Below are 56,631 nucleotides of genomic sequence, written 5' to 3' on the forward strand. Positions count from 1 at the left end.
ACTTCGGCGGGTAGACGCCGTGCGAGGTGCCGACCCGGAAGACCGGATCCTTGGCGGGTGCGGAGCCGAGATTGCCGACCGTGACGGCCAGTTCGCGCTGCGGCGGGGCGCCGAACCAGGTCAGCAGGCCGCTGCTGCCGGTCAGCCGGGGCCGGTCCAGCACGGCCAGCCGGCCGCCACCGGTGTCCCGGGGCAGCGGCGCCACCGGGTGCCCGGCGACCTGGAACGGGGCGTCCGCGGCGGCCGCCGCACCGGTCACCGCCGCCACGTGCACCACGCAGGGGCACGGTGTGGGCGGTTCGGCGACCGGGAGGGCGCGGCGGAAGGCGCCGCGGTCGTCGGTGGTGACGGTCCGGCCGTCGCCGTTGGCGCAGGTGTTGGTGCCGCCGATCATGTTCTGCCCGCAGATGAGCAGCGTGAGCAGGGCGTGCGGACGCCAGCCGCGGCCGGTGACGGTCACAGTGCCGCCGACGCCGGCCTCCTTCTGTGAGACCGAGGCGGACGGCGGGCCGGCGGCGGGCACGGCGCGGGCCACCGCGGCGGGCAGGACGGGCAGGGACAGCAGCCCGAGCAGCGCCAGGAGGGCCGCCGCGGACGCGCCCCGCCACCCCCGCCGCAAGCCGTACCGCGACCGCGTCCCCCCGCCGCCCACCCCGCCCCGGCCGCTGCTGTTCGCCCGGCCGGTCCGGCCAGTCCCTCCGTTACGCCTGGTGCGGCCAGTGCGACCGGTGTGGCCAGCGCGACCGGTGCGACCGGTGTGGCCGGTGCGGCCAGTCCTGCCGCCTCCCTCGGTCCTCCGGCCGGACGAGGCCGCCGCGGTGCTGCGCCGCACCCTGCCGCCCCCGCCGTCCCCCTCGTGACGGCCGTGGCCGCCCCTCCCCTCGTCCCCACCGCTCCCGCCGTTCACCCGCGCACCCCTGATCCCGTCCTCGGTCCCGTCTGCGCTTCGCTCCCCGGCCGCGGCCCTGGCCCCGGCCCGGCGGCCACCGTGGCGCCCGCCGCCGGTCCTCTCGCGAGGTCCGGGCCCGCGCCGGGCGCGGGGCCTGCGCCGCCTCCCCCACCCGGCGCGCCACCCGCCCCGCCCGTACGTCCGCCACGCCCCGCGCGCCCGGCCCCACCCATACGTCCACCGCGCCCCACACGCCCCGCACCCCGCAAAGACCCCCCGCCGTCCGTACGGCGGCGGCGTCGGGCAGCGGTCCAGGCGCAGCCGGCCGCGATCAGGGTGAGGAGGGTGGCCGCGGGGGCCCAGGGGACGGCGGTGTAGCGGGTGGTGGCGGTGTCGCGGGCGCCGCCGGGGGCGGTGGCGGTGAGGGTGACGTCCACCGCGTCCAGGACGGGCGGATCGGGCCAGGTCTCGGTGCGGTCGGCGCGGCCGCCGGGCGGCAGGACGGCCGGCAGGGCACGGGCCGTCCGGAGCGGCAGCGGCCCGAAGAGGCCGTCGGCACGGACCGCGAGCCGCGGCCGGAGTGCGGTGGTCCCGCGGTTGACCAGGGTGTAGCGGATCACCGCGGCGCCGCCCTGCCGGCGCACCGCCAGGTGCTCGACGGTCAGCGCGGACAGCGCGGCTCCGGTCACCCGCACCCGCACCGGGATCCGGGCGCGCGCGCCGGACCCGCCGCCGGTGACGGTGAGGGTGCCGGTGCGGCTGCCGGGGGCGGCGTCCCGCGGCACCGTCACGGTGAACGGGACGCCGGCCCGGGTCCGCGGCGGAACGGTCACCTCCGCCGTGCCGAAGGCGAGCCACGCCCCCGTAGCGCCCTCGCCGGCCGGCCGTACGGTGACCGGCCGGGCCGTCGGGTTGCGGACCGCCAGCCGGTCGGTGAGGACGGTGCCGGGGGTGCCCTCCAGGTAGAACGCGGTCCGGGCGGTGCCGTCCGGGGCGGCGGACCAGGCCGGTGCGGGGGCGGCCGGGCGGGCCGCGGCCGCCGCCGGGCCCAGGAGGGCGGTGGCGGCCGCGAGGACCGCGCCGGCGGCCGCGGTACGGGGACGGAACGGCATCGGCGGCTCCTCCCGGTGCGTGTCAGGCCCGCTGGTGACGACGGGTCAGCCAGAGCACGCCGGCCGCGCCGGTCAGCAGGACCGTGCCGCCCAGGGTGCCCAGCGCGAGGGCGGAGTCCGCCGGTCCGGTCTGCGGCAGCTGCCCGCCGCCGGACGCGCCGCCCGCCGCGGAGCCCCCACCGCCGCTCCCGCCGCTCCCGCCGGTGCTGCCGCTGCCGCCGCTCCCCTTGACGTCCAGGGTCAGCGACGGCCCCGGGTGGTTGCTCGGGGTGCAGGTGGTGGTGGTGCCCAGCGCCTTGATGGTGAGCGTGGAGGCGGTGAAGGTGACCTTGCCGCTCGCCTTCGGGGTGTACGTGCCGCTCAAGTCACTGATCTTGATCGGGGTGTTGGCGGGTATCGCCTGGTCGTTGGGCGGGCCGGTGACCGCCACCGTGCCGCTCTCCGCGCCGCCCAGCTGGATGACCGCGCTGGGGCTCATCGCGCCCTTGCCCAGTTCGACGGGGCTGGAGGAGACGCCCTTCTGGAAGGACATCACCAGCTTGTAGGAGCTGCCGCTGGGCGTCCCCTTGATGTCGATGGGCGAGACCGCCCCCTTGTTGCCGATCGGCGTCCTGCACTGGTAGTTGACGTCGACGACCTCGGCGTGTGCGGCGGGCGCGGCGAACAGCACCGCGGTACCGGCCGCCGTCGCCGCGGCCGCGGCCAGTCCGGCCGTGCGCCGCGGCCGCCTGCCGTGCTGGATGTGGAAGCGGGCCACCTCGACTTCCCCTCTCCCGGTCGGCGCGCCGCCGCTGGTTACTGACGGCACATCAGATTGGGCGGCCAAGGTACGCCCGGGAGGTTGCCGAGGGAAGGCACCGCACAGCCCCGATACGGGAGGGCCCCGGATATGGCCGAGCGCGGACCCGTGGGCCCGCGCTCGCGACACCGTTCCGCCCGCCGCCCCTTCAGGACGGCGCGGCCAGTTCCGCCCACACGGTCTTGCCGGCGCCGTCGGCGTTGCGGACCACGCCCCAGTCCAGGCAGAGCCGCTGCACGATGAACATGCCGTGGCCGCCGGGGCGTCCGGGGCGGTGCGGGCTGCGCGGCGCCGGGGAGCCCGCGCCGCGGTCGCTGACCTCCAGGCGGAGCACCTTGGCCACGCAGCGCAGCCGGAGCTCCTCGGGGCCCTCGGCGTGCAGGCAGGCATTGGTGACCAGCTCGGAGACGACGAGCAGCACGTCCTCGGCCGCGGCCCGCTGGTCACCGGAGGCGGCCGGCAGCCAGCCCCAGTCCTGGAGCGCCTCGCGGGCGAAGTCCCGGGCCCTGGCCACGGTGCCCCGGGTGCCCGCCAGGCGCAGCCGGCGGATCTGACCTGCCGGTACGGCGGCGGAAGCCCCGGCGCCGCCCGGCTCCGGGCCGAGATCGCCCGGCGGGTACGGCCGGGTGGTGCTCATCAGCGCTTCACCTCACCGATTCGCCTGTTCACGGACAACAGTTAACTGATTGATTCAACGGATCCAGGTGTCTCCTGCCCGAGCGGACCATGAGAACACCCACTTGTTGGTACGGGAGCTGTGATACCCGCTACCCGCCCGGAATGCATCCTTCCGGACGGCCGTGCGGCTCAGTCCGCCAGGGCCGCGTCGAGCGTGTCGTGCACGGTGAAAACGGCCTCCGCACCGGTGATCTCGAACACCCTGGCCACCACCGGCTGCATCCCGGCCAGGTGGACGCCGCCCCCCGCGGCCTCCGCCTTCAGGCGGGCACCCAGCAGGACGTTCAGGCCGGTGGAGTCCATGAACTCAAGGCGTGAGCAGTCCACCACGAGACGTGCGTAACCGTCATCCACGCAGCCCTCCAGCGATTCCCGCAACAGATCCGCGGTGTGGTGGTCCAGCTCACCGGCGACGGTCACGACCGCGCTGGTGCCGTGCTGGCGGATCTCGACGTGAAGCCGGCCCCGGCTTGCACTGCCGACCGTCCCGCGGTCCATGCGAGCGCACCCCTCTTGCTGCCTAGACGACTGTTTTGGTGACGACATTGCTTACGACTGCGCGTGTCGAACCCTACGCCTTCCTGGCGCCCACCGGTAGCCGAAGAAAGGGCATAGCCGAGTAATTCGGACAACAGGCACTTGCCTTCTTGCGCCGAAGACAGGTAGGCGTAGAAGGACACATTCGACACGGCCGGCTTTGGAGGCGCCGCACACCGCAGCTTCACGCAGAGGCTTCGGCAGCCATATGCCGAGAACGATGGAGGAGACACATGTCACCCCGGCTCGACGAATTGCGCACGGACGACCACCGCAGCACCGCCTCGTCGACACCCCTGCCCGCTTCCACCGGGCTTATCCCTTCCCCGTCGCACGCCCCGGACGCGGAGTCCCCGAGCGTGCCCGATATCGACGGCCTGCCCGAAATCCCACCCTTTGCGGAAGTGGGTCCGGTAGATGCCAGGGCGCTGTCGAAAACCCTCTTCGAGCGCCTGGAATCGCTGGAAGAAGGCACCCACGAATTCGCCTACGTCCGCAACACCCTGGTCGAACTGAACCTCGCGCTGGTGAAGTTCGCGGCCTCCCGGTTCCGCTCCCGCAGCGAGCCCATGGAGGACATCGTCCAGGTCGGCACCATCGGGCTCATCAAGGCGATCGACCGGTTCGAGCTCGGCCGCGGTGTCGAGTTCCCGACCTTCGCGATGCCGACCATCGTCGGCGAGATCAAGCGCTTCTTCCGCGACACCAGCTGGTCGGTGCGGGTCCCGCGGCGGCTCCAGGAACTCCGCCTGGACCTGGCCAAGGCCGGTGACGAGCTGGCCCAGCAGCTCGACCGCGCGCCCACCGTCGGCGAGCTGGCCGAACGCCTCGGCCTCACCAAGGACGAGGTCGTCGAGGGCATGGCCGCGAGCAACGCCTACACGGCGAGCTCGCTGGACGCCCAGCCGGAGGAGGACGACAGCGAGGGCGCGCTGGCCGACCGGATCGGCTACGAGGACCACGGCCTCGAAGGCATCGAGTACGTCGAGTCGCTCAAGCCGCTGATCGCCGAACTCCCGCAGCGGGACCGGAAGATCCTCTCCCTGCGGTTCGTCGCCAACATGACCCAGTCCGAGATCGGCGAGGAGCTGGGCATCTCCCAGATGCACGTCTCCCGGCTGCTCTCCCGCACCCTGACCCGGCTCCGCAAGGGCCTGATGGTCGAGGAGTGACCCGCGGTCGCGGCCGGCCCTGAGCGGCCGGCAGGCGCCCGCGCATACGAGGGCCCGCCCCGGCAGTGTCCGGGACGGGCCCTCGGTGCGTCCGCGGCGCGCGCGGTCCGGCCGGGCCTACCGGCGGACCCCGTTGTGCCAGACGTCCGTCACCAGCGGCACGCCCGGCCGGTAGGCGAGGTGGACGTGCGAGGGGGCGTCCAGCAGCAGCAGGTCGGCGCGGGCGCCGGGGGTGATCCGGCCGACGTCGTCGCGGCGCAGCGCCCGGGCGCCGCCCGCGGTCGCCGACCACACCGCCTCGTCGGGCGTCATCCCCATGTCGCGGACGGCCAGCGCGATGCAGAACGGCATGGAACTGGTGAAGGACGAGCCGGGGTTGCAGTCCGTGGAGAGCGCCACGGTGGCGCCGGCGTCGAGCAGCGGGCGGGCGTCGGGCCACGTGGCGCGGGTGGAGAACTCCGCGCCCGGGAGCAGCGTGGCGACGGTGTCCGACTGGGCCAGCGCGTCGATGTCGGCGTAGCTGAGGTGGGTGCAGTGGTCGGCGGAGGCGGCGCCCAGTTCGACGGCGAGCTGGACGCCGGGGCCGGGGCCGAGCTGGTTGGCGTGCACCCGGGGCAGCAGCCCCTTGGCCATGCCGGCGGTCAGGACGGCGCGCGCCTGGTCGCCGTCGAAGGCGCCGCGCTCGCAGAAGACGTCCACCCAGCGGGCGTGCGGCGCGCAGGCGTCCAGCATCGGGCCGGTGACCAGCTCGACGTAGCCGGCCGGGTCGTCGGCGTAGTCCGGGGACACGATGTGCGCGCCGAGGAAGGTGACCTCGTCGGTGTGCGCGGCGGCGATCCGCACCGCGCGGGCCTCGTCCTCGACGGTCAGGCCGTAGCCGGACTTGACCTCCTGGGTGGTGGTGCCCTGGCGGAGGCCCTCGGCGAGGTAGCGGGCGACGTTGGCGTGCAGGGCCTCGTCGGCGGCGGCGCGGGTGGCGGCGACGGTGGTGCGGATGCCGCCCGCGGAGTACGGGCGGCCGGACATCCGGGCGTTGAACTCCTCGGTACGGTCGCCGGCGAAGACCAGGTGGGAGTGGGAGTCGACGAAGCCGGGCAGGCCCGCGCGGCCGGCCGCGTCGACGGCGTTGTCAGTGGCGGGTGCTTTGCTGGAGGGACCGACCCAGGCGATGCGGTCGCCGTCGATGACGACCGCGGCGTCCTGGATCAGACCGAGGGGGCCTTCACCGAGGGAGGGGTCGTTGGTGACGAGCTGGGCGATGTGGGTGATGGCGGTGGTCGGCGCGGAGGTCGTCGTCATCGCGGGGGTGCTCTCCTTCGTCCGCGGGCGCGGGGGCCCGGGCGTCGGGTGGGTGGGGGTCAGCCGCGCAGGGCGGCGATGGCGCCGGCGAGGGCGCTGGGCACGTCGGGCACGCCGGTGTGCACACCGTCGCGGACGATCCGCCGCCCGGCCACGATGGTGTGCCGCACATCGGCCGCCGTGGCGGCGAATACGGCCGTCTCGGCTCCCAGGCGGGGCAGCGGTCCGGCGGTGCGTACGGAGTCCAGCCGGATCGTGGTGAGGTCGGCGAGCGCGCCGGGCGCGAGCGTGCCGGCGTCGTCCCAGCCCAGGGCGGCGTGCCCGTCGGCGGTGGCGGCGCGCAGCAGGGCGGCGGCGGTCCAGTGGCCGCGGGTGCGGGTGCGCAGCCGCTCGTTCAGCTCCATGGCGCGGGCCTCTTCGAGCAGGTCGATGACGGCGTGGCTGTCGCTGCCCAGGGAGAGCGGGCTGCCGTGCTCCTGGAGCGCGGCGGCCGGCCCGATGCCGTCGGCCAGGTCCCGCTCGGTGGTCGGGCACATGCACACGCCGGTGGTGCTGGAGCCGAGCAGGGCGATGTCCCGGTCGGTGAGGTGGGTGGCGTGCACGGCCGTGGTGCGCGGGCCCAGCACGCCGTGCTCGGCGAGCAGTTCGGTGGGGGTGCGGCCGTGCGCGGCCCGGCAGGCGTCGTTCTCGGCGGTCTGCTCGGAGAGGTGGACGTGCAGCGGTGCCCGCCGCTGCCGGGCCCACTCGGCGACGGTGCCCAGCTCCCCGGCCGGGACGGCGCGTACGGAGTGCACGGCGGCGCCGATCCGGGCGTGGCCGGCGTCCTTGAGTGCGTCGGCGCGCTCCGCCCAGGCGTCCGCGGTGCCGTCGGAGAAGCGCAGCTGGTGCTGGTTGGGCGGGTCGCCGAAGCCGGCGGAGAGGTAGGCGGTGTCGAGCAGGGTGATCCGGATGCCGGCCTCGGCGGCGGCCGCGATCAGCGCCTGCCCCATCGCGTTGGGGTCGGCGTAGCGGGTGCCGCCGGGCGCGTGGTGGAGGTAGTGGAACTCCCCGACGCAGGTGATGCCGGCCAGCGCCATCTCGGCATAGGCCGCGCGGGCCAGCGCGAAGTAGCTCTCGGGCGTGAGCCGGTCCGCGACCCCGTACATGACCTCCCGCCAGGTCCAGAACGTTCCGGAACCGACCTGGACGGTGCCGCGCAGGGCACGGTGGAAGGCGTGGCTGTGGGCGTTGGCCAGGCCCGGGAGCGTCAGGCCGGCCAGCGCCTCCGCGCCCGGCGGGGGCGCGGGGACGCCGGTGCGGACGGCGGTGATCCGGCCGTCCGCGACGTCCACGGCGACGCCCGGTTCGACGTGGCTGCCGAGCCAGGCGTGTTCGAGCCAGTAGGTGACCGGTGCCGTCGGCGGTGTCATCGGCACACCAGCCCCTCCAGTACGTCGGCGAGTGCGGTGACCCCGGCGGCGCAGTCGTCCTCGGTGGCGGCCTCGGCGGGCGAGTGCGAGACGCCGGTGGGGTTGCGGACGAACAGCATCGCGGTGGGGACGGTCGCGGACAAAATACCCGCGTCGTGTCCGGCGCCGGTGCCCAGGACCGGCACCGGGCGTTCACGGCCCTTGCCGAGGATCGCGCTCAGCTCGTCGCGCAGCGCGTGCCCGAATTCCACGACGGGGGTGAAGGACTCCCGGACGACGTCGAGGGCGACGCCGTCGCGGGCGGCCCGCTCGGCGGCGGCCCGCTCGATCCCGTCGACCACGGTGTCCAGGGTGTCCTGGCCGGCGGCGCGGGCGTCGAGCCAGCCGCGGACGAGGGAGGGGATGGCGTTGACGCCGTTCGGCTCGACGCTGACCTTCCCGAAGGTGGCCAGGGCGCCGGCCAGCCGGGCCTGCTCGCGGGCGGCGAGCACGGTCGCGGCGTAGGAGAGCATCGGGTCGCGGCGGTCCTCCAGACGGGTGGTGCCGGCGTGGTTGGCCTCGCCGCGGAAGTCGAACCGCCAGCGGCCGTGCGGCCAGATGGCGGAGGCGATGCCGACCGGGTCCCCGGACAGGTCCAGCGCGCGGCCCTGCTCGACGTGGAGTTCGACGAACGCGCCGATGGCGGCGAGCCGTTCGGGGTCCGGGCCGATCGCGTCCGGGTCGTGGCCGGCGCGCTCCATGGCCTGCGGGAGGGTGACGCCGTCGCCGTCGCGCAGCCGGTGCGCGGCCTGCGCGGTCAGCGCCCCGGCGGACAGCCGGGAGCCGACGCAGGCGAGCCCGAAGCGGGCGCCCTCCTCGTCGCCGAAGTTGACCAGGGCCAGCGGCTTGCCGAACTCCACCCCGCGCCGCCGCAGTTCGTCCAGCGCGGCGAAGGAGGAGACCACGCCCAGCGGGCCGTCGAAGGCGCCGCCGTCCGGGACGGAGTCCAGGTGGGAGCCGGTGACGACGGCGTCGCCGGGGGCCACGTCCCGGTAGGTGGTGGCGCCGAGCCAGGCCCACTGGTTGCCGTTGCGGTCCAGTTCGTAGGCGAGTCCGCGGGCCTCGGCCTGGGCGCGGAACCACGCGCGGCAGTCGGCGTCCGCGCCGGTCCAGGCGAAGCGGCGGTAGCCGCCGGAGGAGGAGTCGCGGCCGAGCGGCCGCAACTCCTGCCACATCTCGTGGAACGAGGAGGTCACGCGCCGCCCTCGCCCTCGCGCATCGGGATCCGGACGCCGCGTTCGGCGGCGACCTCGTCGGCGCGCTCGTAGCCGGCGTCGACGTGCCGGATGACGCCCATGCCGGGGTCGTTGGTGAGCACCCGGCGGATCTTCTCGCCGGCCAGCGGGGTGCCGTCGGCGACGGTGACCTGCCCGGCGTGGATCGAGCGGCCCATGCCGACACCGCCGCCGTGGTGCAGGGAGACCCAGGAGGCACCGGAGGCGACGTTGACCATGGCGTTGAGCAGCGGCCAGTCGGCGATCGCGTCGGAGCCGTCCTTCATGGCCTCGGTCTCGCGGTACGGGGAGGCGACCGAGCCGCAGTCGAGGTGGTCGCGGCCGATGGCCAGCGGCGCCCGGAGGGTGCCGTCGGCGACCATCTCGTTGAACCGCTCGCCGGCCTTGTCGCGCTCGCCGTAGCCGAGCCAGCAGATCCGGGCGGGCAGGCCCTGGAAGTGGACGCGCTCCCCGGCCATCTTGATCCAGCGGGCCAGCGACGCGTTCTCGGGGAAGAGGTCCAGGATCGCCTTGTCGGTGGCCGCGATGTCCTTCGGGTCGCCGGAGAGCGCGGCCCAGCGGAACGGGCCCTTGCCCTCGGCGAAGAGCGGCCGGATGTAGGCGGGGACGAAGCCGGGGAAGGCGAACGCCCGCCCGTAGCCGGCGAGCTGGGCCTCGCCGCGGATCGAGTTGCCGTAGTCGAAGACCTCCGCGCCGGCGTCCTGGAAGCCGACCATGGCCTCGACGTGCCGGGCCATCGATTCCCGGGCGCGGGCGGTGAAGCCGGCCGGGTCCTTGGCCGCGTACTCCTTCATGTCGGCGAAGTCGACGCCGGTGGGCAGGTAGGACAGCGGGTCGTGGGCGCTGGTCTGGTCGGTGACGATGTCGATCGGGGCGCCGTCGGCGAGCATCTGCGGGAGGAGGTCAGCGGCGTTGCCGAGGAGGCCGATGGAGAGCGGCTTGCGCTGGTCGCGGGCCTCGACGGCCAGCTGGAGGGCGTGCTGGAGGCTGTCGGCCCGGACGTCCAGGTAGCGGTGCTCGATGCGGCGCTCGATGGCGCGCGGGTCGCAGTCGATGCAGATCGCGACGCCGTCGTTCATGGTGACGGCGAGCGGCTGGGCGCCGCCCATGCCGCCCAGGCCCGCGGTGAGGGTGATGGTGCCGGCCAGCGAGCCGCCGAACTTCTTGGCGGCGACCGCGGCGAACGTCTCGTAGGTGCCCTGGAGGATGCCCTGGGTGCCGATGTAGATCCACGAACCGGCCGTCATCTGGCCGTACATGGTCAGGCCGAGCGCCTCCAGGCGGCGGAACTCCTCCCAGTTCGCCCAGTCGCCGACGAGGTTGGAGTTGGCGATCAGGACGCGCGGGGCCCACTCGTGGGTCTGCATCACGCCGACCGGCCGGCCGGACTGGACGAGCATCGTCTCGTCCTGCTTCAGCGTGGTCAGGGTGCGCACCATCGCGTCGAAGGAGCGCCAGTCGCGCGCCGCCTTGCCGGTGCCGCCGTAGACGACGAGCTCGTCCGGGTGCTCGGCGACCTCGGGGTCGAGGTTGTTCTGGAGCATGCGGAGTGCGGCTTCCTGCTGCCATCCGCGCGCGCTCAGCTCCGTACCGCGCGGTGCCCGCACGGGTCGCGGTCCCGACATGGGCCTGCCTCCCTGACCTTGTATGGATTGACCTATTCATAGTCTTGCGTGCCTGAATATGACTAGTCAACAGGATGGCCGGGCGCGGTGGCGGGTTTTCGCCGGTCGCAGATTTCGACTTGCCCGCCGGGAAAGTCGGTGTTAACTTTCCCAGTAGGAAAGTTGGAGCGGGGGCGCCGCCGGCGGCCGCCGCCCGTCCGGATCGCGCACCGTCCGCGCCCTCCGGACCGTCCGGAACGTCTACGGGGAGGCGAAGGACATGACCACACCGGTGGATGCCGAGCGGGCCTGGCAGGATCTCCAGCGGATCCGCGTCCCGCAGGAGCGGGTCTACGACGAGGTCGAGCGGTGCGCCCGGGGCGACCAGCGGGCGACGTACATCACCGGCGCCCTCATGTGGCTCTTCCTCGCCTCCGACGGGCTGCACCTCCCCCGCTGGGGCTCGTTCCTGCTCCTCGCCGCCTACCTCGGCGGCCTGACCGCCCTGGCGGTGGTCTACAGCCGCCGGAGCCGGGTGCGGCTGCACCGCTCGCGGTACACCTGGCGCACCTCCGCCAGCCTCCTGGCGGGCGCGGCCTTCGGCGGCGGCACGATCATCCTCACCCGCTACCTGACCGAGTGGCTGGCCCTGCCCTACGGCAGCCTGATCCAGGCCACCGTCTCGACCGCCGCCTTCCTGCTCTTCGTCGGCCCCGCCAACCGCTGGGCGGTCAGCCCGCTCCGCAGCCGCGCCCTGGGCGACCCGCCGCTGAGAACCGTCCCCGAGGAGGCCGGCCGATGAGCACCCCATCAGGCTTCGACGAACTGATCCACCCCGCCACCCGGCTGTCCGTCGTGGCCATGCTCGCCGCCACGGAATGGGCCGACTTCGCCTTCATCCGCGACGGGCTCTCGCTCAGCGACTCCGCGCTCTCCAAGCAGCTGCACACGCTGGAGGAGGCCGGATACCTGGAGATCCGCAAGGAGGGCGGCGGGCGGAAGCGGCGCACCAAGGTGCGGCTGACGGCCCGCGGCCGCACCGCCTTCGACGGCCATGTCGCCGCGCTCCGCGCCATCGTCGAGGGCGCGGGCCCGGCGGCGGCCCAGGCGGCACCGCAGCAGCCGGCCGAAGCCGGCCGATGACCACCACCGCACACCTCGGGGGACCGCAACGATGACCAGCACACCCAGCAGTCCGGCCGGCGCCGAGCCGGTCGTGGAGACCCGCGGCCTGCGCATGGCGTACGGCGGCACCGACGTCCTGCACGGCGTCGACCTCGACATCCGACGCGGCGAGATCTTCGCCCTGCTCGGGCCGAACGGCGCCGGCAAGACCACCACCGTCGAGATCCTGGAGGGCTTCCGGCAGCGCTCCGCCGGCGAGGTCCGGGTCCTCGGGGCGGATCCGGCTCGGGCCGGCGACGCCTGGCGGGCCCGCGTCGGGCTGGTCCTCCAGTCCTGGCGCGACCACCGCCGGTGGCAGGTCGCCGAGCTGCTGACGCACTTCGCCGCGTACTACCCCGACCCGCGGGACCCGGACGAGCTGCTGGCGGTGGTCGGCCTGACCGGCCAGGCGCGGCAGCGCGTCGACCGGCTCTCCGGCGGCCAGCGCCGGCGCCTCGACGTCGCACTCGGCATCGTCGGCCGCCCCGAACTGCTCTTCCTGGACGAGCCCACCACCGGCTTCGACCCCGAGGCCCGCCGCGACTTCCACGACATGGTGGAGCACCTGGCCGCCGAGGAGGGCGTCACGATCCTGCTGACGACCCACGACCTGGCCGAGGCCGAGCGGCTCGCCGACCGGATAGCGATGCTGGTCGACGGCCGGATACGGGCCTGCGGCACCCCGGCCGAACTCGCCCGGCGGGCCGCCGCGCAGGCCGAGGTCCGCTGGACCGCACCCGGCGGCGAGCGGCACCGCGAGCGCACCGGGGACCCCTCCCGCCTGGTCTGGGAGCTCCACCAGGCCACCGGCGGCCCGATCGCCGACCTGGAGGTGCGCCGCCCGACGCTGGAGGACACCTACCTCCACATGCTCCACGGGCGACCCGCCACCGACGGGGCGGACGGCTCCGGCCGCCCGCTCGGCACCGACGCCGCCGACGAGGCCGGGGCCGCGGCCGGGGCTGACGCCGGGACCGGCCCTGACACCGGCTCCGGCTCCGGCGCGGAGCGGGCCCGGGCGGAACGGGCCCCCGCGGCATGAGCCGGGGCGGCTCCCGCGCGGGCGGGACGGGGACGACAAGCAGCAGCACCGACACCACGGGGGAACGGACATGACGACAACAGGCACGGCGGCAGCAACCGCCGGAGCGACAGCGGAAGCAGCCGGTGAGCCGGGCGGCACGGCCCCGGACCGCACGCCCCCGGACCGCACCGCCCCCGGCCGCCGCGGCGGGCCCGGCGGGCTGCGCCCCTGGCGGGCCGGACTCCGCCGCGGCGTGATCGAACTCCGCCATCTGGTGCAGAACCGCAAGGAGTTGACCGGTCACCTCAGCAACATCGTCGTCGGTCTGCTGGTCACCTCCTTCATCCACGACGACGTGCCGGGCACGCACATCCCGATGGCCCATCTGACGCTCGCCGGGTTCGCCGGGTACCTCCTCTTCCAGATCGGGCTGCTGAACCTCCCGCAGATCCTGGTCACCGAGCGGGAGGAGGGCACCCTGCTGCGGCTGCGCGCCACCCCCGGCGGCATACCGGCGTACCTCATCGCCAAGTCGCTGCTGATCGTGGTCATGGCGCTGGGCACCCTCGCGCTCCTGCTGGGCGCCGGCGCCGTCCTGGTGGACGGACCGCTGCCGCACAGCGCCGGCGGCTGGCTGACCCTGCTGTGGGTCGCCGCCCTCGGCCTGCTGGCGGTCGTCCCGCTGGGCGCGGCGCTCGGGGCGGTCCTGCCCAACCCCCGGGAGGCCCTGGCGCTGATCATGCTGCCGTCGATGGCCCTGCTGATCACCTCCGGCGCGATGTTCCCGCTGTCCCGGATGCCGGTGCTGGTCCAGGACATCGCCTCGGTCTTCCCGCTGCGCTGGATAGCCCAGGGGCTGCGCTCGGCCCTGCTGCCGGACGCCGCCCGGGCCGCCGAAACGGCCGGCTCCTGGCAGCTCCCCACCGTCGCCCTGGTCCTGGCCGCCTGGGCCGTCCTCGGCTTCCTCCTGGCCATCCCCCTCCTCCGCCGCGCCACCCGCCGGGAATCCGGCTCCCGCCTGTCCGCCCGCCAGACCCGGGCCCGGGCGAACGGGGCTCCGGCGCTGTAGCGGCAGGGGACGGCGGCAAGCAGGCGAGGCCCCCGCCCCGGACCCTGGCGGCACCCTCCGGTCGTCCACCTGGAGGGCCTGACGGGCGGGGCGGGTGGCGTCCGGTGCGCACTCCGCAGTGCGCACTCCGGGTACGTGCTCCCGGGGCGAGCGAAAGGGGGCGTGCCCCCGGCCGTGCGCAGCCGGTCCGAGGGTGGGGGCGGGGGCGTGTGCTCCGTCCACCCAGCGACCGCCTCCCCACGGCCACCGCCCCGCCGCCGGCCCCGGCCCACCGCGCCCCCGGCTCCACAGCCACCTCCCTCCCTTCCCCTCCCCTGCCGGCCGACCCTGGGCAACCCGGCCATCCGGGGGCAGACCCGGATCGGTGCGGGCCAAGGCCGCGCGGACGTGGCGCGGCGGGGTGGCCGGGTGATGAAGTGGGGGGCATGACCTTCACGGACCGAGACCGTGCCGTTCAGGCAGCCATCGCTCAGGGGCTGGTCGGCTCCGGGCAGCCCGTGGCAGGGCTGCTCGACGTCGCCGGTATCCGCCGGTCCGCGGCCGAACTCCGTGCCGCCTTCGCGGAGTTCACGGCGCCGGGGACGCCCGTACTGCACGCGTTCGCCGTCAAGGCCGCCTCGCTCGTCCCCGTGCTGCGGCTGCTGGCGCAGGAAGGCATCGGCTGCGAGGTGGCCAGCCCCGGCGAGCTGGCCGTGGCGCGGGCCGCCGGGGTCCCGGCCCGGCACACCGTCCTGGACTCCCCCGCCAAGACCCTCTCCGAACTCCGCGAGGCGCTCGCCCTCGGCATCGCCGTCAACGTCGACAACCACGAGGAACTCACCCGCATCGACCGGATGATGGCCTCCGCCCCCTCCACCGCCCCCATAGGGCTGCGGGTCAATCCGCAGATCGGCGGCGGCAGCATCGGCGCGATGAGCACCGCCACCGACACCTCCAAGTTCGGGATCCCGCTGCGCGACTCCGGGGCCCGCGACTGGGTCGTCCGGGCCTTCCTCGACCGCCCGTGGCTGACCCGGCTGCACGCCCACGTCGGCTCCCAGGGCATGCCGCTGGAACGGATGGCCGAGGGCGTCCGGGCGCTCTACGACCTCGCCGAGGAGATCAACGAGCAGGCCGGCGGCCGCCGGATCACCACCCTGGACATCGGCGGCGGCCTGCCGGTCAACTTCTCCTCCGACACCGTCAGCCCGACGTACCGCGAGTACGCGGCGCTGCTGCACTCGACCGTCCCCGGCCTGTTCTCCGGGCGGTACGGGCTGGTCACCGAGTTCGGCCGGTCGCTGCTGGCCAAGCACGGGACGGTGCTGGCCCGCGTCGAGTACGCGAAGTGGGCCGGCGGCCGCCCGATCGCGGTCACCCACGCCGGTGCCCAGGTCGCCACCCGCACGGTGTTCGCGCCCGCGTCCTGGCCGATCCGGGTGGCGGCGTACGACGCGGACGGCCGCCCGAAGACCGGGGCGCCGGTCCCGCAGGACATCGCCGGCCCCTGCTGCTTCGCCGGTGACCTGGTCGCCGAGAACCGTCCGCTGCCGCTGCTGGAGGCCGGCGACCACACCGCCCTCCTGGACACCGGCGCGTACTACTTCTCCACCCACTTCGCCTACAACTCGCTGCCCCGGCCGGGCGTGTACGGCTATGCGGCGGGTCCGGACGGCGGGGTGCGGTTCGCGACCGTGCGCCCGCCGCAGACCCTGGAGGAGCTCACCGCCGAGAGCGGCGCCGCCCACGCCAACGACCTCCGCAACCTCGCCCTGGCCTGAGCGGCACGGACGACGCGGACGAGCCCGGACGAGCGCAGACGGCCGGGACGGGCACCGACGGCACGGACGGGCACAGATGACCCGGACGGCACGGACGGCGCGAACGGTGCGGTCGGTGCACACCGCCCGCACACCGGCCCCCCACCGGCCCACCCCCAAGGGCGGGCCGCGGCCCCTACGCCTCCCCGGGCCGACCGCTCAACACCCCGGGCCCCCAGCGCCCCGCAGGGCCACCTCGTCCGCCCTGGCCGCCCCCGGGCCGGCCGGGTCGGCCGCCCGGCCGCCCGACCACCTCGCCGCCCGACCCACGGCCCCGGCGCCCCGGACACCCGCCCCACCCGACCACCCCGTCGCCCCCACCCCCTCACTCCACGAACAACCCCCGTTCCGCCGCCTTGGTGTCGAATTCCTCCAGGCGGGCCTGGGCGTCGGGGAGGCCGTCGCACATGGCCTCCAGCAGGACCCGGCCCAGGAGCATCGGGGCGCACGCGGTGTCGAAGGCCAGACCGGTGCCGACCGGGGCCGGGAGCAGCAGGTCGGTGTGGTGCGCCACCGGGGCGAACGCGCTGTCGGCGACGGTGACGACGGTGAGCCCGGCGGCGCGCGCGGCGGCCAGGGCGTCGATCACCTCGCGGGGGTGGCGGGGCAGCGCGAAGCAGAGCAGCACGGTGGCCCCGGCGCGTACCGCGGCGTCGATGCGGTCGGTGAGCATGGTGCCGCCCTCGTCCAACAGCCGGACGTCCGGGTGGACCTTCCGTGCGAAGTATGCGAAACCGGCGGCCTGTGCGGTGGCCGCGCGCAGGCCGAGGACCGGCAGCGGCCGGGAGCGGGCGAGGAGCCGCCCGGCCTCGGTCACCGGCCCGGTGTCGGCGAGCGCGTCGGCCAGGTGCCGGAGGTTGTCGATCTCGGCCTGGACGGCCTGCTGGTACTCGTTGAGCGCACCGGCGCCGCCCGGCTTCCCGGCAGGGGCGACGTCCCGGAGGTGGCGGCGCAGCGCCGGGTAGCCGTCGAAGCCGAGCGCCACCGCGAAGCGGGTGACCGAGGGCTGGCTGACCCCGGCGAGTTCGGCCAGTTCGACGCTGGAGAGGAACGGCGCGTCGGCGGCCCGCCGCACCATGCAGTGGGCGATCCGGCGCTGGGTCGGCGTGAGCCGGTGCCCCTCGAAGAGCCGCTGGAGGCGGGCCGCGCTGCTGGCGGCCGGGCCGTTGCCGCTGCGACCCGCCGCCGCCCGGCCGGCCGCACCGGCCCCCCGCGGCCGCGTGCCGCCCGCGCGGACGCCGCCGTCCACCTCGCCGCCCACGCCGTTGTCCCCGTCCCCGCTCATCGCCTCTTCCTCCCGGCCCGCTCCGGGCCTTGTCGTGTGTCGCCCGACTGTACGGAATTCCCGCCCGCGCCGGTCGCGGCCGCGGGCCGGAAGCGCCCCCGCCCGCCCGGCCGGCCCGCCCTCGTGCCCTCCCGGACCCGGCCCGCCGCCCTCGTCGCGGCCCTCCCTCCGCTCCCCCGCGCCGCCCGTCGTCCGTCCCACCGGCCCCGTCCGCCAATCCGGCCCCACCTATTGACCTTCCATTCATTCACACCCATCCTGCATGAATCCATACACGCAGCACACCCGGAGACCGCGCCGGACCGCGCCCGAACCCCCCTCGGCCGCACTCGGACGGCACCCCGGACGTTGCCCCCGGCACGGTGGAAGAGGCGGCCCCATGGCAGGAGTGATCGAACAGCGCTCGATCGACGTCGTCCCCGACGACGAGCGGCACGGCAGCGCGGTCAGCCAGTTCACCCTCTGGCTCGGCGCGAACCTCCAGGTCACCGCCGTGGTCACCGGCGCACTGGCCGTCGTCTTCGGGGCCAACGCCTGGTGGGCGCTGATCGGCCTGCTGGTCGGCAACCTCGCCGGCGGCGCCGTGATGGCACTGCACTCCGCCCAGGGCCCGCGGCTCGGGCTGCCGCAGATGATCACCTCGCGGGCGCAGTTCGGGGTGCGCGGCGCGGTGGTGCCGCTGGCGCTGGTCATCGTGATGTACATCGGGTTCTTCGCCAGCGGCAGCGTGCTCGCCGGGCAGGCGGTGGGCGAGCTGACGCACCTCGGCGACACGGCCGGGATCGTGCTGTTCGCCGCGGTCACCGCGGTCGCCGCGGCCGTCGGCTACCGGCTGATCCACCTCCTCGGCAAGATCGCCGGTCTGGTCTGCGCGCTGGCCTTCGTCTACCTCGGCATCCGGCTGCTCCAGCGCGCCGACCTCGCCGCGCTGCTGCACGACCGCGGTTTCGCGCTGCCGGTCTTCCTGCTCGCGGTCTCGCTCTCGGCGTCCTGGCAGCTGGCCTTCGGCCCGTACGTGGCGGACTACTCCCGCTACCTGCCGCGCCACACCTCGACCCGCGCCACGTTCTGGTGGACCCTCGGCGGATCGGTGCTGGGCGCGCAGTGGTCGATGACGTTCGGGGCGCTGGCGGCCGCCGCGGCGCCGGCCGCGTTCGTGGGCCACGAGGTCGGCTACCTCGTCGGGCTGGGCGGGACGGGGCTGATCGCCTCGTTCCTCTACTTCGTCATCGCCCTCGGCAAGCTCACCATCAACATCCTCAACACCTACGGCGGCTTCATGTCGCTGGTCACCAGCGTCAGCGGCTTCCGCGGGCAGCGCACCCTGAGCGCACGCGGCCGGGCGGCGTACATCGCCGGGATCATGGTGGCCGGGACCGCCGTCGCCCTGCTGGGCAAGGACTCCTTCCTCACCTCCTTCAAGGACTTCCTGCTCTTCCTGCTGACGTTCTTCACGCCCTGGTCGGCGATCAACCTCGTCGACTACTACCTGGTCTCCAAGGAGCGGTACGACATCCCGGCGCTCACCGACCCCGCCGGCCGGTACGGCGCCTGGAACGTCCGCGCACTGACGGTGTACGTCGTCGGCGTCCTGGCCCAACTCCCCTTCCTGGCCACGCACTTCTACACCGGCCCGCTGGTCGGCCCGCTCGGCGGCGCCGACGTCTCCTGGCTGGTCGGCCTGGCGGTGCCCGCCGTCCTGTACTGGCTCGCCGCCCGCCGCGACCCCGCGCGCCGCGTGGACCCGGAGCCCCACCAGGAGCAGCAGCTGCCCGCCGGACTGGGGGGCTAGCCCCACTGCGCCGGGCCGCCGCCCGTCCGTACGCTCGGCGCATGGCGACACACGACCCCGATCTGCGGAAAGAACTCGACGCCACGCTCCAGACCCGCAAGGAGCTGGGGCCGGAGTACGAGGCCGAGCTGGTGGAGTCCTTCCTGGAGAAACTCGACCGGGACGTCGAGCGGCGGGTGCGCCGGCAGGTGGCCGAGCAGCAGGTGCAGGTGGCGCGCGGGCAGCGGCCGCCGCGCGCCGGGAGCGGCTCGGAGAGCTTCTGGGAGCGGTTCGCCGTCGCGGTGGTCTCGCTGGTGCTGGCCATCCCGCTGACCGCGATCGCCGTGGTCAACGCGGGGCTGGTCGGCCTGGTGGTGTGCTGGGCCGGCATCGTCGGCGTCAACGCCGTCCACAGCCTGGGGGTGCGGGCCCTGCTGCGGACCCGCGCGGACCGGCCCGCGGAGGACTGGGACTGACCCGGCCCCGGACGGGGCAGGAAGCGGCGTTCCCGCAGGAGGCGGCCCTTCCTGCGCCGGAGCGGCGCTTCGGCCGGACGAAGCGCCTCGGCGGGAGGAAGCCCTCCCGCCGAGGAAGCGTTTCGGCGGGGACCGCCGCACCCCGGCCGGAGCCGGGGGCGGGACGACGGCGGTCCCCGCCCGGGACGCGATCCGGGTCAGGGCCGGCCCTCGCATCCTGGCGACCGGTCAGGTCCGGGAGCCGCTCCGGAGGTCCGCATCGCCTGACATCACTGTGCCTGAGAAGTGTTAAGCCCGTGCTGCGCGCACGTGACGCATACGTACCCCTTGCGTCGACGGGCCGTTTCCTGACGGACGCTTGACACCGCGGCGCACCGCGACCGCGCCGGGCGCGCACGCCCGGCGCGGTGCGGCGGCTACTTCCCGGCGCCGCGCGCGAGGTACGCCAGCAGGTCCTGCCGGCTCACCACGCCCTTGGGCTTGCCCTCGACCAGGACGATCGCCGCGTCGGCGGTCTCCAGCACCGCCATCAGGTCCGAGACCGGCTCGCCCGAGCCGACCTGCGGCAGCGGCGGGCACATGTGCTTCTCCAGCGGGTCGGAGAGCGAGGCCCGCTGGGTGAACAGCGCGTCCAGCAGCTCCCGTTCGACGACCGAGCCGACGACCTCGGCGGCCATCACGTCCGGGTGCCCGGCGCCCGGCTTGACGATCGGCATCTGCGAGACGCCGTACTCCCGCAGCACCTCGATCGCCTCGCCGACGGTCTCCTCCGGGTGCATGTGGACGAGCGAGGGCAGCGCGCCCGCCTTGTGCTGGAGCACCTCGCCGACCCGCGCCGCGGTGCCGCTCTCCTCCAGGAAGCCGTAGTCGGCCATCCACTCGTCGTTGAAGATCTTGGAGAGGTAGCCGCGGCCGCTGTCCGGCAGCAGGATGACCATCACGTCGTCCGGCCCGAGCCGCTCGGCGACCCGCAGACCGGCCACCACGGCCATCCCGCAGGAGCCGCCGACCAGCAGTCCCTCCTCCTTGGCCAGCCGCCGGGTCATCTGGAAGGCGTCCTTGTCGGAGACCGCCACGATCTCGTCGGCGACCGTGCGGTCGTAGGCGGTCGGCCAGAAGTCCTCACCGACGCCCTCGATCAGGTACGGCCGGCCGGAGCCCCCGCTGTAGACCGAGCCCTCGGGGTCGGCGCCGACGACCGTGACCCGGCCCTCGCTGACGTCCTTCAGGTAGCGGCCGGTGCCGCTGATCGTGCCGCCGGTGCCGACGCCCGCCACGAAGTGGGTGATCCGCCCGTCGGTCTGCTCCCACAGCTCGGGACCGGTGGTCTCGTAGTGCGAGCGCGGGTTGTTGGGGTTGCTGTACTGGTCCGGCTTCCAGGCGCCGGGCGTCTCGCGCACCAGCCGGTCTGAGACGTTGTAGTACGAGTCGGGGTGCTCGGGGTCCACCGCGGTGGGGCAGACCACGACCTCCGCGCCATAGGCCCGCAGTACGTTGATCTTGTCCGTCGACACCTTGTCGGGGCAGACGAAGATGCACTTGTAGCCCTTCTGCTGGGCCACGATGGCGAGGCCGACGCCGGTGTTGCCGGACGTCGGCTCCACGATCGTCCCGCCCGGCTGCAACTCGCCGGACTCCTCGGCGGCCTCGATCATCCGCAGCGCGATCCGGTCCTTGACCGATCCGCCCGGGTTGAAGTACTCGACCTTCACCAGGACGGTTGCCTGGATCCCCTGAGTGACGCTGTTGAGCCGGACGAGCGGGGTGTTGCCGACGAGCTCAATCATCGAATCGTAAAACTGCACGGTGGTCTCCGCGGTCGGGGGCACGCTCTCCTGCGCCCGTGCCGCCAGCCTATTGCCCGGCCGGACCGGGGGCCCGCGGGTTCGGGTGGACGGCTCCATCGGGGGCCCGGTGCGTTGCGGTGCGGCCCGGAACGGGCATCTCACCGGTGAAGGAGCGTGTGCCCTTTCACGAGCGCGTCCGGCCCCGGTGCCGCGGCGCGCCCGCGCTGCACGGGGAGGTACCGGCCGATGGCGATGACGAGGTCCAGGGCGAGGGTGGCGCGGCGGATCGCGACCGCGGCGGCGTTCGGCGGCGGCGGGGCCGGGCTGCTGGGCGTGGCCGCCGTCGGGCTGCTGCTGACCGAGGTGCGGCTGGCCCGCCGGACGGTCGGCGGCTCCAGCGACATCCCGCCGTGCGCCGACGGCCGCTACGGCGCCGCCTTCGGCCACCGCACCGACCGGCCCCCGCTGCGACTGGGCTTCCTCGGCGACTCCACGGCGGCCGGCCAGGGCGTCCACCGGCCCTCCCAGACGCCCGGCGCGCTGCTCGCCAGCGGTCTGGCCGCGCTCGCCGAGCTCCCCGTCGACCTGCGCAACGTCGCGCTGCCCGGCGCCCGCTCCGACGACCTGCCGCGCCAGGTCGAGCTGATCCTGGCGGACGGCGAGGCGGTCCCGGACGTCTGCGTCATCATGATCGGCGCCAACGACGTGACCCGCCGGCTGCCGCCCGCGGAGTCGGTGCGGCAGCTGTCCGCGGCGGTGCGGACGCTGCGCGCGGCCGGCTGCCAGGTCGTCGTCGGCACCTGCCCCGACCTGGGCACCATCGAGCCGGTCTACCAGCCGCTGCGGTGGGTGGCCCGCCGGCTGTCCCGCCAGCTGGCCGCCGCGCAGACCATCGGCGTGGTCGAGAACGGCGGCCGGACGGTCTCGCTCGGCGCGCTGCTGGGGCCGGAGTTCGAGGCCCGTCCCCGGGAGCTGTTCGGCCCGGACAACTACCACCCGTCGGCCGAGGGCTACGCCACCGCCGCGATGGCGGTGTTCCCCACGGTGTGCGCGGCGCTCGGGCTGTGGCCGGAGGAGGAGCGGCCGGAGCCCGCCCGGCGCGAGGACATCCTCCCCGTCGAGCAGGCCGCCGCCCGGGCCGCCTCCGAGGGCGGTACGGAGGTCACCGCCTCCCGCGCGCCGTGGGCCCTGCTCAAGCACCGGCGGCGGCGCCGGCTGCCGGCGCCGGAGGACGGCGACCGGGACGGCTCGCCGGTGACGGGGTGAGGGGGCGCCGCGGGGCCGGGGCCGCCAGGCGGCGGGCCCGCCCCGGACCGCCGGCCGGGGAATACCCGCCCGCCCCGCCCCGTTCCCATAAGCGCTCGCTTAGAAAAGAGGCCCGCATCACAGCGCACACCGCGTGACCTCTCGCCGTACGTGCAGGTAACTTCCCAGACGGTCCGCCCTGTTCGCCGCCCGCCCGGGCGCCGCCGCGCGACGAGGCGCCGGACACCGCACCTACTCACCCCTTGGAGCCGTGATGCCCGAAGCCGTGATCGTCTCAGCCGCCCGCTCCCCGATCGGCCGCGCGTTCAAGGGCTCCCTGAAGGACCTGCGCCCCGACGACCTCACCGCGACGATCATCCAGGCCGCGCTCGCCAAGGTGCCCGAGCTGGACCCGGCCGAGATCGACGACCTGATGCTGGGCTGCGGTCTGCCCGGCGGCGAGCAGGGGCACAACCTCGGCCGGATCGTGGCCGTCCAGATGGGGATGGACCACCTCCCGGGCTGCACCGTCACCCGCTACTGCTCCTCCTCGCTCCAGACCAGCCGGATGGCGCTGCACGCCATCAAGGCCGGCGAGGGCGACGTCTTCATCTCGGCGGGCGTGGAGATGGTCTCGCGCAGCGTCAAGGGCACCTCCGACGGCATGCCCGATACCCACAACCCGCTCTTCGCGGACGCCGAGGCGCGCACCGCGGCCCGCGCCGAGCAGGAGGGCGCGGACTGGCAGGACCCGCGCGCCGACGGCCTGCTGCCCGACCCGTACATCGCGATGGGCCAGACCGCGGAGAACCTCGCCCGCTTCAAGGGCATCACCCGCCAGGAGATGGACGAGTTCGGCGTCCGGTCCCAGAACCTCGCCGAGCAGGCGATCAAGGACGGCTTCTGGGAGCGGGAGATCACCCCGGTCACGCTGCCCGACGGCACGGTCGTGGCCAAGGACGACGGCCCGCGCGCCGGCGTCACGCTGGAGGGCGTGCAGGGCCTGAAGCCGGTGTTCCGCCCGGACGGCCTGGTCACCGCGGGCAACTGCTGCCCGCTCAACGACGGCGCCGCGGCGCTGGTGATCATGTCCGACACCAAGGCGCGGGAGCTGGGCCTGACCCCGCTGGCCCGGATCGTCTCCACCGGCGTCTCCGGCCTCTCCCCCGAGATCATGGGCTACGGCCCGGTGGAGGCCAGCAAGCAGGCCCTCCGGCGCGCCGGCCTGTCGGTCTCCGACATCGACCTGGTGGAGATCAACGAGGCGTTCGCCGCGCAGGTCATCCCCTCCTACCGCGACCTCGGCATCGACCTGGACCGGCTGAACGTCAACGGCGGCGCGATCGCCGTCGGCCACCCCTTCGGCATGACCGGCGCCCGGATCACCACCACCCTGATCAACTCCCTCCAGTGGCACGACAAGCAGTTCGGCCTGGAGACCATGTGCGTGGGCGGCGGCCAGGGCATGGCGATGGTGATCGAGCGGCTGAGCTGAGCTGGAGCGGAGGGTGGGGGCCGGGCGCGAGGAACGAGTGCCCGGCACCCGCCCGCAGCGGAAGCGAAGCTCAGCGCGAGCAAGGGCACGCGCGGCTGAGCTGAGCCGTAGCGGACGGTCGCGGACGGCCGCGCCTTCGGTGGGGTGCGCGGAAACGGGGCAACTCCCGTTCTCCGCGCACCCTTCGCGTTCATACGGGCACCGCCGGCGACGGCGGGTGACGCACGCCACTCGGTGACAAGATCGCGACCCAATCGCCCGCAGGATTGTGACCAACATCCCGGGGAAGCAGCGTCCTTGCAGCTCAGCCGGGGGCCACCCGACCGCAGGAGCCCCCAAGGGCACCCCATTTCGGGACATAGCCCCCCGCTAACGGTCGCCGACCCGGGTCCGGCTGTTGTAGGAAGTCGGAGAACAATCTGCTATCGGGAGTACGCCGGTGACCGGTCCGCGACAGTGTGTGCGTATGCCCGGAAGTGAGCGAACACCGAAAGGTGCGCGCCTCGCGAGTGCGAGGCTCAAGCGAAGCGAGGTTTCGGCATGACTGTCACCACCCTCGTCCTGCTGCTGGCAGCGGCGGTCGCCGTGGTGCTGGGCGTCGCCGCCCTGAGCACCGCCCGCGCCCTGCGCCGCCAGATCTCCGCGCTGCACGCCGAACTCGTCGCCGCCCGCGCGGACGCCGCCGCCCGCGCCGAGGCGGCGAGCCTGGCCGCCGCGGCGGTCCCGGCGGCCCGCGGGGTGCCGGCCGGCGAGACCCCGCTCGCGGACATACGTGCCGCCGTCGCGGACGCGCTGGCCGAGGAGCGGGAGCGGGAACTGGCCGAGGCGCGCGCCTTCTGGGCCGCGCAGGAGGCCCGGGACGCCGCGGACGCCCCGTCGCTGTCCGGCCCGCTGGCCGGCCTGGGCGACGAGGTCCCGCTCGACGGCCGCGAGGGGCGCCGGGAGGCGGCCGAGCGGCTGGAGCTGGACCGGTTCGACGGCCACCCGTTCGTTCCGCGCCAGGCGGACCTGGCCGGCCTGGAGTCGCTGCTCGGTCCGGACGCCCTGGAGCCGCTGCCGGCGCTGGAGGCCCTGGAGTCGGTGGAGGCGCTGGAGTCCGTCGAGGCCCTGGAGGCGCTGGACACGCCGGAGTTCGAACCGGCCGAGCCCACGGAGCCCGCCGAGTCCGCGGAGCTGGCCGCGGCCCGCCGCCGCCACCCCTCGCACCCGGACTTCTCGCCGATCCCGGCCGTCGCCGACCACGAGCGGACCGTGGCGCGCCTGGCGGAGCTGGCCCGCGAGGCCACCCCGCTCGCCGACGTCCGCCCCGGCCCGCTGGGCACCCTGGACGTGTACGTCTTCGCCGACGGCACCACGCTCTGCCTGACGCCCGGGCACCGCGAGACCGCCGAGAGCGTGGCCGGGGCGCTGCGCGACGGCCACACCCCGGTCCTGCTGGGCGGTTCGGGGATCTCCGGCGCGTACGCCCTGACGTTCTCCTGGGGCGAGCGCCGCGAGGAGAGCGTCTACATCCTCGCCGACCGGGTGATCGCCTCGCTCTGAGCGGTCTCCCGCACCCGGCGCACGGCCTGGGCCAGCTGCTCGGCGGGGGCCGCTTTCACGTCAGCCCCGGCGTCGTCCGGGACGGCCGCGGCGGCGGCCCGCAGCGCTTCGGCGAGGTCGTGTCCGGCCACCGCCAGCTGGTCGCCGGCGGCGAACATCCCGGCGTCGGGGAACTCCCTGGGCGGCTCCCCGGGGCGCTCGATCAGCTGCGCACGGGTGGCCAACTCCCGGGCCAGCGCGAGCCCTTCGGCCGCGGCGCCGCGCCGCAGGGCGCTCTGCGGCAGCGCCCGGAGGCGGTCGGCGAGGGCGTCCACGGCGGTCTGCAAAGGCGTCACGTCAAGCACGCCGCGAGCCTATGCGCAACGCACGCGTGGTTGCCAACGCCGGAAGCCTCGGGCACGGTGAGCGGAAGAACCAGCATCGACCGCGTCCGGAGGCGCCGATGTCTCAGTCCATCTCCGAAGAAACCCACCGGAACCTGCTCTCCCGGATCCCGCAGTGCACGGGCCGGGAAATCGCCGAATGGCTCCGCACCGTCGACGAAGGCCCCGCCCTCATCCGCTTCGACGAGAAGGTCAGCTGGCTGCGCGGCGCGCACAACCTCTCCTACGGCCACGCCAAGGCGATCGTCCATGAACACGATCTCCGGCGCGCGGCCCGCAAGTTCTGACCCGGGCACGGGCCGCGCCCGGAAACGCGCGAGGGGCCCGCGGGCAGTCGCCCGCGGGCCCCTCGTGTGCCGTACGGCGGATCAGTCGCGCAGGATCGAGATCAGCCGCAGCATCTCCCAGTAGATCCACACCAGCGTCAGGGTCAGGCCGAACGCGGCCAGCCAGGACTCCTCGCGGGGCGCGCCGTAGGCGACGCCGTCCTCGACCTGCTTGAAGTCCATGGCGAGGAACGCCGCGCCGAGCACGATGCCGACCACGCCGAAGAGGATGCCCAGACCGCCGCTGCGGAAGCCGAGGCCGTCACCCCCGCCGAACACCATGAACAGCACGTTGACCAGCGACAGCAGCACGAAGCCCAGCGCCGCGATCAGCACGAAGCGGGTGAACCGCTCGGTGACCCGGATGATCCGGGTCTTGTAGGCGATCAGGACGGCCACGAACACCGCCATCGTGCCCAGCACCGCCTGCATCGGGGCGCCGTTCATCTTCGGCAGGCCGTTGAGGTAGCCGCTGAGCGCGCCCAGGAAGACGCCCTCCAGCGCGGCGTAGCCCAGGATGAGCGCCGGGACCGGCTTGCGCAGGAAGGACTGGATGAAGCCGAGCACGGTCGCGGCCAGGCCGGCGCCGATGGCGAAGGCGAGCTGCCCGGTGAGGAAGAGCCAGCCGACGGTGGCGCCGACGACGACCGTCCCGAGCGTCAGGCCGGTGCGCGTGACGACGTCGTCCATCGTCATCGGGCGGGTCTGCGGGGTGTACTGCGGTGCGTACTGGGGCGTCTGGGTGGCGTACGGGTTGCTTCCGGCGTACGGGTTCGCTCCGGCGTAGGGGTTGGCTGCGGGGCCCCCGGCCTGCGGCGGCGCATCGAAGCCCGCGTAGCCGGTGCCGCGGCTGAAGCCCCGCCGCGAGAAGACCGGGTTGCTGCTCCTCATCTCACTCCTCCATGGCCGCCCTGCGCGGCCTTGTCGCAAGCGTAATGGCTTGGCAAAGACACGTCTCTCGTCCTTGGGCAGGATCTTCCCCTGATACCCGGACGACACGTCCTCCGCATGGAGGACGTACGGCGCGGCCCGGAGGTGCCCGCGGGGGCGGACCGGGTGCCGGCCGCGATGCCTTCGTCACAGCTGCCGCTGTGTCATGTGCCACTCCCCGGGCCGGGGCACCGGCCGGAACGGGCCGTCAGATCGTCCGGACAAAATCCGGGTAATCGATCTTTTCCCGTCGCCGTCGAACGCGCTTTTCCCCGCTCCGTCAACTGCGGGACCCCGGGGTCACCGGCATGATCCGAATCCGATAAAAGTCTGGTGCCCGCGCCCGGACGCAACCGATTGACCAGAGCCGTCGTCATACCTGCTGGCCGACACCTGCCCTTCGCCGGACGGCACCCGTCACCGGTGGTAGCCGCCCGGGTGCGGGGGGTCGTAATCCCCCACTCTAGATGGGGTTATTCTGGCCGGAAACAGCAGCGAAAGAGGGTTGAGGTGCCTGTGCCTGACGTCTCAGTAGTCGTCATTGTCTACAACGACGCCGACCGGTTGCCGACCGCGGTCCAGTCCGTGCTGGATCAGACACTCCGGGACGTCGAGGTGGTGATCGTCGACGATTGCAGCACCGACCGTTCTTTCGAGGTCGCGCAGGAGCTGGCGGCCACCCATCCCGAGCGGGTCAGGGCCTTCCAGCTGCCGGAGAACAGCGGCGCCGGCGGAGAACCGCGGAACCTCGGCATTCAGCACACCCGGGGACAGTACGTCATGTTCCTGGACAGCGATGACGTCCTGGAGCACAACGCCTGCCGCAATTTGCTGGAGGCCGCCGAGGAAACCCGCGCGGACATCGTCTCCGGTCTGTGCGTCCGGGTCCACAAGGACACCCGGAACCAGAAGCGCGACGAGTGGTACGCCTGGCTGTATTCCACGACGCGGACCCTGGAGTCCGTCACGGAATTGCCGGACCTTTTCGTGTGGGACACCCTCTCCACCAACAAGTGCTACCGGCGTGAATTCCTCATCGAGAACGATCTCCGCTTCCCCAAGGGGATGTTCTACGAGGACCTGATGTTTATCGCCGACGCCTATCTGGCGGCGGAGCGCATCACCCTGATCCCCAATCAGGTCTACTTCTGGAACGTCTTCGAGAAGGCCGCCGTGAAGTCGGTGACGAACCGGCGCCACGAAATGACGAACTACACCCACCGGCTGGAGATCCACCGGCGGATCGACGCGCTGCTGGCCGAGCGCGGGCTCACCGAGATGAAGCTCGCCAAGGACGTCAAATTCCTCAAGCACGACCTGGTGCTCCACCTGCGGGACCTCCCCTTCCGGGACGAGGCGTACCGCCAGGAGTTCGCCGAGCTCTCCCGGGAGTACCTCGCGGGCATCGCCCCGGAGGCGTACGAGCGGGTGCTGCCCATTCAGGCGATCTGCGCCTACCTGCTCCAGAAGGGCGACTGGGAGAACCTCATCCCGGCCGTCGACACCCTGATCAACCGGGACAAGCTCTCCTCCCGGCTGGCCGAGCACGAGGGCCGGATCTACTGGTGCGACGGGCACCTCGACGACCCGTTCGGCCGCCGGGTGCTGGACGTGACCGACCTCGGCTACCACGAGAAGCCGGTCAACCAGCTGTTCCTGCGCAACCAGCTCACCCGCTTCGCCGAGTCCGGCAGCACGGTCACCCTGGCCGGGCGGATCATCAACCCCCTTGGGGCGATCCCCGAGGGCGCCAAGCTCTCCGGCGAGCTGGAGTTCAGCGCCCGCCGCCGCAGCCTGCAGTCCTTCACCTTCCCGGTGCGGACGCTGCGCCACGAGGGCGACGCCGTGGTGTGGGAGACCGCCGCCGACCTCACCGCGGGCCTGCGCCCGCTGGGCATCGTCGACACCATCTGGGACGTCCGGCTGCGACTGAAGGCCGACGGCGCGGTCACCACCTCCCGGCTCACCGTCGCCGACACCGAGCTGGCCGGCGGCCCGCTGCCGGTGCGGCCGCGGCTGACCCGGATGGTCGCCGACCACGTCGAGCCGCACGTCTCCGCCAAGGGGCACCTGGCGTTCCGGCTGATCAGCGAGAGCGCCGGCGCCGAGCGGGTCCAGGACCTCATCGCCAAGGGCGTGCAGGGCAAGCCGGGCACGCTGGCCAAGGCCGGCTACCGCAAGGCCAAGGCGCTGCGCAAGACGCTCACCTCGGGGGACACCAAGCTCAAGGCGTACCACGAGGTCTTCAGCCGGCTGCCGATCAAGAAGCGCACGGTGGTCTTCGAGAGCCACCTCGGCAAGCAGTACAGCGACAGCCCGCGCGCGATCTACGAGGAGATGCGCCGGCAGGGCCTCCAGTTCGAGGCGATCTGGTCCTACGCCGGGTCCCCCAAGGACTTCCCCAAGGACGCCACCCTGGTCAAGCGCTGGTCGCTGCCCTACCTGAAGGCGCTCGCGCAGGCCGAGTTCTGGGTGGACAACCAGAGCTACCCGCTGAAGCTGTCCAAGCGCCCCGAGACCACCTACATCCAGACCTGGCACGGTTCGGCGCTGAAGAACATGGGCTTCGACCAGCCCTCGCTCAAGGCGCAGACCCGCCAGCAGCAGGCCGAGCAGCAGCGCTCCCTGGACCGCTTCGACCGCTTCCTGTGCCGGACCGAGCACGACGCCCGCACGCTGGCCAAGGCGTTCCGCCTGAAGGAGAAGACGCTGCTGCGGGTGGGCTACCCGCGCAACGACGCGCTGGTGCGGGCGCGGCTGCGGGAGGCCGAGACCGGCCACCGGGAGCGCGGTCCGCTCGCGGCGGAGCTGGGCATTCCGGACGACCGGAAGGTGCTGCTGTACGCGCCGACGTTCCGGAAGGCGGGCGGCCGGCACGGCCGGTTCGCGCTGCCCTTCGACGTGGAGCGGTTCGCCGACGAGTTCGGTGACCGCTACGTCCTCCTGGTCCGCTCGCACTACCTCAACCACGTGGTGCTGCCGCCGACCGTGCGCGGCCGGGTCATCGACGTCTCGGCGCGCCACGACATCACCCCGATCCTGGAGCTGGCCGACGGCCTGGTGACGGACTATTCGTCGGTGATGTTCGACTACGCGCTGCTGGACCGGCCGCTGATGTTCTTCACCTACGACTACGACGAATACGTCCACGAGGGCCGCGGAACGTACTTCGATCTGCTGGAACACGCACCGGGTCCGGTCGTGCGCACCGAGGAGGATTTCTTCGAGGCGATGGCGTCTTTCGAGTCGCAGCAGGCGGAATACGCCAAGGACCGCAAGGAATTCGTGGCCAAGTTCGGGGAATACGACCGGGGCGACGCCGCACAGAGCATCGTCGACCAGTTCTTTGCGCAGTGGAGCCGTTGATGACCAAGTCGAACGCAGCCGGGCCGCGGGACATCTTCTTCGTCTCCAACAGCGTCAACGAGCTGGGCGGCATCACCAGTTGGTCGCACCAGATGGCGCGCCTGTTCGCGGAGCGGGGCCACCGGGTGCACGTCATCGGGATCGTGCCGCCGCCCGAGGGCCGGGTCCACGAACTGGGCCCCGACCTGCCCTACGAGACCACCACGCTCTACGACGTCCACCCGCCGAGCGTCCGCCCGGTGCGCGGTCTGAAGGACCGGCTGAACGTCGTCGAGCAGCGCCGCCGGGCCGCCCGCGAGGCCGGGATGCACGAGCAGGCGGCGAAGCTGACCGCGCTGTTCCGGGCCGCGCGGCCGGGCGGCGTGGTGATCGTCACGCAGGTGTGGGCGATGGAGTGGGTGGCGCTGGCCGACACGGCCGGGCTGCCGGTCATCGGGATGAGCCACGAGTCGTTCGAGACCTGCCGCAAGTCGTCCCGGTTCGCCCGTGTCAAGCGCTTTTACCAGGACGTCGACCGGATGCTGCCGCTCACCCGGGAGGACGCCGACAAGTGGATCCGGCAGCGGATGGACAACGTCGGCTTCATGCCCAACCCGCTGCCCTTCTTCCCCGACGTCCCCTCGGACCGCTCGCGCAAGGTGGTGGCCAGCATCGGCCGGCTCCACGAGGAGAAGGGCGTGGACCTGCTCCTGGAGGCGTGGGCGCGCATCGCGCCGCAGCACCCGGACTGGACGCTGCGGATCTACGGCTCCGGCGAGGAGGCCGAGGCGCTGCGCAAGCAGGCGGCCGAGCTGGGGGTGGCCGATTCGGTCGAGTGGATGGGGCGGACCGGCGATGTGGCCGGTGCACTGCGGGAGAGCGCGGTCTTCGCGCTGAGCTCGCGCGGTGAGGGCTTCCCGCTGGCCCCGATGGAGGCGATGGCCACCGCGGTGCCGTGTGTGGCGTTCGACGTGGCGCCGGGCGTCCGCGAGATCATCACGGACGGCACCGACGGCCTGCTGGCCCCGCCCGGCAACGTCACCGAATTCGCCCGCCACCTCGACACGCTGATGTCGGACAAGGAGCTGCGGGACCGGATGGGCGAGGCCGCCCGGGAGAACATCCAGCGGTTCTCCACCGACGAGATCGTGGCCCGCTGGGAGGCGCTGTTCGCGCTCGTGGAGCGCTGAGCGGACGGACCGGCAATACGCGGCGGGGCCGCCGGGAAAACCCGGCGGCCCCGCCGCGGAATATGTTGAATATTCAAGGTATATACGGGTCCTTGTCCCGCTGCCCGCGGGAAGTGCCCGGAGCCGGACTTGAACCGGCACGGCCCGTAGGCCAGCGAGGTTTAAGCTCGCCGTGTCTGCATTCCACCATCCGGGCTTGGGGTCCCCCATGCCGCCTCATAGAAGGCAGCACGAGCGTAGCCCGCAGCGCACGACGCAGATCGGCCGCTCATCCCGAGGTTGTCTTATTTTATTGGCAACTGAGGGACCATCAGCGCCCGGCAGGGCCCCCGGCACATGCCTGATGCCCATGTTCGCGGTGGACCACCGGGGCGGAATTGGTGTCTGAATTGACGGAAACTCGACGCCTGCGCGACGGGGCTCCGACGCCCCTCCCGGCCCCCTGCGCACCCCCCGGCGGCCGCCCCGGAAGGGCCTTTGGCCTCAGGGGTGCCCCTCCTACCCAGGGATGACAGGGCCCGGCGGGCTAATCCCTGGGAGTGGTTCCAGGACGGTCACACGGGTTGACGTCCAAAACGGAGAGCTGCCGGACGATGGAGACGAAGTTCCCGCCCGACCCGCCGCTTCGCCGGCACCGGGCGGCCGTCCCTCACCCCGACAGGAGCCCCTTCCCGTGAGCACCACCCACTTCGGCGCCCCCTCCGCCGCCCGCAGCACCGCGGTGGCCGCCCGCGCCACGGATCTCACCAAGGTCTACGGACACGGCGAGACCCAGGTGGTCGCGCTGGACGCGGTGTCCGTCGAGTTCCGGCAGGGCCACTTCACCGCGATCATGGGCCCCTCCGGGTCCGGCAAGTCCACGCTGATGCACTGCATGGCCGGGCTGGACACGATCTCCGGCGGCTCCGCCCGGATCGGCGAGACCGAGCTGACCGGGCTCAAGGACAAGAAGCTCACCCAGCTGCGCCGCGACAAGATCGGTTTCGTCTTCCAGGCGTTCAACCTCCTCCCGACGCTGACCGCGCTGGAGAACATCACCCTCCCCATGGACATCGCCGGCCGGAAGCCGGACCGCGCCTGGCTGGACCGGGTGGTGACGACCGTCGGCCTGTCCGGCCGGCTCAAGCACCGGCCGAGCCAGCTCTCCGGCGGCCAGCAGCAGCGCGTGGCGGTGGCCCGCGCCCTGGCCTCCCGGCCGGAGATCATCTTCGCCGACGAGCCCACCGGCAACCTCGACTCCCGCTCCGGCGCCGAAGTCCTCGGCTTCCTGCGCAACTCCGTACGTGAGCTGGGCCAGACGGTGGTGATGGTGACCCACGACCCGGTCGCGGCGTCCTACGCGGACCGCGTGATATTCCTCGCCGACGGCCGGATCGTCGACGACATGCCCGACCCCACCGCCGAGGGCGTGCTGGAGCGCATGCGGCGCTTCCCCGGAGGACGCCCCCAGGCCCCCGGCGCCGACGCCGAGGACCGCGTCGGCTGACCGGCAGCAGCCGCCTCCCCCACCCCGGACCACTCCTCCAGGACTGACCCACCCATGTTCCGTACCGCCTTGCGCAATGTGCTCGCGCACAAGGCCCGGCTGCTGATGACCGTCCTCGCCGTGATGCTCGGCGTGGCCTTCGTCTCCGGCACCCTGGTCTTCACCTCGACCCTCTCCGACGCCCTCCAGACCAGCTCCCGCAAGGGCTTCGACAACGTCGACGTCGCCATCCAGCAGTCGCGCGGCCCGGCCGACCCGGGCACCGCACCGGGCGCCGCCCGCTCCGTGCTCGACCAGAAGCTGCTGGACACCGCCGCCCGGCTGCCCGGCGCCGCCTCGGCCACCGGCAGCGTCTCCGGCTTCACCGCCATCGCCGACAAGCACGGCACGATGATCGGCGACGGCTTCTCCACCCGCGGCGCCAACTACTCCCCCGGCCCCGGCGGCACCGACGCCCGCTACCCGATGCGCAGCGGCACGGCGCCCCAGGGCCCGCGCGAGTTCGCCCTGGACGCCCGCACCGCCGACCGCGGCGGCTACAAGGTCGGCGACACCGTCCGGATATCCGTCGACGGCCCGGTCCGGGAGCAGAAGCTCACCGGCATCTTCACCACCGACGACGGCGCGGTCTCGGCCGGCGGCAGCCTCGCGCTGTTCGACACCGCCACCGCCCAGAAGCTGTTCACGGCGCCCGGCCAGTTCGACGAGATCGACCTCAAGGCCGCGCCCGGCACGTCCCAGACGGCGCTGAAGGCCGCGGTGGAGAAGGTGCTGCCGCACGGCGCCGAGGCCACCACCGGCCGGCAGCTCGCCGACAACCAGGCCAAGATGATCGCGCAGAGCATGGACGGCATGAAGACCGGCCTGCTGGCCTTCGCCGGTATCGCGCTGTTCGTCGGCATCTTCATCATCGCCAACACCTTCACCATGCTGGTCGCCCAGCGCACCAAGGAACTGGCGCTGCTCCGCGCCGTCGGCGCCAGCCGCCGCCAGGTCACCCGCTCGGTGCTGACCGAGGCGCTGGTGGTCGGCGCGGTGGCCGCGGTGACGGGCCTGGCGGCCGGTATCGGCGTCGGGGCCGGGCTGCGCGCGCTGATGGGCGCCACCGGTGCCCGGGTGCCCGACGGCCCGCTGGTGGTCTCGCCCACCACGATCCTGATCTCCCTGCTGGTCGGCATCGTCGTCACGGTCCTGGCCGCCTGGCTGCCCGGCCGCCGGGCCGCGAAGATCCCGCCGGTCGCCGCGATGAACAGCGTGCACGCCACCGCCACCACCAAGTCGCTGGTGGTCCGCAACACCCTCGGCGCGCTCTTCGCCGGCGCCGGTACGGCCGCCGTCCTGGTCGCCACCGGGATGTCGGACGGCAAGGTCACCATGGGGGCCGGCGCCGGACTGCTGCTGATCGGCGTCTTCGTGCTGACGCCGCTGCTGTCCCGGCCGCTGATCGCACTGGCCGCCCCGGTGCTGCGCCTCTTCGGGATCTCCGGCGTCCTCGCCCGGCAGAACGCGGTCCGCAACCCGCGCCGGACGGCCGCCACCGCCTCCGCGCTGATGATCGGGCTGACCCTGATCACCGGCCTGACGGTGATCGCCGGCAGTGTGCAGCACGGCATCGACAAGATGGCCACCTCCGCCCTGAAGGCCGACTACGTGGTCTCCATGGCGAGCGGCACCCCGCTCTCCCCGGACGTGGCGAAGAAGCTCGCCGCCTCCGCCGAGGTCACCGCGTCCAGCCCGCTGCGCAACTCCCCGGCCCGCGTCGGCACCGCCACCGAGTACCTCACCGGCGTCAACGGCCCCGACTTCGCCAAGCTCACCAGCCTGGACTTCACCCAGGGCGCGCTCGGCACGCTCGGCGGCGGCCGCGCGGTGGTGGACGACGCGCTGGCCAAGGCGAAGGGCTGGCACCCCGGCTCGCGGTTCCCGGTGACGTTCGAGGACGGCAAGCAGGGCACGCTCACCGTCAGCGGGGTCTACCGCGGCAACCAGGTCATCCGCGGCATCCTCCTGGACAACGGCACCCTCGCCCCGCACCAGAAGCACGCCACCGACATGCAGGTGATGGTCAAGACGGTGCACGGGGCCACCCCCGAGGCCAAGGACGCCCTGGTCGACGCGCTGGGCAAGAACCCCGCGATCACCATCGCCGACAAGAAGGACGTCTCCGACGCCATCGCCCAGATGTTCACGCTGATGCTGAACATGGTCTACGGGCTGCTGGCCATGGCGGTCATCGTCGCGGTGCTCGGCGTCATCAACACCCTGGCGATGTCGGTCTTCGAGCGGTCCCAGGAGATCGGGATGCTGCGCGCCATCGGCCTGGACCGCCGCGGCATCAAGCGGATGGTGCGCCTGGAGTCGCTGGTGATCTCGCTCTTCGGCGGGGTGCTGGGCATCGGCCTGGGTGTCTTCTTCGGCTGGGCGGCCGGCGAGCTGATCAGCGGCTCGCTGCCGACGTACGAACTGGTCCTGCCCTGGGGCCGGATGGCGGTCTTCCTCGCGGTGGCCGCGCTGGTGGGCGTGCTGGCCGCGCTGTGGCCGGCCCGCCGGGCCGCGAAGCTCAACATGCTCCAGGCCATCAAGAGCGAGTAGCCCGGAGCGGCCGGCCGGCCCGAGCACCCTGGGCAGGCCGAGGGCCCCGGTCCCGCACCGCGCGGGACCGGGGCCCTTTGCCGTCGTGCCCGGCCCGGTCCGTGCGGACCGGCGGGCGGCGCCGCTCAGCCCCGCCAGTCGCGGGCCCGCAGCGGCAGCCCGGAGGTGCCGGAGTCCGGGGTGCGGACGGCCAGCACCTGGTTGACCCCTATGCGGTTGCGCTCGAAGGACAGCGCCGAGGCGGCCATGTAGAGCCGCCAGACCCGGGCCCGCCCCGGCGAGGTGAGGCGCACCGCCTCCGTCCAGTGCTGCTCCAGATTGGCCACCCACTGACGCAGCGTCAGCGCGTAGTGCTCCCGGATCGCCTCCACGTCCCGCACCTCGAAACCGGCCTCCTCCAGCTGGGCGACCGTCCGCCCCACCGGCGCCAGTTCCCCGTCGGGGAAGACGTAGCGGTCGATGAACTCGTCGACGTGGTACGCCTCCTCGTCCACCAGCGGCCGCCGGGCGATCTGGTGGTTCAGCAGCCGCCCCCCGGGCCGCAGCAGGCCGTACAGCAGGCCGGCGTACTCGGCGTAGCGGGCCCGGCCGACGTGCTCGGCCATCCCGATGGAGGAGATCGCGTCGAACGGCCCGTCGCCGACCTCGCGGTAGTCCTGCACCCGGATCTCGATCCGGTCGGTGAGCCCGGCCTCGGCGACCCGCTTGCGGGCGTAGGTCGCCTGCTCCTCGGAGAGCGTGATACCGACCGCCCGGACGCCGTACTCGCGGGCCGCGTGCAGCACCATCGAACCCCAGCCGCAACCCACGTCCAGCAGCCGCCGGCCCTCGGACAGGCCGAGCTTGCGGCAGATCAGGTCGAGCTTGTCGCGCTGCGCCTCCTCCAGGGTGGGCGCGCCGCCGGCCGCCTGGCCGGCGGGCTTCCAGTACGCGCAGGAGTAGACCATCGACGGGCCGAGCACCAGCTCGTAGAAGGCGTTGCCGACGTCGTAGTGGTGGCTGATGGCCTGCCGGTCGCGGAGCAGGGAGTGCAGCGCGCCGCGGCGCGGGCGGGCCTCCTCGGCGGGCGGCGCGGGCGGCAGCGGCAGCCCGGCCAGCGACAGGAGTTCCTTCCCGGCCGCGCGGATCTCGGGCCGGGCCAGGGCGCGCAGCGCGGCGGTGCGGGCCGGCTTCCCGGCGGCCTCGCCGCGCTCCCAGATCGTCCCGGCGAGCAGGTCCAGCGCCTCGTAGAGGTCCCCGTCGACGTCGAGGTCGCCGGCCACCCAGGCCCGGGCCAGGCCCAGTTCGCCCGGTTTGAACAGCAGCCGGCGCAGCGCGCGGCGGTTGCGGAAGACCAGCACCGGGGCGCCCGGCGGACCGGACTCGCTCGCGTCCCAGGCGCGGATCCGCACCGGAAGCGGGGCTCCCAGCACCTCCTCGGCGAGCTTGGTGAGCCGTCCAGCGGCACCGGCCATGTCGCACACCTCCGTCGTGACGAGTCGGGGCAAAGAAGTTTCACCCACCACGTAAACGCCAAGTGGGCGCGCGGATAGTCCCGTTCGTCAGCAAGAGAACAACACGGCGCCGGGTTTCGGCCACACCCGGGCACGCCGAAGGGCGCCCGCCCCACGGATGGCGGACGCCCTTCGGGCTGGTCGGAGTACCCGACCGGGAAATCAGGAAGCCTTGGCCTTCGGCTTGCCTCCGTCGGCCGCGGCGGCCGGGGCGGGGGCGGGCTTGGCGGCCTCGTAGAACTCCTCGCGGGGGTTCTCCATGGCGCCGAGCGAGACCACCTCGCGCTTGAGGAAGGTCGCCAGCGTCCAGTCGGCGAAGACCCGGATCTTGCGGTTGAACGTCGGCATCGCCATGCCGTGGTACGCGCGGTGCATGTACCAGGCGAGACGGCCCTTGAGCTTGATCTTCATCTTGCCCATGACGATCATCGCGACGCCCTTGTGCAGGCCCAGGCCCGCGACCGCGCCCTTGTTGGCGTGGCTGTACTCCTTCTGCGGGAAGCCCCGCATACCGGAGACCACGTTGTCGCCGAGGACCTTGGCCTGCCGCAGCGCGTGCTGCGCGTTCGGCGGGCACCAGGCGTTCTCGTTGCCGTTCCGGCGGCCGACCATGTCCGGGACCTGGGCGTTGTCGCCCGCGGCCCAGATGTAGTCGGTGCCCTGCACCTGGAGGGTGGCGGCGGTGTCGATGTGGCCCCGCGGGCCGAGCGGCAGGCCGAAGCGGGACAGCGCCGGGTTCGGCTTGACGCCGGCGGTCCACACGATGGTGTTCGAGAGCACCTCGAGGCCGTTGTTGAGGATCACGTGGCCGTCGACGCAGGAGTCCATACCGGTCTTGAGGTAGACCTCGACGCCGCGGGACTCCAGGTGCTCCTTGCCGTAGGCACCGAGCTTGGGACCGACCTCGGGCAGGATCTTGTCCGCGACGTCGACCAGCAGGAAGCGCATGTCCTCGCGCTTGACGTTCTTGTAGTACTTCGCGGCGTCGCGGGCCATGTCCTCGACCTCACCGACGGTCTCCGCACCGGCGAAGCCGCCGCCGACGAAGACGAAGGTCAGCGCCTTGCGGCGGACCTCCTCGTCGGTCGTGGAGTCGGCCTTGTCCAGCTGCTCCAGGACGTGGTTGCGCAGGCCGATGGCCTCCTCGATGCCCTTCATGCCGATGCCGTTCTCGGCCAGGCCGGGGATCGGGAAGGTGCGGGAGACCGCGCCCATGGCGACGACGAGGTAGTCGAAGGGCAGCTCGTACGCATCGCCCACGAGCGGGGCGATGGTGGCGACCTTGCGGTCCTGGTCGATGGTCGTCACCCGCCCGGTGAGGACCTCCGCCTTGGGCAGCACGCGCCGCAGCGGGACCACGACATGACGGGGGGAGATGCTGCCGGCCGCAGCTTCAGGGAGGAAGGGCTGGTACGTCATGTACGAGCGCGGGTCGACGACCGTGACGGTCGCCTCGCCGTACCGCATCTTCTTGAGGATGCGGCGCGCCGCGTACAGGCCTACGTACCCACCGCCTACAACGAGGATCCTGGGACGCTCCGTGGTGCTCATGCAATCGAGTATCCACCCCCACATGGGGGGTCGCTCGTGAGCCCCTTCACAAGAATGTCGGGGGCATCTGCTACACTCCGCCGCCCCCGTGACGGACGCCATAGTGCGTTCGGGGAACCACGGTATAACGCGACACGTTGGACACCCCCGTTGATCAGGGCTTGTCCCGCTCCGAGGGGCCGTACCACGGCCTTCGGAGACCCTGTCGCACCCCGCCGAAGACCCACCGTAGACCCCGCAAATCCCGGGCAGATGAGTCCTAGGACCTTCGAATGAGGGACGGATGGCCCCGTAGTTCGCCCGAGAGGCGGGTTTTTCATGTGAAGGATTTCACGAACTTTCTTTCCGGCGGCCCTCCGGGGCGGCGTCCGGAGGCCCTCGACAGCACCCGCGCGGGGCGCCGCGCGCCCAAGGGCCCGGCCCGCGGGGGTGGTTCACCGGCCCTCCCGGGCCCGGGCCGGCGAGGGGCACCGAGCGCTCCGAAGACGCTGCGTGACGTACGCCTTGCGGTTCACCGCAGCGGCCCAGCGACAGCTTCGCGCCATCGATCGGCCTGCTGCCATGCGCATCCTCGCCGCACTGACCGCGCTCGGCGACGATCCGTACCGCGAGGACGCCGACATCAAGAAACTCTCCGGCCCGTCGGGCCTCTGCCGACTCCGGGTCGGCACCTACCGGATCGCCTACCGGGTCGAGGACGCCGAGCTCATCGTTCTCGTCGTCAGGGTCGGCGACCGGCACGACGTCTACCGCAGCATCTGAGTGCGAACGGCCCGGAGCCCAAGGGATCCGGGCGGTCCGCACAGCGGCGGGGTCACGCCTCGTCGAGTGCGGCGTGCCAGGCGATGCCGTCCAGGATGTCGTGCTCGCTGACCACGACCTCCGCGGCGCCGACCCGCTCCATGATCGCCAGCAGTACCAGGGAGCCGGCGGCGATGACGTCGACCCGGCCGGGGTGCATGACCGGGATCGCGGCGCGCTCGGCGTGGGTGGAGTGCAGCAGCCGCCCGGTGATCTCCCGGACGGTGTCCAGGGAGATCCGGGAGTGGTGGATGGCCGCGGAGTCGTAGTGGTCCAGGCCGAGCGCGATGGCGGCGACGGTGGTCACCGAACCGGCCAGGCCGACCAGGGTGGCCGCCTCGGTCAGCGGCACGGCCTCCTCGGCGCGGTCCAGCGCCGCGGCGATGTCGGCCTTGATCGCGGCGATCTGCTCCGCGGTGGGCGGGTCGGAGAGCGCGCCGTCGCGCAGCAGGTGGCGCTCGGTCATCCGCACGCAGCCGACGTCCACCGAGCGGGCCGCGCGGACCGTCCGGTCACCCAGCACGAACTCGGTCGAACCGCCGCCGATGTCCACGACGAGGTAGGGGAGTTCGATGTGCGGGTGGCCGGTCAGCTCCTTGGTGGCGCCGGTGAAGGAGAACTCCGCCTCCTGGTCCCCGGTGATCACCTCGGGCTCCACGCCCAGGATGCCGACGACCCCGCGGACGAAGTCGTCGCGGTTCTCGGCGTCCCGGGAGGCGGAGGTGGCCACGAACCGCACCCGCTCGGCGCCCAGCTCCGCGATCACCGCGGCGTACTCGCGGCAGGCCGCGAAGGTGCGCTCCAGGGCCTCCGGCGCCAGCCGTCCGGTGCGGTCCACGCCCTGGCCCAGCCGGACGATCTGCATCCGGCGGTCGAGTTCCTTCAGCTCACCGGTGGCCGGGTCCACGTCCGCGACCAGCAGGCGGATGGAGTTGGTGCCGCAGTCGACGGCGGCGACGCGCTTCATGCGGACTCCCCCTCGGCGGTCGCGTCGCCGGCCGCGGCGCACGGGTTCACGCACGGGCCCTTCCGCCACCACTCGGGCAGCATGGCCAGTGCCTCGTCACCGAGCGGGTTGACGCCCGGACCGGCGGCCAGGGAGTGGCCGACCAGGACGTGCAGGCACTTGACCCGGTCGGGCATCCCGCCGGCGCTGGGGAAGCCCTCCAGCACCTCGATGGCGTCCCGGCGGCGGATGTAGTCCTCGTGGGCGGCGCGGTAGGCCGCGGCGAGCTCCGGGTCGTTCGCCAGCCGCTCGGTCATCTCCTTCATCACGCCGTTGGCCTCCAGCGTGCCGATCGCGGAGGCGGCGCGCGGGCAGGTCAGGTAGTAGAGCGTGGGGAAGGGGGTGCCGTCCTCCAGGCGCGGGGCGGTCTCGACGACGTCCGGCTGGCCGCAGGGGCAGCGGTGGGCGATCGCGCGCAGGCCGCGCGGCGGCCGGCCGAGCTGCTCCTTGAAGGCGGCGATGTCCGCGGCGGTGGGCTCGGTGGGCTCGGTCTGGGGCGGGGGCGTGTCCATGTGCGCTTTCGGTGAGGGCCGGATGGTCGGTGGCGGGCGGCCGGAGGCGGTCCCGCCCGTACAGTCTCGCCGGTGGGGACGGCCGGGGGCTACCGCTTGCCGGCGGCGACCGCGGTGCCGGTGGCGTCGGCCGTGTCCACGGCGTCCCAGAGCTTGTCGTACCAGGGGCGCGGGGCGGCCTGCGCGCCCCTGGGGGCGGCGCGGACGCCGGAGCCGTCCTGGACGGTGTACCCGGTCTCGCCCGGCATGACGTAGTGCAGGTGGCGGCGGGCCTGCTGGCGGACGTAGGCCGGGTCCTGCCAGCGGGCCTTCTCGTCGCGCAGGCGGTCGAGCGCGGCGGCGGCGTCCTGGGCCTTGCGGCGCTGGTCGGCGATGTCGGAGCGCTGGGAGATGTACTGCCGGGTGGGGTACGCCAGGGCGACCACCAGGGAGCACAGCACCAGCGCCAGCAGGGCGGCGCGGCCGGTGAGGCGGTTGCGGCGGGGCCGCCGCCCGGCGCGCTGCACCCGGGCGGCCGCCTGCTCGCCGAGCGCCTTGAGCCGGGTCGCGGTGGAGAACCGGTCCGCGGGCACGTCGCCTCGCCTCCCCTTCAGCTTCGTCCTGACGTCGTCCCACCAGGTCCGCCGTCAGCCGTCGTGCACCGGCATGGCGGACGTCCCCGGCAACGGTACGGGACCGGCGCCGGGGACGCTTCGCTTCTCGGGTCCGACCCGGCCGTCAGCCCTTGAAACGGGGGAAGGCGGAGCGGCCGGCGTACACCGCGGCGTCGTCGAGGATCTCCTCGATGCGCAGCAGCTGGTTGTACTTGGCGACGCGCTCGGAGCGGGCCGGGGCGCCGGTCTTGATCTGGCCGCAGTTGGTGGCGACGGCGAGGTCGGCGATGGTGACGTCCTCGGTCTCACCGGAGCGGTGCGACATCATGCACTTGAAGCCGTTGCGCTGGGCCAGCTCGACGGCGTCCAGGGTCTCGGTCAGCGAACCGATCTGGTTGACCTTCACCAGGAGGGCGTTGGCGCTGCCCTCCTCGATGCCGCGGGCCAGGCGCTCGGGGTTGGTGACGAAGAGGTCGTCGCCGACCAGCTGGACCTTGCTGCCGAGCTTGTCGGTGATGACCTTCCAGCCGGCCCAGTCGTCCTCGAACAGCGGGTCCTCGATGGAGACCAGCGGGTAGGCGCCCACCAGCTCCTCGTAGTACTCCGTCATCTCGGCGGCGCTGCGCTCCTTGCCCTCGAAGAGGTACTTGCCGTCCTTGTAGAACTCGGAGGCGGCGACGTCCAGGGCGAGCGCGATGTCCTGGCCGGGGGCGTAGCCGGCCTGCTTGATGGCCTCCAGGATGAGGTCCAGCGCCTCGCGGTTGGAGCCGAGGTTCGGGGCGAAGCCGCCCTCGTCGCCGAGGCCGGTGGACAGGCCGCGCTCCTTGAGGACCTTCTTGAGGGTGTGGTAGACCTCCGCGCCCCAGCGCAGCGCCTCGGAGAAGGACTCCGCGCCGATCGGGGCGATCATGAACTCCTGGATGTCCACGTTGGAGTCGGCGTGCGAGCCGCCGTTCAGGATGTTCATCATCGGCACGGGCAGGACGTGCGCGTTCGGGCCGCCCAGGTAGCGGAACAGCGGCAGGTCGCTGGCCTCGGAGGCGGCGTGCGCGACGGCCAGGGAGACGCCGAGGATGGCGTTGGCGCCCAGCGAGCCCTTGTTGTCGGTGGCGTCCAGGTCGAACATCGCCTGGTCGATCAGCCGCTGCTCGGTGGCGTCGTAGCCGACCAGCTCCGGGCCGATCTGCTCGATGACGGCCAGGACGGCCTTCTCCACGCCCTTGCCGAGGTAGCGGTTGGGGTCGCCGTCGCGCAGCTCGATGGCCTCGAAGGCGCCGGTCGAGGCACCGGACGGGACGGCGGCACGGCCGGTGCTGCCGTCGTCGAGGCCGACCTCGACCTCGACCGTGGGATTACCTCGCGAGTCGAGAATTTCGCGGGCTACGACGACGTCGATGGACGGCACGTTGTCTCCTTCATGGGTGTCTGGAGTTCTCGGCATGAGCCTAACGGCCCGGGGCGGATCCGCTCGCCCGTGGCCCGCTCCGTGGGACGAAAAAACCCCAACAAGCAGGCCAAAGGCCCAGTTCACGGGAGGTTTCCGCGCATTGTTCGCTGAGCGGTGAACGCCGCCCCGCCCCGCGGCCGGCGGGCCCGGGGGAAACGGAAGAAGCCCCGCCGCGGCGCGCTCGGGGGTACGCGCCGGGGCGGGGCAGCTCTCTCGGGCGGCTCAGATGCTGAGCTTCTGGCCCGGGAAGATCAGGTTGGGGTTGCCGCCGATGACGGACTTGTTGGCGGCGTAGACCGCCTTCCAGGTGGTGCCGTGCGCCTTGGCGATCTTGGCGAGGGTGTCGCCGGCCTTGACGGTGTAGTGCTGGCCGGAGCGGTGCGAGCGCTCCGGGGCCGGGGCCTGCTCGCGCACCGGGGCGGACTTCTTCTTCTTGGTGCCCTCGGTGTACTTGCGGGCGTCCGAGCCACCCTGGCTCTTCTTCACGGTGGCGCCGGAGGGGTCGACGTTGGCGGCCGGGCCGCCGGCGGTCAGGTTGCCGGCACCGGCGCAGGACCAGGCGCCCGGGCCCTGGATGGCGAGGAGCTTCTCGGCGGCGGCGATCTGCTGGGCCTTGGTGGCCAGGTCGGCGCGCGGGGCGTACTTCAGGCCGCCGGCCGCGGCCCAGCTGGAGTTCGAGAACTGCAGGCCACCGTAGTAGCCGTTGCCGGTGTTGATCGACCAGTTCCCGCCGGACTCGCACTGGGCGACCTTGTCCCAGGTGGCGACGGACGCGGCGGAGGCGGAGGTGGCGCCCAGCAGCGGAGCGGCGACGGCGGCGCCGGCGACACCGGCCAGGGTGGCCACGCGGACGGCCTTGGAGCTGCGGCGGTGCTTGCCCTTGTTCAGCATCGTGCGTTCGTTTCCTCACCGACGCCTGCGAGGTGAGCTGTCGGGTTCGGGCCGTGTGAGCTGCCCGGCCGCGTGTGCGGTGCACACGTGGCTTCACCCCAAGCCGGTTGACCCGTTCTCACGGGCGGGGCCGGCGCAAACCTTGGGTCCCCCGCTCCTGCCTTCGGCGCTTGCGCGTCATCCGCCTCCGACCGCCGGCAGGACTCGGCGTGCGATCGGAGGGCCCGCTTTGGCGAGCGGTCCTGACCGTAAGCAGTAACCCTGTTGGTGTTCAAACCCCATCTTCTGAACCCAGTTGACCGTTTTTGATCATCGGGCGGGCCATTTCCGCAGGTAGACACCGAAATGGAAACGGGGGACGGGCCTCGGCCCACCCCCCGCAACGAGAGCCATATCTCACTTTTACGAAACGCCGCGAAATCCGGCGAACTGCCGGTAACTACCGCTGTGTCCGCCCGAGATCGAGCAGCTGACCGGGCTGGATGAGGTCCGCGTCGGCCCCGATGACGTCCTGGTTGCGGTGGTAGAGGGCGGGCCAGCCGCCCGGCAGGTCGTGCGCGCCGGCGATCGCTGACAGGTTGTCACCCGGGCGGACCCGGTAGCGGCCGCTGTCCTCCGGGGGCGTACGGGGCGCCTCGCCGCCGCGGGAGGCGTGCCGGCCGGCGTCCCGGTCCTCCCCGGCGTCCGCGCCGCCGTCCGGCGCGCCGCGGTGCCGTCCGCCGGCGGCGGGCGGCGTGCCGGTGTCGCCGGGGCCGCCGGGTGCGGCGGAGCCGGACGGGTCCGGGGCGGCCGGGCCGGACGGGTCGCCGGCGGGCGAGCCCGGAGCGGACGGGGCGGGGGCGGACGGGGAGGGGGAGTCCGCGGGGGCCGGGGTGGCCGGGGGCGGGCCCGCCGCGTCGCCGCCGGGGGTGGACGCGCCGGGCGCCGGGGTGGCCGGGTCCGCGGTGTCCTGGCCGCCCGCGCCGCCGTCGTCCGCCGCACCGCCGCTCCGGCCGGTGCCGCCCGGCGTCCCGGCCGTACCGGAGGGGCCGCCGGACGGACCGGAGCCGCCGGAGCCGGTCCCGGTGCCGCCGTCGGACGGGGGCGGGGTGGGGCGGGGGGTGCTGCCCGGGTCGACGCCGGGGGCGCGGCGGTCGCCGGTGAGGCCGGCGGTCACCGCGCAGCCGTGGAAGGCGTCCGGGCCGCGGTGGTCGAGGATCGCCTGGGCCACGGCTATCTGCTGGGCGCGGCTGGCGAGGTCGGGCCGGGCGGCGTAGGCGGAGCCGCCGTAGTCGTCCCACATCTCCTGGGTGAGCCGGAGGCCGCCGTAGAAGCCGTTGCCGGCCGAGCTCCACACCCCGCCGCTCTCGCACTGCGCGACGCGGTCCCAGGTCGCCGCGTCGGCGGCGTGCGCGCCGCTCGCGGTCAGCAGCGGCAGGGCCAGGCCCGCGCCGGTCACTCCTGCCGTGACAAAGATGGCCGGTGCTTGACGGGGGCGACGGTGCCGGCCGTTCCCGGAACGCATGCGGTTGCCTTTCGCGCGGCGGTTGAGTTGTCGGACCGCCGCCGGGCGGGGCCGGAGCCGGCCCCGCGTCCGACCGCGATCGGTGGAAAGGTAACCGGGGTCACGGGCAGTCACAAGCCGGTGTAGCAGAGATCACGCAATGATTACGTGTCTGACGGGCCGTCAGTCACAGTGGGGAACCGCTCCGGACGGCTCCGGCGTGAACTCCACCGGCAGCGACCGCAGTCCGCGCATGATGAGCCCGCCGCGCCAGCGCAATTCCTCACTTTCCACCGCAAGCCGCAGGTCCGGCAGCCGGGACAGCAGCGTCGCCAGCGCGGTCTGGCCTTCGAGCCGGGCCAGGGGCGCGCCGAGGCAGTAGTGGATGCCGTGACCGTAGCCGAGGTGCGGGTTGTCACGGCGGGTGAGGTCGAGGACGTCCGGCTCGGCGAACCGGGCCGGGTCGCGGTCGGCGGCGGCCAGCACCACCAGGACCGGGTCCCCCGCCGCGATCCGCTGCCCGCCCAGCACCAGGTCCCGGGTCGCGTACCGCCAGGTGGCCAGCTCCACCGGCCCGTCGTAGCGGAGCAGCTCCTCCACCGCGGTGCCGAGCAGCTCGGAGTCGCCGGCCGCCAGCGACTTCTCCAGCAGTTCGCGCTGGTCGGGGTGGCGGAGCAGGGCGTGGACGCCGTTGCCGATCAAGTTCACGGTCGTTTCGAAACCCGCGAACAGGAGCACGAAGCACATCGCGGCGGCCTCGTTCTCCGTGAGGTGCTCGCCGTGGTCGGAGGCCCGGATCAGCCCGGAGATCAGGTCGTCGCCGAGGTCCGCGCGCTTGCGGTGGATCAGCTCGGCCAGATATGCCCGTATCTTCTTCACCGACCGGGCGACGCCGCCGCGCGGCGCGGGGCCGTGGCCCGGCTTCGTGTGGCGCAGCATCATGCCCGCCCAGTCCCGGAAGTCGTCCTGGTCCTCCGGCGGGACGCCGAGCAGATCGCAGATCGCGTAGATCGGCAGCGGGAACGCGAACTCGTGGATGAGGTCGGCCTCACCGCGGGCGGCGAAGCCGTCGATCAGGTGGTCGGTCAGCTCCTGTACGCGCGGCGCGAACGCGGCGACCCGGCGCGGGGTGAACGCCTTGGAGACCAGGCGGCGCAGCCGGGTGTGGTCCGGCGGGTCGATGTTCAGCAGGTGCGTCATGAGGTTGGCGCTGCGCTCGCCCGGAATGCCGGTCTTGCCCTTGCCATGGGCGGCCTCGGAGTGGTGCACCGGGTTCTTCGACAGCCGGGCGTCGGCGAGCGCCTGCCGGGCGTCCGCGTAGCGCGTCACCAGCCACGCCTCGACACCGCTGGGCAGCCGGGTGCGGTGCACCGGCGCGTGCGCCCGCAGCCAGGCGTACGCCGGGTACGGGTCGGCGGCGAACTGCCAGGAGAAGAGCGCGGGGACCGGGCCGGCGGCGGGCCCGCCGGGAGCCGGGGCCACCGGGCAGGCGGGCGCGGGGCCCGCCGGGCGGGGATCGGACGTCGGGGACTTCTGCTGCACGTATCGACCGTAACCGGTGCCGCATCCGCCCCACCGCGCCCGCCCACCCCACGACCGGGCCCCCGCCCCGGCCGCCCCCCGTTACGCCGTCCCTCTCCCCTCCCTACGTCACCCCGGCTCCACCCCCAGCCCCGCCAGGAACGCCGCCGCGGCCGGCGAGGGCCCCTGCGCGCTCCACACCACCCGCTCGGTCCGCTCCGGCGCCGGCCGCACCCGGACGATCCGCAGCCCGCCCAGCCGCCGGGCGAACACCTCCGGCACCATCCCGATCCCGAGCCCGGCCCGGACCAGCTCGGCCAGGAACTCCACGGTCGTCACCTCGAACGCCACCTCGGCCGTCAGCCCCGCCGCCCGGAACACCTCCTCGCGCTGCCGCCGCGCCGCCGACCCCTCCGCGTAGTCCACGAAGGTCTCCCGCGCCACCCGCGCCAGCGTCGTCCACTCCCGCCCGGCCAGCGGGTGCTCCGGCGGCACCACCGCGACCAGCTCCCCGCGCGCCAGCACCCGCTCCCGGACGCCGGCCGTGCGCGCCCCCGGCACCAGCCCGACGAACGCCACGTCCAGCGTGCCCTGGCGCACCCGCTCGATCAGCGGATCGCTCATGTCCATCCGCAGGCCGACCCGCACCTTCGGGTACGCGGCGCGGAACGCCCCCAGTGCGCGGGCGAGGTCCACCGCCCCCACCGTGGAGATCGCCCCGACCGCCAGCCGGCCGCGCACCTCGCCGGTGGCCGCCTCCACCTCCGCCCGGGCCCGCTCGGCCGCCGCGAGCGCCTGCCGGGCGACCGGAACGAACGCCTCCCCGGCGGCGGTCAGCCGCACGCTGCGGCTCGTCCGGTCGAAGAGCCGGGCCCCCAGCTCCTTCTCCAGCCGCGCGATCTGGTGGCTGAGCGCGGACTGCACCACATGGCAGCGCTCCGCGGCCCGGGTGAACCCACCGGTCTCGGCGACCGCGACGACGTACCGCATCTGCTGGAGCTCCATACGCGCGATCGTAGGCGCGCCCCGCCCGGCCCCCCTCTCCCCGGCCGGCCCGCCCATCCATCGCGTTCCACGATCGATGCGATGAAAACTATGCGTTGGACCGATTGCCGCTCCGCCCCGGACCCTGGTCCCCATGACCCCCGCGCCCGCCCCGTCCACCCCCTCCGCCCCGCAGCCACCCGCGCCGGAATCGCCCGCACCGGATTCCCCCGCACCGCAGCCGCCCGCCTCGCGGCTGGGCCGCGGCACCCTCCTGCTGATGTCCACCGCCGCCGGCCTCGCGGTCGCCGGCAACTACTTCGCCCAGCCCCTGCTGGACGTCATCAGCCGCGACCTGCACCTCTCCGCGGCCACCGCCGCCCTGGTCGTCACCGTCGCCCAGACCGGTTACGGTCTCGGCCTGCTGTTCCTCGTCCCCCTCGGCGACCTGCTCGAACGCCGCCGGCTGACGGTCACCCTCTGCGTGCTGACCGCGGTCTTCCTGACCGTGACGGCGAGTGCCCCGAACGGCGCCCTGCTGCTGCTCGGCACCGCCCTGACCGGCCTGACCTCCGTCGCCGCCCAGGTCGTCACCCCGTTCGCGGCGACCCTGGCCGCACCCGCGGCCCGCGGCCGGACCGTCGGCACCGTCATGACCGGCCTGCTCCTGGGCATCCTGCTCGCCCGCACCGCCGCCGGCCTGCTGACCGAACTCGGCGGCTGGCGCACCGTCTACTGGGCCGACGCCGCCCTGATGCTGCTGATCGCCGTCCTGCTGCGGCTCCGCCTCCCGGCCCTGCGCACCACGGCCGGGCTGCGCTACCCCGCCCTGCTGCGCTCCACCCTCGCGCTCTTCGCCGACGAGCCGGTGCTGCGGTGGCGGGCCGCGCTCGGCGCGCTGACCTTCGCCGGCTTCAGCGTCCTGTGGACGGCCATGGCGTTCCTGCTGTCCGGCCCCGCCTACGGCTGGCAGGAGTCGGCGATCGGACTGCTGGGGCTGGTCGGCGCGGCCGGTTCGCTGGCCGCGTCGGTGGCCGGGCGGCTGGCCGACCGGGGCCTGGCCCACCGCGTCACCGGCGTCAGCGCGTTCCTGCTGCTGGCGTCCTGGGGCCTGCTGGCGGCCGGCGGCACGGGCGGCGCCTGGTCGCTGGCGGCCCTGCTGGCCGGCGTGATCCTCCTGGACCTCGCCGCCCACGCCGTCCACGTCAGCAACCAGAACCTCGTCTACGCCGTCCGCCCCGAGGCCCGCAACCGCCTCAACTCCGCCTACATGACCGCCTACTTCACCGGCGGCGCGGCCGGTTCCGCCCTGACGTCAGCGGTCTGGGGCCTCGCCGCCTGGCCCGGCGTGTGCGCCCTGGGCGCGGGGCTGGCGGCGGGGGTGGCGGGGGTGTGGCTGGCGGAGCGGGCGATACGGCGTCGCACGGCGCGCGCGGCCGGTGCCACCCGGACACCGGCCTGACCGCCCGCACTCATCCGACGGCCGGTCACCCCTCGGGCAGCGGCACCCCGGCCACCACGGACTTGCCGCACGGGTGCCGCGGCACCACCGCCCAGGCGGCCGACACGGCGTCCACCAGGACCAGCCCACGGCCACCGCACCCGGCACCCGGGCGGGCCGCCCTCCTGACCGGGTGTCCGTCTCCCGGGTCGGAGACCGCCAGCCAGTAGTGCCCGTCAGCGGACCAGAGGAACACCTCGACCAGCCGCCCGTCGCCGTCCTCGTCACCCGCGATCCCGTGCCGCACGGCATTCGTCACGAGCTCCGACGTCAACAGCACGAGGTCTTCCGTGAGTTCGGGCGCGCTGTCGGCGGGAAGCGCCCCCGCCACGGCCCACCGGGCACGGCTGACGGACGTGGCGGTGGCGGGGAAGGTCCAGCGGGAGGGAACGGCGGGAATCCGGGGTCGGGCCAGGGACGGCGCGGACGGCGACGGGAACGGGATCACAGGCATGACGGAACCCCTCACGGGCGTCGGGCAGTTGGGCGCGTGCAGCTGCGGCACGCGGTGCTACGCGCTCCCGCTCGCACCGGTGGCCTGCCTCCCCGGGCGCGACCGCACGCACCCCAGGGCAGGCGGGCACGGTCACGCGGTGCACTTCCGGCGATTGCGGTGTGTGGCTTGCGCGTTACCCAACGCTAGCGAGGCTTCCGACAAGGCGCCACTACTGTCGTGACAATTGCCACCATCGAGTTGGACGGGCGGCGAACCGCCACGGCACACTGGCCCCGTTCCGACCCGGAGAGGACGGTATGGCGACGCGACGCACCCCCACCGAGCGCCAGAAGCGCCTGGGAGCTGAACTGCGCAAACTCAGGCTGGCCGCAGAAGCGAGTACGGACTACGCAGCCGGCCTGCTGGGCCTGGACCGCACGAAGATCTCCAACATGGAGTCCGGCATCCGCGTCATCACCCCTGAACGCGTACGCACATTGGCCTGCAACTACGCCTGCTCGGACACCGCTTACGTCGAAGCGCTGGCGGCGATGGCGGACAAGCAGGAACGCGGCTGGTGGGAGGAGCACCGGGGCACACTTCCGCAAGGACTCCACGACATCGCGGAGCTGGAGTGGCATGCAAAGCGACTGCTCACGGCCCAGACCGTGCACGTCCCTGGCCTGCTGCACACCGAGGATTACGCACGTGCCGTGTTCGGCGCGGTCCTGCCGCCGCTGTCGCGGTTGGAGATCGAGCTTCGCGTGCACCACAGGATGGAGCGGCAGCGCATCCTCGACGAGGACATCGCCCGTCCCTATGTGGGCTACGTGCATGAAGCGGCGCTGCGCATGCGCTTCGGGGGCCGCAAGGTCACGCAAGCACAGCTCGACCATCTCTGTGCCGCCTCGGAGCACGAGCACATCACCTTGCAGGTGATCCCCGTCGAGTGCGGCGTATTCCCCGGCGCAGGCCATGCGCTGCTCTATGCCGAAGGTCCGGTGCCCCAGCTCGATACCGTCCAGCTGGACTCCGCGCACGGGCCGGAGTTCACCCACGCCGAGGCCCAGCTCGCCAAGTACCGAGCGCACCTCGACTGGATGGCGGAGAACGCCCTGAGTCCTGAGAAATCACGGGACTTCATCCACACCATCGCGCGCCAACTCTAGGAGACCGCATGCCTGACATCGCTTGGGAAGAGCCCTTCTGCGGCGAAGGCAACAACTGCTTCCGCCTCGGCACCGACGCCGACGGGAACGCCTACATCACCGTCAACGGCGACGAGGACCACTACCTCACCGACTCCATGGACGCCCTGCGCACCCTCATCCGCGACATCAAGGCGGGCAAGGCGGATCACTTGCTCTGAGCCGCGGGGTGCCCCAGGGCCGCCGCCCTGGCGTGCCAGAGCGCGGCCTCGGGCTCGTCGCCGGACTCCTTGTGGAGTGCGGCGAGGCGGAACGCGGCGTAGGCGTCGCCCTGTTCGTAGCCCTTGACGTACCAGGGGCGGGCCTCGTCGGGGCGGCCGCGGAGTTCGAGGAAGCGGCCGAGGGCGGCGGCCATCAGCGGGTCGCCGTCGCCGGCCATCACCGTCAGGTCGTCCTCGGGGTCGTGGATCCGCGCGCTCGGGCCGAAGCTGAACCTCAGCATCTCGGTGGCCCGCTTGTCGCCGCCCTCCTCCGCGGCGCGGCGCAGCCAGACCTCGGCCTCGTCCAGGTCGTTGAAGAGCATCAGCAGGCGGCCGTAGCTGCGCGCCACCGGGGCGTAGCCGACCTTCATGGCGTCCTCGTACGCGCCGAGGGCGTCGTCGTCCTCGCCGGCGCCCATCTTCAGGTCGCCGAGCAGCTGGGACGCTTCCGGGTCGCCGGCCTGCGCGCCCGCCGTGAACCAGTGCTCGGCCCGGGCCCGCAGCAGCTTGCCCAGCAAGGTGGCCGCCGCCGCGTCCCCGGCCTCGGCGGCGGTCTCCAGGAACGGTTCGGCGGCCTTGCCGTCGCCCCGATCGGCGAGGATGCGGCCGAGCCGCGCGGCCGACCGCGGCTCCCCGGCGTCCGCGGCCCGGCGGAACCACAGCTCGGCCTCCGTCTGCTCCCCCAGCGACTCGGCGAGCAGGCCGAGGCGGTGGAGGGCGGAGGGGTCCCCGGCGTCGGCGGCCTGCTCGAAGGCGGTGCGGGCCCTCGTCGCGATCTTCGCGTAGGCGTACGCGGGGTCCGTACGGGCCGCCTCAAGGGCGCAGTCCCACACCGGGCCGGGGACGGCGGGGCGGTCGTCGTGCCGGGCCGCCGCGGCCACCAGGGACGGAGCGGCCCGCCAGGTGTCCCCCACCCCGCGGTCCAGGAGCCCCAGCAGGCCGTGGCGGCGCTCGGTGGCCCAGGCGCGGGCGTCCTCGGCGGACTCCCGCTCCAGGCCGGTCACGTCCGCGTAGTGCTCGTGGGCCGTCAGGAGCAGGTCCATGGGGAAGTGACCGGTCAGGCCGCAGCGGGCGAGGTCCAGGGCGGCGCGGACCAGGGCGTGGCCGCGGGGGTGGCGGTCGGCGCGGCGGGCGCGCCACCACTCCTCGTGGAGCAGGGGCGAGAGGGCGAGGTGGGCGGCCGCGCCCTCGGGGCCGGCGGACAGCGTGGCGTCCAACAGGCGCGGGTCCCCGGTGCGGGCGGCCTCCTGTGCGAGCCGGTCCCGCTCGCCGGGGCTCCACTCCCGGGCCAGCTCGACGGTGTGCGCCAGGTCGAGGACCCGGCCGCGGGGCGCGACGCGGCAGTCGTCGTAGGCGTCCTCGCGCATCGTGGCCAGCACCACGACGTGGAGGGCGGCCAGCTGGGCGAGCAGGCGCGGCTCCAGCCCGCCGTCGCCGAGGTGTTCGTCGAGGTCGTCGAGCCAGATGACGTGGCGCTCCGGGCGGCCGTGCAGCAGGGCGGGCAGGCCGCGCAGGTCGGTGCCACGGGCGGGCGCGCACACCCGGCGGCCGGCCGGGCCCCGGACCAGCGCCGCCAGCGCCGTGCGGGTCTTCCCGGTGAAGGGCTCGCCGAGCACCAGCACCAGCCCGCCCTCCGCCCGGGCCCGCGCCAGGGCCGCGTCGAGAGCGGCATCGCGGTCGCGGACCACGTAGGGCGGGAGGTCCGGGTGCCCGGCGAGGCGCTGGGCGGGGCGCACGCCGAAGGCGATCGGGTCCAGGTCGGCCGCCGTGGGCCAGCCGGCGGGCTCGGGGAGCCCGCCGGGGGACGCGGTCGTGTGGAAGGTGAGCCCGCTGATGCTGCCCGCCTGGACGACGGGCCCGTGGGCCGTACCGCCGGCGAGGGTGTTGCGCGTGGTGGTGGCGGCGGGCTCGTGCAGCAGCTCCGCCGCGAGCTCGCGCGCCCGCCGCCTCAGCTCCTCGTCCACCGGGCCCCTCCCCCTCAACTCCCGCTGTCCTTACGGTACTAAGCGGCCTCCCCCTCGGCGGCCAGCACCGCGTCGCGGTAGGCGCGGGCCGCGGCGCGCAGCGCGGCCTCCGGGTCGACGCCCTCCGCCTCGGCGCGGACGGCCAGGGCGAGGAGTTCGTAGCCGATACCGGGGCCGGCGGGCAGCGGCACCGCCAGGCCCGCGGTGCGGGCGCGGGAGGCGAGCTTGGCGGCGAGCGCCAGGCCCGGCTGGGCCAGCGGCACGCCCTCGGTGACGGAGCTGCGCTGCTTCTCCTCGGCCTTGGTGCGCAGCCAGTGGGCCTTGACGTCCTCGGGGGTCTCGGCGGCCTCGTCACCGAAGACGTGCGGGTGGCGGTGGAGCAGCTTCTCCACGATCGTGCCGGCCACGTCGTCCACGGAGAACGGCTCGTCCGGGTCGTCCTGGGCGATCCGGGCGTGGAAGACGACCTGGAGGAGGACGTCGCCCAGCTCCTCGCGCAGCGCCGCGCGGTCGCCCTCCTCGATGGCCTCGACCAGCTCGTACGCCTCCTCCAGGCCGTACTTGGCGAGGTCGCGGTGGGTGCGGATGCTGCTCCAGGGGCACGCGGCGCGGATCCGGTCCATGACCTGGACGAGATCCAGCAGCCGGGCGCCGGGGAGGTCGTAGGAGCCGGGCAGCAGCTCCAGGTCGGGCATCGGCTCGCGGCCGGAGCCGGCCAGCCGGGCCAGGCCGTCGGTGAGCGCGCTCTCGCCGTCGGCGGAGGTGACGACGACGGCGGTGCGGCCGCCGGGGACGCAGTAGTCGACCAGCTCGCGGGCGGTGGGGGCGGCGGTCTCCACCGCGATGCCGGCCTCGCGGAGATAGGGCAGCTGGGGGTGGTGCGGATCGGCGGCGAGCACGCGGTCGGCGGTGCGCAGGACCTGCCACGCGGGCCAGGACAGCAGGCCGGGGGCGACCCGGTGGCTGGTGGTGAGCAGGACCAGGCGGCCGGTGCCGGCGCCCCCGGGGCGGGGCGCGGCGCCGGGGCCGGTGGTGTCAGGGGCGTCTGCGGCGTCAGCGTTCACGTAATCGAACGTAACGCACGCCACTGACAGTGCCGGACCCGGCGGCCGGTGCCGGTCAGACCTGCCGCTGGCGCTGGGGGGACGGGACGATCCAGGGCTCCTTGGTCTCGCCGAGGATCACCTGCCGGTCGTCCCAGGTGCCGTAGCGGGGGTTGACATCGATGCCCATGGAGCCGGAGGTCCGGGCCAGGGCGGCGGCGAGCGCGCGCTGGCCCTCGGGCTGCCGGCGGTCGGCCTTCAGGTGCCGGGCGAGGCCGTCGAGCAGCAGTTGGTTGCGGACGGTGGCGTCGACGCGGTCGGGGGCGATGCCCTGCTGGAGCCACATCAGCTTCAGCCGGGCGGCGCCGCCGGCCTGCTCCTCGGCGGACGCCCGCCACTTCTGGACGTCGGCGCGGGTGACCGTCACCCCGGCGTCCCGGGCGGCGCGGGCCAGCACCTCGTCGAAGATCATGCCGTTGAGGGTGGAGAGGCTGAGCCGGCCGGTGTTGGCGATCATCTGGTTGCCCTGCGGGGTGCCGGCCTGGGCGGCGCGGACGTCCTTCACCCGGGCCTGGAGCTGGGCGACGGTGATCCGCTTGCCGTCCACGATGGCGGCGGCACCGGGGTGCGCCTGCGTGCCGCAGGCGGTGAGCAGCGGGGTCGCCGCCAGCAGCGCGGCGGCGGCGGAAACGGCGAGCGCGGTCCTACGGCGGAACACATGGCCTCCCGGCAGGTCGTGCGGCACAGCGACGACCTGATGAGCTCGTTGGCTGATAGCTGGTGAGTTGCCTGGTACCTGGTGCGTTGCCTGGTCCCCTGGTGACGACCGGGGTGATCGAGCTTAGGGAGTCGGCGGGGCCCGGGCCACTGCTTCGGCCAACGAGCCGTGCCGGGGACGGTTGCGGGCGGCCGTCAGCCCTGGATCTGCCCCAGCCAGTACAGCGTCCGGCGGATCTCGGTCGGGAAGGCGTGGTGCGGGCCGTGCAGGCGCTCGGCGTCGTGGAGGAGCCGGGAGAGAGTCTCCTTGGCGGCGCCGTGCTCCCCCTGGGCCAGCAGCAGGTGGCCGATGGAGCGGCGGATCTCCAGGGGGCGGACGGGGTCGTCGGCGTAGTGCTCGAAATACGGGAGGAGGGACCGGTACTCCTCCAGGGCCTGGGCGACCTCGCCGAGCTGCTCCAGGCACTGGGCGGCGTCGTAGTGGAACTGGAGGGCCTGGCGGGTGGCGCCGGCGCCGGACTCCTTGGCGTACTCCTGGGCGAGGGTGCGGAGTTCGGGCAGGGCGCGGCGGTACTGGCCGTCGTCCATGAGGGTGGCGGCGTACTGCTTGCGGAGGGTGCGGACCACCGGGGAGTGCGGGCCGTGGCGTTCGGCGGCGGCCGGGAGGATGCCGCCGAGGATGTCCACGGCGTGGGTGATGCGGCCCTGGTCGAGGAGGCGTTTGACCTCGTCGACGGCGGCCGCGACGTCCGGTCCGGCGGGCGCGGGGGCGGGGCGGGCCCCGGGGGCGGCCAGCCCCCCGGCGGGGGCCGGTGCGGAGTCCGCCAGGGCGCTCCAGGGGAGGTCGCCGGCCAGGGAGGCGCGGGGGTCCGGGACGGGCCGGGCGGGGGCCGCGGCCTGGTCGGGCCCGGGGACGCGCGGGACGGCCGGCACCGCCGGGGCGGGCGCGGCGGGCGGCGCGCCCGCCGCGCGGGACGGCCAGGGGGCGTGCGGCCGGCGGAACGGGCGGGTGGGGTCCATCGGGGCCAGCGGCGGGTGCGCGCCCGGGGCGGAGGCGGGCAGCAGGGGGGCGAGGGCCGCGTAGACCTGCTGGGCGTCGGCGGGGCGGGCCTCGGGGTCCTTGCGGAGCAGGTGCAGGACCAGCTCCTCCAGCGCCTCGGGGACGTCGGGGCGGAGCCGGCGCACCGGGACAGGCTCCTCGTGGAGGTGGCGGTGGAGGACGCCGAGGGCGGTGGAGCCGGCGAACGGGACCGAGCCGCTGAGGAGTTCGTGCAGGAGCACCCCGAGGGCGTAGAGGTCGGTGTACGGGCCGACGGCGCCGCCCATGGCCTGTTCGGGCGCCATGTAGGCGGGGCTGCCGATGGGCGAGCCGGTGTGGGTGAGGCGGGTGGTGTCGGTGTCCAGGGCGGAGGCGATGCCCAGGTCGAGGACGACCAGGGTGCCGTCGGGCCGGATCATGACGTTGCGGGGCTTGAGGTCCCGGTGGACGATCGGCACCGCGTGGACGGCGGCGAGCACCGCGCACAGCTGGGCGGCGACCGAGACCGCCCAGGGCCAGGGGTAGGGGTCGTGCTCGGCGAGGTGGTCGGAGAGGTCGG

The 56,631-nt window shown here is 73.7% G+C and carries 48 protein-coding genes, 1 tRNA gene and 1 riboswitch (2 of these 50 cut by a window edge); of the genes, 20 read left to right on the forward strand and 29 right to left on the reverse strand.

The genetic code is table 11. From position 1 onward, the window contains the following. From MUU72_RS18360 to MUU72_RS18380, 5 genes are all read right to left on the reverse strand, one after another. On the reverse strand, positions 1-619 hold the 5' portion of the coding sequence (locus MUU72_RS18360) for a hypothetical protein (protein ID WP_248014386.1). The gene continues 605 nt to the left of window position 1, outside the view; the window shows 619 of its 1,224 coding nt (coding positions 1-619); its start codon is at positions 617-619; its stop codon lies beyond the left edge, outside the window. Positions 620-903: 284 nt separating this feature from the next. Continuing rightward, positions 904-2,001: a COG1470 family protein gene (locus MUU72_RS18365; protein ID WP_248014440.1), complete on the reverse strand. Its 1,098-nt coding sequence runs from the start codon at positions 1,999-2,001 to the stop codon at positions 904-906. A gap of 22 nt (positions 2,002-2,023) precedes the next feature. After that, on the reverse strand, positions 2,024-2,758 hold the full coding sequence (locus MUU72_RS18370; RefSeq protein WP_248014387.1) for an LPXTG cell wall anchor domain-containing protein: 735 nt from the start codon (positions 2,756-2,758) through the stop codon (positions 2,024-2,026). Between the two features lie 190 nt (positions 2,759-2,948). Further along, positions 2,949-3,437, reverse strand: coding sequence for an ATP-binding protein (locus MUU72_RS18375; RefSeq protein WP_248014388.1), 489 nt, complete (start codon positions 3,435-3,437; stop codon positions 2,949-2,951). A 170-nt stretch (positions 3,438-3,607) separates the two neighbouring features. After that, positions 3,608-3,976, reverse strand: a complete 369-nt coding sequence (locus MUU72_RS18380) for an STAS domain-containing protein (protein ID WP_248014389.1) — start codon at positions 3,974-3,976, stop codon at positions 3,608-3,610. A 272-nt stretch (positions 3,977-4,248) separates the two neighbouring features. Between MUU72_RS18380 and MUU72_RS18385 the strand changes: the two genes are divergently transcribed. Then, complete coding sequence (locus tag MUU72_RS18385; protein WP_248014390.1) at positions 4,249-5,187, forward strand: RNA polymerase sigma factor SigF; 939 nt, start codon at positions 4,249-4,251, stop codon at positions 5,185-5,187. Between the two features lie 117 nt (positions 5,188-5,304). Here MUU72_RS18385 and hutI read toward each other — a convergent pair whose 3' ends face one another. Genes hutI through hutU form a run of 4 tightly spaced genes read right to left on the reverse strand, consistent with a single transcriptional unit; the run spans position 5,305 to position 10,794 of the window. Then, complete coding sequence (gene hutI, locus MUU72_RS18390) at positions 5,305-6,486, reverse strand: imidazolonepropionase (RefSeq protein WP_248014391.1); 1,182 nt, start codon at positions 6,484-6,486, stop codon at positions 5,305-5,307. A 59-nt stretch (positions 6,487-6,545) separates the two neighbouring features. Beyond that, positions 6,546-7,895 (reverse strand): formimidoylglutamate deiminase, encoded by a 1,350-nt coding sequence (locus tag MUU72_RS18395; RefSeq protein WP_248014392.1) that lies wholly within the window; start codon positions 7,893-7,895, stop codon positions 6,546-6,548. After that, complete coding sequence (locus MUU72_RS18400) at positions 7,892-9,130, reverse strand: allantoate amidohydrolase (RefSeq protein ID WP_248014393.1); 1,239 nt, start codon at positions 9,128-9,130, stop codon at positions 7,892-7,894. The genes MUU72_RS18395 and MUU72_RS18400 overlap by 4 nt, the downstream gene beginning before the upstream one ends. Continuing rightward, positions 9,127-10,794 (reverse strand): urocanate hydratase, encoded by a 1,668-nt coding sequence (gene hutU / locus MUU72_RS18405; protein WP_248014394.1) that lies wholly within the window; start codon positions 10,792-10,794, stop codon positions 9,127-9,129. Before hutU ends, MUU72_RS18400 begins: the two co-directional genes overlap by 4 nt. Positions 10,795-11,053: 259 nt before the next feature. On the opposite strand from hutU, the gene MUU72_RS18410 reads away from it, so the two are divergent. From MUU72_RS18410 to MUU72_RS18430, 5 genes are all read left to right on the forward strand, one after another. Beyond that, positions 11,054-11,575 carry a hypothetical protein gene (locus tag MUU72_RS18410; RefSeq protein WP_248014395.1) on the forward strand — a complete coding sequence of 174 codons (522 nt, stop codon included), beginning with the start codon at positions 11,054-11,056 and terminating at the stop codon, positions 11,573-11,575. Then, entirely contained in the window at positions 11,572-11,916 is a 345-nt protein-coding gene (locus MUU72_RS18415) for a winged helix-turn-helix domain-containing protein (RefSeq protein ID WP_248014396.1), read from the forward strand. Before MUU72_RS18410 ends, MUU72_RS18415 begins: the two co-directional genes overlap by 4 nt. A gap of 31 nt (positions 11,917-11,947) precedes the next feature. After that, on the forward strand, positions 11,948-12,979 hold the full coding sequence (locus MUU72_RS18420; protein WP_248014397.1) for an ABC transporter ATP-binding protein: 1,032 nt from the start codon (positions 11,948-11,950) through the stop codon (positions 12,977-12,979). Between the two features lie 70 nt (positions 12,980-13,049). Then, on the forward strand, positions 13,050-14,030 hold the full coding sequence (locus MUU72_RS18425; protein ID WP_248014398.1) for an ABC transporter permease: 981 nt from the start codon (positions 13,050-13,052) through the stop codon (positions 14,028-14,030). Positions 14,031-14,455: 425 nt separating this feature from the next. Beyond that, on the forward strand, positions 14,456-15,790 hold the full coding sequence (locus MUU72_RS18430) for a type III PLP-dependent enzyme domain-containing protein (RefSeq protein WP_248014399.1): 1,335 nt from the start codon (positions 14,456-14,458) through the stop codon (positions 15,788-15,790). A 364-nt stretch (positions 15,791-16,154) separates the two neighbouring features. On the opposite strand, the gene MUU72_RS18435 is transcribed toward MUU72_RS18430, so the two are convergent. Continuing rightward, positions 16,155-17,114 carry a MurR/RpiR family transcriptional regulator gene (locus tag MUU72_RS18435; RefSeq protein WP_248014400.1) on the reverse strand — a complete coding sequence of 320 codons (960 nt, stop codon included), beginning with the start codon at positions 17,112-17,114 and terminating at the stop codon, positions 16,155-16,157. A 379-nt stretch (positions 17,115-17,493) separates the two neighbouring features. On the opposite strand from MUU72_RS18435, the gene MUU72_RS18440 reads away from it, so the two are divergent. Together MUU72_RS18440 and MUU72_RS18445 are read left to right on the forward strand one after the other, a co-directional pair. Continuing rightward, complete coding sequence (locus MUU72_RS18440) at positions 17,494-18,906, forward strand: purine-cytosine permease family protein (RefSeq protein WP_248014401.1); 1,413 nt, start codon at positions 17,494-17,496, stop codon at positions 18,904-18,906. Positions 18,907-18,947: 41 nt separating this feature from the next. After that, positions 18,948-19,361 (forward strand): hypothetical protein, encoded by a 414-nt coding sequence (locus tag MUU72_RS18445; protein WP_248014402.1) that lies wholly within the window; start codon positions 18,948-18,950, stop codon positions 19,359-19,361. 416 nt (positions 19,362-19,777) lie between these two features. On the opposite strand, the gene MUU72_RS18450 is transcribed toward MUU72_RS18445, so the two are convergent. Beyond that, positions 19,778-21,166 carry a cystathionine beta-synthase gene (locus tag MUU72_RS18450; RefSeq protein WP_248014403.1) on the reverse strand — a complete coding sequence of 463 codons (1,389 nt, stop codon included), beginning with the start codon at positions 21,164-21,166 and terminating at the stop codon, positions 19,778-19,780. 228 nt (positions 21,167-21,394) lie between these two features. On the opposite strand from MUU72_RS18450, the gene MUU72_RS18455 reads away from it, so the two are divergent. From MUU72_RS18455 to MUU72_RS18465, 3 genes are all read left to right on the forward strand, one after another. Next, positions 21,395-22,414 (forward strand): SGNH/GDSL hydrolase family protein, encoded by a 1,020-nt coding sequence (locus MUU72_RS18455; protein ID WP_248014404.1) that lies wholly within the window; start codon positions 21,395-21,397, stop codon positions 22,412-22,414. A 253-nt stretch (positions 22,415-22,667) separates the two neighbouring features. After that, positions 22,668-23,888 carry an acetyl-CoA C-acetyltransferase gene (locus tag MUU72_RS18460; RefSeq protein WP_248014405.1) on the forward strand — a complete coding sequence of 407 codons (1,221 nt, stop codon included), beginning with the start codon at positions 22,668-22,670 and terminating at the stop codon, positions 23,886-23,888. Positions 23,889-24,428: 540 nt separating this feature from the next. After that, positions 24,429-25,430 carry a hypothetical protein gene (locus MUU72_RS18465; protein WP_248014406.1) on the forward strand — a complete coding sequence of 334 codons (1,002 nt, stop codon included), beginning with the start codon at positions 24,429-24,431 and terminating at the stop codon, positions 25,428-25,430. Here the strand turns inward: MUU72_RS18465 and MUU72_RS18470 are convergent. Then, positions 25,394-25,774: a hypothetical protein gene (locus MUU72_RS18470; protein ID WP_248014407.1), complete on the reverse strand. Its 381-nt coding sequence runs from the start codon at positions 25,772-25,774 to the stop codon at positions 25,394-25,396. The genes MUU72_RS18465 and MUU72_RS18470 overlap by 37 nt on opposite strands. A 98-nt stretch (positions 25,775-25,872) precedes the next feature. On the opposite strand from MUU72_RS18470, the gene MUU72_RS18475 reads away from it, so the two are divergent. Further along, complete coding sequence (locus tag MUU72_RS18475; protein ID WP_248014408.1) at positions 25,873-26,100, forward strand: DUF4287 domain-containing protein; 228 nt, start codon at positions 25,873-25,875, stop codon at positions 26,098-26,100. Between the two features lie 81 nt (positions 26,101-26,181). Here MUU72_RS18475 and MUU72_RS18480 read toward each other — a convergent pair whose 3' ends face one another. Further along, positions 26,182-27,030 carry a Bax inhibitor-1/YccA family protein gene (locus MUU72_RS18480; protein ID WP_248014409.1) on the reverse strand — a complete coding sequence of 283 codons (849 nt, stop codon included), beginning with the start codon at positions 27,028-27,030 and terminating at the stop codon, positions 26,182-26,184. A 555-nt stretch (positions 27,031-27,585) separates the two neighbouring features. On the opposite strand from MUU72_RS18480, the gene MUU72_RS18485 reads away from it, so the two are divergent. Both MUU72_RS18485 and MUU72_RS18490 read left to right on the forward strand, forming a co-directional pair. Then, positions 27,586-30,435 (forward strand): bifunctional glycosyltransferase/CDP-glycerol:glycerophosphate glycerophosphotransferase, encoded by a 2,850-nt coding sequence (locus MUU72_RS18485; RefSeq protein WP_248014435.1) that lies wholly within the window; start codon positions 27,586-27,588, stop codon positions 30,433-30,435. Further along, a complete protein-coding gene (locus tag MUU72_RS18490; protein ID WP_248014410.1) occupies positions 30,435-31,604 on the forward strand; it encodes a glycosyltransferase family 4 protein in 1,170 nt (389 codons plus the stop codon). The genes MUU72_RS18485 and MUU72_RS18490 overlap by 1 nt, the downstream gene beginning before the upstream one ends. Before the next feature lie 114 nt (positions 31,605-31,718). Here the strand turns inward: MUU72_RS18490 and MUU72_RS18495 are convergent. Then, positions 31,719-31,800 (reverse strand) — tRNA-Leu (locus MUU72_RS18495). A 477-nt stretch (positions 31,801-32,277) separates the two neighbouring features. On the opposite strand from MUU72_RS18495, the gene MUU72_RS18500 reads away from it, so the two are divergent. Both MUU72_RS18500 and MUU72_RS18505 read left to right on the forward strand, forming a co-directional pair. After that, positions 32,278-33,090 (forward strand): ABC transporter ATP-binding protein, encoded by an 813-nt coding sequence (locus MUU72_RS18500; protein WP_248014411.1) that lies wholly within the window; start codon positions 32,278-32,280, stop codon positions 33,088-33,090. Positions 33,091-33,144: 54 nt separating this feature from the next. Beyond that, the gene (locus MUU72_RS18505; protein ID WP_248014412.1) at positions 33,145-35,682 is read left to right on the forward strand and encodes an ABC transporter permease; all 2,538 of its coding nucleotides are present in this window, start codon (positions 33,145-33,147) and stop codon (positions 35,680-35,682) included. 125 nt (positions 35,683-35,807) lie between these two features. Here MUU72_RS18505 and MUU72_RS18510 read toward each other — a convergent pair whose 3' ends face one another. After that, entirely contained in the window at positions 35,808-37,136 is a 1,329-nt protein-coding gene (locus MUU72_RS18510) for an SAM-dependent methyltransferase (protein WP_248014413.1), read from the reverse strand. Between the two features lie 201 nt (positions 37,137-37,337). Beyond that, positions 37,338-38,726 (reverse strand): NAD(P)/FAD-dependent oxidoreductase, encoded by a 1,389-nt coding sequence (locus MUU72_RS18515; protein ID WP_248014414.1) that lies wholly within the window; start codon positions 38,724-38,726, stop codon positions 37,338-37,340. A gap of 492 nt (positions 38,727-39,218) precedes the next feature. Between MUU72_RS18515 and MUU72_RS18520 the strand changes: the two genes are divergently transcribed. Further along, positions 39,219-39,488, forward strand: coding sequence for a type II toxin-antitoxin system RelE family toxin (locus tag MUU72_RS18520; RefSeq protein WP_248014415.1), 270 nt, complete (start codon positions 39,219-39,221; stop codon positions 39,486-39,488). A 52-nt stretch (positions 39,489-39,540) separates the two neighbouring features. On the opposite strand, the gene MUU72_RS18525 is transcribed toward MUU72_RS18520, so the two are convergent. From MUU72_RS18525 to MUU72_RS18560, 8 genes are all read right to left on the reverse strand, one after another. After that, the gene (locus tag MUU72_RS18525; protein WP_248014416.1) at positions 39,541-40,494 is read right to left on the reverse strand and encodes a Ppx/GppA phosphatase family protein; all 954 of its coding nucleotides are present in this window, start codon (positions 40,492-40,494) and stop codon (positions 39,541-39,543) included. Then, the gene (locus MUU72_RS18530; protein ID WP_248014417.1) at positions 40,491-41,045 is read right to left on the reverse strand and encodes a DUF501 domain-containing protein; all 555 of its coding nucleotides are present in this window, start codon (positions 41,043-41,045) and stop codon (positions 40,491-40,493) included. The genes MUU72_RS18525 and MUU72_RS18530 overlap by 4 nt, the downstream gene beginning before the upstream one ends. An 89-nt stretch (positions 41,046-41,134) precedes the next feature. Continuing rightward, on the reverse strand, positions 41,135-41,617 hold the full coding sequence (locus MUU72_RS18535) for an FtsB family cell division protein (RefSeq protein ID WP_248014418.1): 483 nt from the start codon (positions 41,615-41,617) through the stop codon (positions 41,135-41,137). 145 nt (positions 41,618-41,762) lie between these two features. Further along, positions 41,763-43,079, reverse strand: coding sequence for a phosphopyruvate hydratase (gene eno, locus MUU72_RS18540; protein WP_248014419.1), 1,317 nt, complete (start codon positions 43,077-43,079; stop codon positions 41,763-41,765). Between the two features lie 228 nt (positions 43,080-43,307). Next, positions 43,308-43,976, reverse strand: coding sequence for a LysM peptidoglycan-binding domain-containing protein (locus tag MUU72_RS18545; protein WP_248014420.1), 669 nt, complete (start codon positions 43,974-43,976; stop codon positions 43,308-43,310). A 7-nt stretch (positions 43,977-43,983) separates the two neighbouring features. Further along, positions 43,984-44,155: riboswitch (cyclic di-AMP (ydaO/yuaA leader) on the reverse strand. 260 nt (positions 44,156-44,415) lie between these two features. Continuing rightward, complete coding sequence (locus MUU72_RS18550) at positions 44,416-45,414, reverse strand: LysM peptidoglycan-binding domain-containing protein (RefSeq protein ID WP_248014421.1); 999 nt, start codon at positions 45,412-45,414, stop codon at positions 44,416-44,418. Between the two features lie 228 nt (positions 45,415-45,642). After that, positions 45,643-46,941, reverse strand: a complete 1,299-nt coding sequence (locus tag MUU72_RS18555; protein WP_248014436.1) for a cytochrome P450 family protein — start codon at positions 46,939-46,941, stop codon at positions 45,643-45,645. Positions 46,942-47,109: 168 nt separating this feature from the next. Beyond that, complete coding sequence (locus MUU72_RS18560; protein WP_248014422.1) at positions 47,110-47,985, reverse strand: LysR family transcriptional regulator; 876 nt, start codon at positions 47,983-47,985, stop codon at positions 47,110-47,112. Between the two features lie 133 nt (positions 47,986-48,118). On the opposite strand from MUU72_RS18560, the gene MUU72_RS18565 reads away from it, so the two are divergent. Continuing rightward, complete coding sequence (locus MUU72_RS18565) at positions 48,119-49,426, forward strand: MFS transporter (protein WP_372503186.1); 1,308 nt, start codon at positions 48,119-48,121, stop codon at positions 49,424-49,426. Positions 49,427-49,451: 25 nt separating this feature from the next. On the opposite strand, the gene MUU72_RS18570 is transcribed toward MUU72_RS18565, so the two are convergent. After that, complete coding sequence (locus tag MUU72_RS18570; protein WP_248014423.1) at positions 49,452-49,919, reverse strand: ATP-binding protein; 468 nt, start codon at positions 49,917-49,919, stop codon at positions 49,452-49,454. Positions 49,920-50,218: 299 nt separating this feature from the next. Here MUU72_RS18570 and MUU72_RS18575 point away from each other — a divergent pair, with 299 nt between their 5' ends. Further along, positions 50,219-51,070 carry a helix-turn-helix domain-containing protein gene (locus MUU72_RS18575; protein WP_248014424.1) on the forward strand — a complete coding sequence of 284 codons (852 nt, stop codon included), beginning with the start codon at positions 50,219-50,221 and terminating at the stop codon, positions 51,068-51,070. Positions 51,071-51,078: 8 nt separating this feature from the next. Then, the gene (locus tag MUU72_RS18580) at positions 51,079-51,270 is read left to right on the forward strand and encodes a hypothetical protein (RefSeq protein WP_248014425.1); all 192 of its coding nucleotides are present in this window, start codon (positions 51,079-51,081) and stop codon (positions 51,268-51,270) included. On the opposite strand, the gene MUU72_RS18585 is transcribed toward MUU72_RS18580, so the two are convergent. The 4 genes from MUU72_RS18585 to MUU72_RS18600 form a co-directional block, all read right to left on the reverse strand. Further along, positions 51,258-53,273: a hypothetical protein gene (locus MUU72_RS18585; protein ID WP_248014426.1), complete on the reverse strand. Its 2,016-nt coding sequence runs from the start codon at positions 53,271-53,273 to the stop codon at positions 51,258-51,260. The two genes, MUU72_RS18580 and MUU72_RS18585, sit on opposite strands and share 13 nt — an antisense overlap. A gap of 38 nt (positions 53,274-53,311) precedes the next feature. Beyond that, positions 53,312-54,337 (reverse strand): nucleoside triphosphate pyrophosphohydrolase, encoded by a 1,026-nt coding sequence (locus MUU72_RS18590; protein ID WP_248014427.1) that lies wholly within the window; start codon positions 54,335-54,337, stop codon positions 53,312-53,314. A 55-nt stretch (positions 54,338-54,392) separates the two neighbouring features. After that, complete coding sequence (locus tag MUU72_RS18595) at positions 54,393-55,034, reverse strand: SurA N-terminal domain-containing protein (protein ID WP_248014428.1); 642 nt, start codon at positions 55,032-55,034, stop codon at positions 54,393-54,395. Between the two features lie 194 nt (positions 55,035-55,228). Further along, positions 55,229-56,631 carry the 3' portion of a protein kinase domain-containing protein gene (locus MUU72_RS18600; RefSeq protein WP_308403835.1) on the reverse strand. It continues 289 nt past the right edge of the window, so only the last 1,403 of its 1,692 coding nucleotides appear in the window; its start codon lies beyond the right edge, outside the window — the gene reads right to left on this strand; it ends in the stop codon at positions 55,229-55,231.

The sequence above is a fragment of the Streptomyces rhizoryzae genome, from assembly GCF_023155275.1.
Taxonomy (GTDB): domain Bacteria; phylum Actinomycetota; class Actinomycetes; order Streptomycetales; family Streptomycetaceae; genus Streptomyces; species Streptomyces rhizoryzae.

Excerpts from the sequence above, each read along its gene's own strand:
- MUU72_RS18365 (WP_248014440.1), bottom strand. The coding sequence starts at position 2,001 with ATGCCGTTCCGTCCCCGTACCGCGGCCGCCGGCGCGGTCCTCGCGGCC.
- MUU72_RS18375 (WP_248014388.1), bottom strand. The coding sequence starts at position 3,437 with ATGAGCACCACCCGGCCGTACCCGCCGGGCGATCTCGGCCCGGAGCCG.
- MUU72_RS18380 (WP_248014389.1), bottom strand. The coding sequence starts at position 3,976 with ATGGACCGCGGGACGGTCGGCAGTGCAAGCCGGGGCCGGCTTCACGTC.
- MUU72_RS18385 (WP_248014390.1), top strand. The coding sequence starts at position 4,249 with ATGTCACCCCGGCTCGACGAATTGCGCACGGACGACCACCGCAGCACC.
- hutI (WP_248014391.1), bottom strand. The coding sequence starts at position 6,486 with ATGACGACGACCTCCGCGCCGACCACCGCCATCACCCACATCGCCCAG.
- MUU72_RS18395 (WP_248014392.1), bottom strand. The coding sequence starts at position 7,895 with ATGACACCGCCGACGGCACCGGTCACCTACTGGCTCGAACACGCCTGG.
- hutU (WP_248014394.1), bottom strand. The coding sequence starts at position 10,794 with ATGTCGGGACCGCGACCCGTGCGGGCACCGCGCGGTACGGAGCTGAGC.
- MUU72_RS18410 (WP_248014395.1), top strand. The coding sequence starts at position 11,054 with ATGACCACACCGGTGGATGCCGAGCGGGCCTGGCAGGATCTCCAGCGG.
- MUU72_RS18415 (WP_248014396.1), top strand. The coding sequence starts at position 11,572 with ATGAGCACCCCATCAGGCTTCGACGAACTGATCCACCCCGCCACCCGG.
- MUU72_RS18420 (WP_248014397.1), top strand. The coding sequence starts at position 11,948 with ATGACCAGCACACCCAGCAGTCCGGCCGGCGCCGAGCCGGTCGTGGAG.
- MUU72_RS18425 (WP_248014398.1), top strand. The coding sequence starts at position 13,050 with ATGACGACAACAGGCACGGCGGCAGCAACCGCCGGAGCGACAGCGGAA.
- MUU72_RS18430 (WP_248014399.1), top strand. The coding sequence starts at position 14,456 with ATGACCTTCACGGACCGAGACCGTGCCGTTCAGGCAGCCATCGCTCAG.
- MUU72_RS18435 (WP_248014400.1), bottom strand. The coding sequence starts at position 17,114 with ATGAGCGGGGACGGGGACAACGGCGTGGGCGGCGAGGTGGACGGCGGC.
- MUU72_RS18440 (WP_248014401.1), top strand. The coding sequence starts at position 17,494 with ATGGCAGGAGTGATCGAACAGCGCTCGATCGACGTCGTCCCCGACGAC.
- MUU72_RS18445 (WP_248014402.1), top strand. The coding sequence starts at position 18,948 with ATGGCGACACACGACCCCGATCTGCGGAAAGAACTCGACGCCACGCTC.
- MUU72_RS18455 (WP_248014404.1), top strand. The coding sequence starts at position 21,395 with ATGGCGATGACGAGGTCCAGGGCGAGGGTGGCGCGGCGGATCGCGACC.
- MUU72_RS18460 (WP_248014405.1), top strand. The coding sequence starts at position 22,668 with ATGCCCGAAGCCGTGATCGTCTCAGCCGCCCGCTCCCCGATCGGCCGC.
- MUU72_RS18465 (WP_248014406.1), top strand. The coding sequence starts at position 24,429 with ATGACTGTCACCACCCTCGTCCTGCTGCTGGCAGCGGCGGTCGCCGTG.
- MUU72_RS18475 (WP_248014408.1), top strand. The coding sequence starts at position 25,873 with ATGTCTCAGTCCATCTCCGAAGAAACCCACCGGAACCTGCTCTCCCGG.
- MUU72_RS18480 (WP_248014409.1), bottom strand. The coding sequence starts at position 27,030 with ATGAGGAGCAGCAACCCGGTCTTCTCGCGGCGGGGCTTCAGCCGCGGC.
- MUU72_RS18490 (WP_248014410.1), top strand. The coding sequence starts at position 30,435 with ATGACCAAGTCGAACGCAGCCGGGCCGCGGGACATCTTCTTCGTCTCC.
- MUU72_RS18505 (WP_248014412.1), top strand. The coding sequence starts at position 33,145 with ATGTTCCGTACCGCCTTGCGCAATGTGCTCGCGCACAAGGCCCGGCTG.
- MUU72_RS18510 (WP_248014413.1), bottom strand. The coding sequence starts at position 37,136 with ATGGCCGGTGCCGCTGGACGGCTCACCAAGCTCGCCGAGGAGGTGCTG.
- MUU72_RS18515 (WP_248014414.1), bottom strand. The coding sequence starts at position 38,726 with ATGAGCACCACGGAGCGTCCCAGGATCCTCGTTGTAGGCGGTGGGTAC.
- MUU72_RS18525 (WP_248014416.1), bottom strand. The coding sequence starts at position 40,494 with ATGAAGCGCGTCGCCGCCGTCGACTGCGGCACCAACTCCATCCGCCTG.
- MUU72_RS18530 (WP_248014417.1), bottom strand. The coding sequence starts at position 41,045 with ATGGACACGCCCCCGCCCCAGACCGAGCCCACCGAGCCCACCGCCGCG.
- eno (WP_248014419.1), bottom strand. The coding sequence starts at position 43,079 with ATGCCGAGAACTCCAGACACCCATGAAGGAGACAACGTGCCGTCCATC.
- MUU72_RS18545 (WP_248014420.1), bottom strand. The coding sequence starts at position 43,976 with ATGCTGAACAAGGGCAAGCACCGCCGCAGCTCCAAGGCCGTCCGCGTG.
- MUU72_RS18560 (WP_248014422.1), bottom strand. The coding sequence starts at position 47,985 with ATGGAGCTCCAGCAGATGCGGTACGTCGTCGCGGTCGCCGAGACCGGT.
- MUU72_RS18565 (WP_372503186.1), top strand. The coding sequence starts at position 48,119 with ATGACCCCCGCGCCCGCCCCGTCCACCCCCTCCGCCCCGCAGCCACCC.
- MUU72_RS18570 (WP_248014423.1), bottom strand. The coding sequence starts at position 49,919 with ATGCCTGTGATCCCGTTCCCGTCGCCGTCCGCGCCGTCCCTGGCCCGA.
- MUU72_RS18575 (WP_248014424.1), top strand. The coding sequence starts at position 50,219 with ATGGCGACGCGACGCACCCCCACCGAGCGCCAGAAGCGCCTGGGAGCT.
- MUU72_RS18580 (WP_248014425.1), top strand. The coding sequence starts at position 51,079 with ATGCCTGACATCGCTTGGGAAGAGCCCTTCTGCGGCGAAGGCAACAAC.